Origin of the sequence: Mesorhizobium sp. M1A.F.Ca.IN.020.03.2.1, from assembly GCF_004023205.1 — a bacterium.
GTDB lineage: Bacteria > Pseudomonadota > Alphaproteobacteria > Rhizobiales > Rhizobiaceae > Mesorhizobium.
In genome coordinates this window covers 1-55859 of sequence record NZ_RZSV01000002.1, presented here as the reverse complement: position 1 = coordinate 55859, position 55859 = coordinate 1, and the positions used below count along the sequence as shown (strand labels likewise).

At 59.1% G+C, this 55859-nt stretch carries 49 protein-coding genes and 8 pseudogenes; 20 read left to right on the top strand and 37 right to left on the bottom strand.

Going from position 1 to position 55859, the window contains the following annotated elements:
• From fdxB (EOA79_RS00800) to queC, 26 genes and pseudogenes are all read right to left on the bottom strand, one after another.
• Positions 1–294: ferredoxin III, nif-specific (gene fdxB / locus EOA79_RS00800; RefSeq protein WP_206518522.1), on the bottom strand; the 294-nt coding region annotated here is incomplete at its 3' end.
• A complete protein-coding gene (locus EOA79_RS00795; protein WP_063169367.1) occupies positions 291–494 on the bottom strand; it encodes a CCE_0567 family metalloprotein in 204 nt (67 codons plus the stop codon). The genes EOA79_RS00795 and fdxB (EOA79_RS00800), both read right to left, overlap by 4 nt.
• A 46-nt stretch (positions 495–540) precedes the next feature.
• Positions 541–977: pseudogene (locus tag EOA79_RS00790) on the bottom strand (DUF269 domain-containing protein).
• A gap of 324 nt (positions 978–1301) precedes the next feature.
• Positions 1302–2459 (bottom strand): TlpA disulfide reductase family protein, encoded by a 1158-nt coding sequence (locus EOA79_RS00785; RefSeq protein ID WP_063170386.1) that lies wholly within the window; start codon positions 2457–2459, stop codon positions 1302–1304.
• A gap of 599 nt (positions 2460–3058) precedes the next feature.
• The gene (locus EOA79_RS00780) at positions 3059–4072 is read right to left on the bottom strand and encodes a 1-aminocyclopropane-1-carboxylate deaminase (RefSeq protein WP_024505903.1); all 1014 of its coding nucleotides are present in this window, start codon (positions 4070–4072) and stop codon (positions 3059–3061) included.
• Between the two features lie 236 nt (positions 4073–4308).
• Positions 4309–4500, bottom strand: coding sequence for an exopolysaccharide production repressor protein (locus EOA79_RS33355; RefSeq protein ID WP_127230899.1), 192 nt, complete (start codon positions 4498–4500; stop codon positions 4309–4311).
• Between the two features lie 79 nt (positions 4501–4579).
• A pseudogene (gene fdxB / locus EOA79_RS00770) lies at positions 4580–4895 on the bottom strand (ferredoxin III, nif-specific).
• Complete coding sequence (locus tag EOA79_RS00765) at positions 4892–5050, bottom strand: CCE_0567 family metalloprotein (RefSeq protein WP_224571204.1); 159 nt, start codon at positions 5048–5050, stop codon at positions 4892–4894. Before EOA79_RS00765 ends, fdxB (EOA79_RS00770) begins: the two are co-directional and overlap by 4 nt.
• Positions 5051–5140: 90 nt before the next feature.
• Entirely contained in the window at positions 5141–5584 is a 444-nt protein-coding gene (locus EOA79_RS00760) for a DUF269 domain-containing protein (RefSeq protein ID WP_224571203.1), read from the bottom strand.
• 320 nt (positions 5585–5904) lie between these two features.
• Positions 5905–7050, bottom strand: coding sequence for a TlpA disulfide reductase family protein (locus EOA79_RS00755; protein ID WP_063170388.1), 1146 nt, complete (start codon positions 7048–7050; stop codon positions 5905–5907).
• Positions 7051–7322: 272 nt separating this feature from the next.
• Positions 7323–7703, bottom strand: a complete 381-nt coding sequence (locus tag EOA79_RS00750; protein ID WP_126080606.1) for a hypothetical protein — start codon at positions 7701–7703, stop codon at positions 7323–7325.
• Positions 7704–7713: 10 nt separating this feature from the next.
• Positions 7714–9012 carry a SidA/IucD/PvdA family monooxygenase gene (locus tag EOA79_RS00745; RefSeq protein WP_063169368.1) on the bottom strand — a complete coding sequence of 433 codons (1299 nt, stop codon included), beginning with the start codon at positions 9010–9012 and terminating at the stop codon, positions 7714–7716.
• An 842-nt stretch (positions 9013–9854) separates the two neighbouring features.
• Positions 9855–10727 (bottom strand): universal stress protein, encoded by an 873-nt coding sequence (locus tag EOA79_RS00740; RefSeq protein WP_063169369.1) that lies wholly within the window; start codon positions 10725–10727, stop codon positions 9855–9857.
• Between the two features lie 95 nt (positions 10728–10822).
• Positions 10823–11638 carry a response regulator transcription factor gene (locus EOA79_RS00735; protein ID WP_063169370.1) on the bottom strand — a complete coding sequence of 272 codons (816 nt, stop codon included), beginning with the start codon at positions 11636–11638 and terminating at the stop codon, positions 10823–10825.
• Positions 11635–12114: a NifX-associated nitrogen fixation protein gene (locus EOA79_RS00730; RefSeq protein ID WP_024505267.1), complete on the bottom strand. Its 480-nt coding sequence runs from the start codon at positions 12112–12114 to the stop codon at positions 11635–11637. Before EOA79_RS00730 ends, EOA79_RS00735 begins: the two co-directional genes overlap by 4 nt.
• Positions 12115–12130: 16 nt before the next feature.
• Positions 12131–12628: a nitrogen fixation protein NifX gene (gene nifX, locus EOA79_RS00725; RefSeq protein ID WP_063169371.1), complete on the bottom strand. Its 498-nt coding sequence runs from the start codon at positions 12626–12628 to the stop codon at positions 12131–12133.
• On the bottom strand, positions 12625–13977 hold the full coding sequence (nifN, locus tag EOA79_RS00720) for a nitrogenase iron-molybdenum cofactor biosynthesis protein NifN (protein WP_024505265.1): 1353 nt from the start codon (positions 13975–13977) through the stop codon (positions 12625–12627). Before nifN ends, nifX begins: the two co-directional genes overlap by 4 nt.
• Before the next feature lie 8 nt (positions 13978–13985).
• A complete protein-coding gene (nifE, locus tag EOA79_RS00715; protein WP_024505264.1) occupies positions 13986–15470 on the bottom strand; it encodes a nitrogenase iron-molybdenum cofactor biosynthesis protein NifE in 1485 nt (494 codons plus the stop codon).
• A 61-nt stretch (positions 15471–15531) separates the two neighbouring features.
• Complete coding sequence (gene nifK / locus EOA79_RS00710) at positions 15532–17073, bottom strand: nitrogenase molybdenum-iron protein subunit beta (protein WP_024505263.1); 1542 nt, start codon at positions 17071–17073, stop codon at positions 15532–15534.
• 129 nt (positions 17074–17202) lie between these two features.
• On the bottom strand, positions 17203–18705 hold the full coding sequence (gene nifD / locus EOA79_RS00705) for a nitrogenase molybdenum-iron protein alpha chain (RefSeq protein WP_024505262.1): 1503 nt from the start codon (positions 18703–18705) through the stop codon (positions 17203–17205).
• An 87-nt stretch (positions 18706–18792) separates the two neighbouring features.
• The gene (gene nifH, locus EOA79_RS00700; protein ID WP_024505261.1) at positions 18793–19686 is read right to left on the bottom strand and encodes a nitrogenase iron protein; all 894 of its coding nucleotides are present in this window, start codon (positions 19684–19686) and stop codon (positions 18793–18795) included.
• A 1097-nt stretch (positions 19687–20783) separates the two neighbouring features.
• Positions 20784–20980: pseudogene (locus EOA79_RS33350) on the bottom strand (7-carboxy-7-deazaguanine synthase QueE); the annotation flags it as partial.
• Positions 20981–21140: 160 nt separating this feature from the next.
• Positions 21141–21893 carry a carbonic anhydrase gene (locus tag EOA79_RS00685; RefSeq protein WP_063169372.1) on the bottom strand — a complete coding sequence of 251 codons (753 nt, stop codon included), beginning with the start codon at positions 21891–21893 and terminating at the stop codon, positions 21141–21143.
• A 770-nt stretch (positions 21894–22663) separates the two neighbouring features.
• Entirely contained in the window at positions 22664–23389 is a 726-nt protein-coding gene (queE, locus tag EOA79_RS00680; protein WP_164548811.1) for a 7-carboxy-7-deazaguanine synthase QueE, read from the bottom strand.
• Between the two features lie 5 nt (positions 23390–23394).
• Positions 23395–23751, bottom strand: coding sequence for a 6-carboxytetrahydropterin synthase QueD (gene queD, locus EOA79_RS00675; RefSeq protein WP_063169374.1), 357 nt, complete (start codon positions 23749–23751; stop codon positions 23395–23397).
• Entirely contained in the window at positions 23751–24449 is a 699-nt protein-coding gene (gene queC, locus EOA79_RS00670; protein WP_063170389.1) for a 7-cyano-7-deazaguanine synthase QueC, read from the bottom strand. The genes queD and queC overlap by 1 nt, the downstream gene beginning before the upstream one ends.
• Before the next feature lie 369 nt (positions 24450–24818).
• On the opposite strand from queC, the pseudogene EOA79_RS00665 reads away from it, so the two are divergent.
• Positions 24819–24960, top strand: a pseudogene (locus EOA79_RS00665) (transposase); the annotation flags it as partial.
• Here the strand turns inward: EOA79_RS00665 and EOA79_RS00660 are convergent.
• The 3 genes and pseudogenes from EOA79_RS00660 to hisC form a co-directional block, all read right to left on the bottom strand.
• Positions 24955–26157: pseudogene (locus EOA79_RS00660) on the bottom strand (IS3 family transposase). The pseudogenes EOA79_RS00665 and EOA79_RS00660 sit on opposite strands and share 6 nt — an antisense overlap.
• A 254-nt stretch (positions 26158–26411) precedes the next feature.
• On the bottom strand, positions 26412–27446 hold the full coding sequence (locus EOA79_RS00655; RefSeq protein WP_063169375.1) for an LLM class flavin-dependent oxidoreductase: 1035 nt from the start codon (positions 27444–27446) through the stop codon (positions 26412–26414).
• Between the two features lie 71 nt (positions 27447–27517).
• Positions 27518–28648 carry a histidinol-phosphate transaminase gene (gene hisC / locus EOA79_RS00650; protein WP_063169376.1) on the bottom strand — a complete coding sequence of 377 codons (1131 nt, stop codon included), beginning with the start codon at positions 28646–28648 and terminating at the stop codon, positions 27518–27520.
• 796 nt (positions 28649–29444) lie between these two features.
• Between hisC and EOA79_RS00645 the strand changes: the two genes are divergently transcribed.
• Positions 29445–30398 (top strand): IS481 family transposase, encoded by a 954-nt coding sequence (locus EOA79_RS00645; RefSeq protein ID WP_063169377.1) that lies wholly within the window; start codon positions 29445–29447, stop codon positions 30396–30398.
• Positions 30399–30559: 161 nt separating this feature from the next.
• Here the strand turns inward: EOA79_RS00645 and EOA79_RS00640 are convergent, their stop codons facing one another.
• A complete protein-coding gene (locus EOA79_RS00640) occupies positions 30560–30832 on the bottom strand; it encodes a hypothetical protein (RefSeq protein ID WP_206639222.1) in 273 nt (90 codons plus the stop codon).
• A gap of 1172 nt (positions 30833–32004) precedes the next feature.
• Here EOA79_RS00640 and EOA79_RS00635 point away from each other — a divergent pair.
• Positions 32005–32538 carry a peroxiredoxin gene (locus EOA79_RS00635; protein WP_024505252.1) on the top strand — a complete coding sequence of 178 codons (534 nt, stop codon included), beginning with the start codon at positions 32005–32007 and terminating at the stop codon, positions 32536–32538.
• Between the two features lie 68 nt (positions 32539–32606).
• On the top strand, positions 32607–34040 hold the full coding sequence (gene rpoN, locus EOA79_RS00630; RefSeq protein WP_128292693.1) for an RNA polymerase factor sigma-54: 1434 nt from the start codon (positions 32607–32609) through the stop codon (positions 34038–34040).
• On the opposite strand, the gene EOA79_RS00625 is transcribed toward rpoN, so the two are convergent.
• The 6 genes and pseudogenes from EOA79_RS00625 to EOA79_RS00605 form a co-directional block, all read right to left on the bottom strand.
• Positions 34037–34663, bottom strand: coding sequence for a nitrogen fixation protein NifQ (locus tag EOA79_RS00625; protein WP_063169382.1), 627 nt, complete (start codon positions 34661–34663; stop codon positions 34037–34039). The two genes, rpoN and EOA79_RS00625, sit on opposite strands and share 4 nt — an antisense overlap.
• Entirely contained in the window at positions 34650–35702 is a 1053-nt protein-coding gene (locus EOA79_RS00620) for an LLM class flavin-dependent oxidoreductase (RefSeq protein WP_024505249.1), read from the bottom strand. The genes EOA79_RS00625 and EOA79_RS00620 overlap by 14 nt, the downstream gene beginning before the upstream one ends.
• A gap of 138 nt (positions 35703–35840) precedes the next feature.
• The gene (locus EOA79_RS00615; protein WP_063169384.1) at positions 35841–37442 is read right to left on the bottom strand and encodes an SDR family oxidoreductase; all 1602 of its coding nucleotides are present in this window, start codon (positions 37440–37442) and stop codon (positions 35841–35843) included.
• Between the two features lie 148 nt (positions 37443–37590).
• Positions 37591–38178, bottom strand: coding sequence for a nuclear transport factor 2 family protein (locus EOA79_RS00610; protein ID WP_050580531.1), 588 nt, complete (start codon positions 38176–38178; stop codon positions 37591–37593).
• Positions 38179–38316: 138 nt separating this feature from the next.
• Positions 38317–38439 (bottom strand): annotated as a pseudogene (locus EOA79_RS33345) (ferredoxin); the annotation flags it as partial.
• Between the two features lie 29 nt (positions 38440–38468).
• Complete coding sequence (locus tag EOA79_RS00605; protein WP_164893801.1) at positions 38469–39647, bottom strand: cytochrome P450; 1179 nt, start codon at positions 39645–39647, stop codon at positions 38469–38471.
• 1487 nt (positions 39648–41134) lie between these two features.
• On the opposite strand from EOA79_RS00605, the gene EOA79_RS00600 reads away from it, so the two are divergent.
• Positions 41135–42367, top strand: a complete 1233-nt coding sequence (locus EOA79_RS00600; RefSeq protein WP_128234974.1) for an MFS transporter — start codon at positions 41135–41137, stop codon at positions 42365–42367.
• 264 nt (positions 42368–42631) lie between these two features.
• On the opposite strand, the pseudogene EOA79_RS00595 reads toward EOA79_RS00600, so the two are convergent.
• A pseudogene (locus EOA79_RS00595) lies at positions 42632–43663 on the bottom strand (ChuX/HutX family heme-like substrate-binding protein); the annotation flags it as partial.
• A 580-nt stretch (positions 43664–44243) separates the two neighbouring features.
• Here EOA79_RS00595 and EOA79_RS00590 point away from each other — a divergent pair.
• The 15 genes and pseudogenes from EOA79_RS00590 (at position 44244) to EOA79_RS00520 (ending at position 55782) form a co-directional block, all read left to right on the top strand.
• Positions 44244–44564: an iron-sulfur cluster assembly accessory protein gene (locus EOA79_RS00590; protein WP_128292686.1), complete on the top strand. Its 321-nt coding sequence runs from the start codon at positions 44244–44246 to the stop codon at positions 44562–44564.
• Between the two features lie 17 nt (positions 44565–44581).
• Entirely contained in the window at positions 44582–44899 is a 318-nt protein-coding gene (locus EOA79_RS00585; RefSeq protein WP_128234971.1) for a hypothetical protein, read from the top strand.
• A gap of 12 nt (positions 44900–44911) precedes the next feature.
• A complete protein-coding gene (gene nifS / locus EOA79_RS00580; RefSeq protein ID WP_128292685.1) occupies positions 44912–46123 on the top strand; it encodes a cysteine desulfurase NifS in 1212 nt (403 codons plus the stop codon).
• Between the two features lie 180 nt (positions 46124–46303).
• A complete protein-coding gene (gene nifW, locus EOA79_RS00575; RefSeq protein WP_128292683.1) occupies positions 46304–46681 on the top strand; it encodes a nitrogenase stabilizing/protective protein NifW in 378 nt (125 codons plus the stop codon).
• A 187-nt stretch (positions 46682–46868) separates the two neighbouring features.
• On the top strand, positions 46869–47720 hold the full coding sequence (locus EOA79_RS00570) for an electron transfer flavoprotein subunit beta/FixA family protein (protein WP_029356576.1): 852 nt from the start codon (positions 46869–46871) through the stop codon (positions 47718–47720).
• 16 nt (positions 47721–47736) lie between these two features.
• Positions 47737–48846: an electron transfer flavoprotein subunit alpha/FixB family protein gene (locus tag EOA79_RS00565; protein WP_029356578.1), complete on the top strand. Its 1110-nt coding sequence runs from the start codon at positions 47737–47739 to the stop codon at positions 48844–48846.
• 10 nt (positions 48847–48856) lie between these two features.
• Complete coding sequence (locus tag EOA79_RS00560) at positions 48857–50161, top strand: FAD-binding protein (protein WP_024505236.1); 1305 nt, start codon at positions 48857–48859, stop codon at positions 50159–50161.
• 12 nt (positions 50162–50173) lie between these two features.
• Entirely contained in the window at positions 50174–50473 is a 300-nt protein-coding gene (locus tag EOA79_RS00555) for a ferredoxin family protein (protein WP_024505235.1), read from the top strand.
• A 266-nt stretch (positions 50474–50739) separates the two neighbouring features.
• Positions 50740–51456, top strand: a complete 717-nt coding sequence (locus EOA79_RS00550; RefSeq protein ID WP_126038023.1) for an alpha/beta fold hydrolase — start codon at positions 50740–50742, stop codon at positions 51454–51456.
• A 448-nt stretch (positions 51457–51904) separates the two neighbouring features.
• Positions 51905–52262 (top strand): annotated as a pseudogene (locus tag EOA79_RS00545) (helix-turn-helix domain-containing protein); the annotation flags it as partial.
• 273 nt (positions 52263–52535) lie between these two features.
• A complete protein-coding gene (nifB, locus tag EOA79_RS00540) occupies positions 52536–54017 on the top strand; it encodes a nitrogenase cofactor biosynthesis protein NifB (RefSeq protein WP_128292681.1) in 1482 nt (493 codons plus the stop codon).
• A 29-nt stretch (positions 54018–54046) separates the two neighbouring features.
• Positions 54047–54241: a 4Fe-4S binding protein gene (locus EOA79_RS00535; protein ID WP_029356587.1), complete on the top strand. Its 195-nt coding sequence runs from the start codon at positions 54047–54049 to the stop codon at positions 54239–54241.
• An 83-nt stretch (positions 54242–54324) separates the two neighbouring features.
• Complete coding sequence (locus EOA79_RS00530; protein WP_029356589.1) at positions 54325–54645, top strand: nitrogen fixation protein NifZ; 321 nt, start codon at positions 54325–54327, stop codon at positions 54643–54645.
• Complete coding sequence (gene nifT / locus EOA79_RS00525; RefSeq protein ID WP_024505230.1) at positions 54642–54854, top strand: putative nitrogen fixation protein NifT; 213 nt, start codon at positions 54642–54644, stop codon at positions 54852–54854. Before EOA79_RS00530 ends, nifT begins: the two co-directional genes overlap by 4 nt.
• 34 nt (positions 54855–54888) lie before the next feature.
• Positions 54889–55782 (top strand): SIR2 family protein, encoded by an 894-nt coding sequence (locus tag EOA79_RS00520; RefSeq protein WP_128292680.1) that lies wholly within the window; start codon positions 54889–54891, stop codon positions 55780–55782.
• The last annotated feature ends 77 nt before the right edge of the window (positions 55783–55859 follow it).

Genomic DNA, 55859 nt, shown 5'->3' with positions numbered 1-55859 from the left:
AACATGCGTCTGGCAGTTCTTGGGGCAGACGCGGCCGCAGGCTCCGCAGCCTATGCAGCGGCCGGCATCATCGACAACCATGATCATGCGATTGAGCTTGCCGTCGAAATCGTCGTCCTCGTCATCGCAGGGGCCGAGGATTTCACCCGCATCATCAACGCCGTGAAGATGCATGACATCGCGCGAGCAGACCTTGAAACAACGGCAGCAGCCGATGCAGGTCTTGCTATCGATGGAGGTCAGGTACGACGGCATCCAAATGGAGCCGTCACGGGTGGTGAATGTGCGCATCATCCTAAATTCTTCATTGAAGCGAGTTCTCTCTTGGCAACATCCAACTCGGCATAAACGGCTTGGGTTTTCTCGGCGACTTCCTGTATGTCGGCCCACTTGCCCGGCAGACCCTCGACAAGGTCCTGCAATGCCATCTTGGCAATAGCTGCACGCAACTGGAGCTTTCGGACTTTCTTCCTCATCTTATCTAGGTCTGACATAGATCCTTCCTGGAACAATGGTTTTGTTGATGCGCTCCATCTCGGGCTAGGCTTCAATGGCTGCAGTCGCATCGTCGACCAGTTTCGTACCGGCCTCAGCAAGTTTGCGGAAAGTCTCGAAGCCGAACCGGTGGACGTCTCGACAGAACGCCCAACCGCTGGAAGCCCGCAGGGGCTTCATTCCAATTATTGGCGACGTCGACACGCCGGAGCGCTCCTCGATCGCAAGCGCTACGGCGGTGTAAACATGTCGAGCCTCCACAGCGCGTCAGGATCGGGATCGCCGCCAAAGGGTACCGCACGTTGCTGTTGCTTGGTGATGATGAACTCGGCCAGCAGCTCGGCATCCGAATGGCCTTCCCATAAGCCGAAGGAATCCTGAGTACGAATGAGCCGCAGGAGGCATTTGACGAACGGGGAAGCAAGGGCCTCGTCGTCATTGTTGACAGCAGGGCCAACCGGAGGAATTTCGTTGTTCGTCATTTCAGTCTTCGTCTTCGAGGTACGATTTCCTTTTCCTGCGATGCCCACTCCGGGTCCGCTTGCGTGGCCGACGAATGGCTTGGGCGGGCCAACCCCAAGAGTGCCCCGTGGCCGACCTCGACATGTCCACGAGTGCGAGACCTGCGGCGCGAATTCGCGGCGCACATCGTCTGCGCCGCGATCCGACCGGTGGTCAACGCAATTGAAATCCAACCTTCCGCAAGCCGCCGCCCTGCTGCATCGACATACTTGCTGCGAAGAGAGCTTCGATGGGCGGATTGGCCAGTGTTCAATTCCAATTGTCAGTCCCTTCGCGATTCTTGCTCAGGAAGTGACTTCGTTTTGAGTTTCGGGTGCCTTCTTTTGCGGAGCCACACAAAGATCCGCGTGACAGGCAGGCTCACCCGTGTAGTTGGCCAGTGCTTCGAGCAATGGGGTAAGATAGTACTGTTTGGTGTGGTCCGGAATTGGCCCCAGCCGGTCCACCGATTTCAGTGCCACCTCGATCAACTCGATTGCGCGATCTTTGTTGCCGCTCTCGTAATAATACTGAGCTACCGGGAGGTACCGGAGGTATTTAAACGGGCCATCGCCGTTCGGGGGATTGAGTGCCAGTATCTGTTCCGAGAGCTCGTTGCCCATCGCAAAGCGCTCCGCGCGCGGAAGATGGGAATTGTCCATCGTGGGATCGAAGAGTTGGTTGAGGGCCAAGGCCATCCACGACACCGCGTCGGACGTTTTGTCGATCGCGTCCTCGACCAATTCTCGCATGACCGGCATGCCGGTCTTGATGTCGCGCAGCTTGTGAAGCAGAAGATCCGCATGAATCTGCCGGAACTCACAAGAGTCTGGCATCAAGGCGAGGCCTTCTTCGATGGCCAAGAGCGCCGCCGTCCAATCCTCGGCCTGCATCGCCGGCTCAAGTTTGGCGTATATCGGCCCGGTAAGCGACATTTCGCGCGCTGCAAGTTGGTTATGCGCGATGCGCTTTGCATCGGCGGCTTTCGCTTCATAGCTGCTGCGCCAGCTGCCGTTAAGGACTTTCGGCAAAACGTCATCGAGTTCCGCCGGGTGGCCGATAAAAGCGATGTGGCCGTCGCGGTCGACCACGAACGAGGTGGGAATCCCAATCGAAGAGCTGGGATCCATCCAGAGCTTGTTCATTTCGCCAATGTAATCGAACCCGATACGATAATTCAGATTCGGGAACTCCTCGGTCAGCCAGGCATCCACGTTGGTCCGCGCCTCGTCTGCGGTAGGACCCTGTTCGCAGGCGGCAACTCCGACCGCCTCAAATCCGCTGCCTTCATATTTCTCCTGCAGTTCGATCAAATGGGGCATGGCGTCGACACATGGTCCGCACCAAGTCGCCCAAAACTCAACGAGGTAGACCTTGCCGGGCCGAAAGTTCGTGAGGGGCTCGCCACGCAGCCAGTTCTCCACTTTGATCGCAGGAGCCGGGGACCCCATACGCAGTTCCATCTTGGTGTCCAAAGTCATTCCACACCTTTCGTCTCTTTTGTCGCGGAATATTTTCCAGTCAAAATCGGACACGGTCTCGAGGGCATCGCTCCCTCTGGCTTGCTTCAGCGAAGCTCTCACCGTGTTGCCGCACATCAAGCTGCAACGGAGGTGCCAATTCCCTCAGCTCCGGTAAGCGGCGGGAAATGCTTTGAAATTCTCCACGAGGCCAAATGCGGCCGATTGTCGTGAACCCGACATGTCTTCTGCCGCTGTCGGGTTTCGCCCTATCACTCTTGAGAGCTTGGACGGCTCGCCTGTGATTAGACTGGCCTCGGCCCTCGAGCAGTGGCAGTTTGGCGCCAGTTCGAAAGCGCGAACTCGCCGGCTTGGTCCTCGTGCCGCCACCGCCGCGTGTGGATTCTTGCCCCGGAGTCAAAATTCGCCTCGCGGTTGCCAACGGCGGCATGCGCTCAATGCGCGTGGCGTTGAGCACCGACAGCACGTAATGGTACCAATTAGTGGATGCCCGTCGCTGCCTCCACTTCTCCAGCCAAGCGCTCGAACGACGCTACCTACCCACGTTCGAGCGCGACCGCGGAATCGCAGACTGCCGAACGTCAGCCGTTGCGAAAGGTGTAGCCGTACCCGTTGATCGCCGGTGCGCCGCCTAGATGTGCGTAGAGGACCCTCGATCCCTGTGGAAAGAAGCCCCTCTGGACGAGGTCGATCATCCCTTGCATCGATTTGCCCTCGTAAACGGGGTCCGTAATCATGCCCTCGAGCCGCGCGCACAAACGGATTGCCTCTTTGGTTTCCTCCGATGGAACGCCATAACCCGGGTACGCGTAGTCCATGAACAACACCACGTCTGCCTCGACAATTTCCGCTCCGAGGTGGACGAGCTTCGCTGTATTTTGGGCGATGCCAAGCACCTGCGCCTTGGTCTTGGCGGGCATGGCGGAGGCATCGATACCGATCACGTTGCGCTGTCGACCATCCTTGGCGAACCCGACGAGCATGCCGCCGTGGGTTGAACCAGTCACCGTACAGACGACGATATAGTCGAAGGCAAACCCAAGCTGCTCTTCCTGGGCACGCACCTCCTCAGCGAACCCCACATAGCCCAGGCCGCCGTATTTGTGGACAGAGGCGCCGGCAGGTATCGCATATGGCCTGCCGCCCCTTGCCTTGACTTCATAAAGTGCCTTTTCCCAGCTGCGGCGGATGCCGATGTCAAAGCCCTCGTCAACCAGGCGCACCTCTGCCCCCATGATGCGGCTCAAGAGGATATTGCCGACCCGGTCGTAGACAGCATCATCATGTGGGACCCAGCTCTCCTGGACCAGGAGGCATTTCATGCCGATCTTGGCGGCGACCGCAGCGACCATGCGCGTATGGTTGGACTGCACGCCACCGATTGTGACGAGCGTATCGGCATCTGACGCGATCGCGTCGGGCACAATGTATTCGAGCTTGCGCAGCTTGTTTCCGCCGAACGCGAGACCGGAGTTGCAGTCCTCGCGTTTGACGTAGATTTCCACCTTGTCGCCCAGATGCTTGCCGAGGCGGTCGAGCCTCTCGATCGGCGTGGGTCCAAAGGTGAGCGGATAACGTTCGAATTTTTCCAGCATGCTATCTCCAGCAAAAAAGTACCTGAACCTGCTACGCACCGGTCAGCCCAGGGGTATGGTCGCGTGTTAGCCGAACACAGATTCCCTATACGATCAGCTCAGTCATCAGAGGGTGACCAAAATTGGTGTGGGTCTGAGCACTGATCCTGTCATCCGCGCATCAAAGCAGCAGCACATGCTGGGCATTCGACCAAGCCGGGACACAGCTGAAAATTGCATTCCGCAGTTGATCAGAGTCAGACGACTGGTACCCGAGCTTTCCTGTAACCATCGGCATGCTGGCCCCTGTGGCGAGTTCCACGAGCGCGGCTAGAGGACTGCCAGATCAGAAAGAGCACGCGGCCGAAGTAGCCGGCCTGAAGCAGCAGCGAACAGGCCAGCGTCGTGACGACTGCCACACGGAGCGAATCCAAAGCGAAGTAAACCATCGACGCATTGCTGCACAGGACCAGCCCCACGAGCCGACAAAAAGATGAAGTGCACGCCGCTCCCCTGGTTTTCGCCAGATCATGTTGCGAGCTCGTCGGCCGGAACATGCGTCTGGCAGTTCTTGGGGCAGACGCGGCCGCAGGCTCCGCAGCCTATGCAGCGGCCGGCATCATCGACAACCATGATCATGCGATTGAGCTTGCCGTCGAAATCGTCGTCCTCGTCATCGCAGGGGCGAGGATTTCACCCGCATCATCAACGCCGTGAAGATGCATGACATCGCGCGAGCAGACCTTGAAACAACGGCAGCAGCCGATGCAGATTTGCTATCGATGGAGGTCAGGTACGGCGGCATCCAAATGGAGCCGTCACGGGTGGTGAATGTGCGCATCATCCTAAATTCTTCATTGAAGCGAGTTCTCTCTTGGCAACATCCAACTCGGCATAAACGGCTTGGGTTTTCTCGGCGACTTCCTGTATGTCGGCCCACTTGCCCGGCAGACCCTCGACGAGGTCCTGCAATGCCATCTTGGCAATAGCTGCACGCAACTGGAGCTTTCAGACTTTTTTCCTCATCCTATCTAGGTCTGACATAGATCCTTCCTGGAACAATGGTTTCTTGATGCGCTCCATCTCGGGCTAGGCTTCAATGGCTGCAGTCGCATCGTCGACCAGTTTCGTACCGGCCTCAGCAAGTTTGCGGAAAGTCTCGAAGCCGAACCGGTGGACGTCTCGACAGAACGCCCAACCGCCGGAAGCCCCCACGGGTTTCATTTCTATTGTCGGCGACGTCGACACGCCGGAGCGCTCCTCGATCGCAAGCGCTACGGCGGTGTAAAACATGTCGAGCCTCCACAGCGCGTCAGGATCGGGATCGCCGCCAAAGGGTACCGCACGTTGCTGTTGCTTGGTGATGATGAACTCGGCCAGCAGCTCGGCATCCGAATGGCCTTCCCATAAGCCGAAGGAATCCTGAGTACGAATGAGCCGCAGGAGGCATTTGACGAACGGGGAAGCAAGGGCCTCGTCGTCCCCGTGGACAGCAGGGCCAACCGGTTCATGAGGAATTTCGCTTTTCCCCAATTTCAGTACTCCTCTTGAAGGACGATCTCTTTTTCTGCGATGTGTGGTTCGGGCGCTTGCGTGGGCGGGGAATGGCTTGGGCGAGCCGATCCCACGCAACAGTGTCCCGTGGCCGACCTCGAGCACGTCCACCAATGCGAGACCTTTCACCGCGGCGCGAACGCCTGCGCCGCGGTTCGACCCGAGGTAAACGCAATGGAAATTCCACCTGCCGCAAGCCGCGCACTTTTGCGGCATCGACGTTATTGCTGCGAAGTGCGCCTGGGCGGGCGGATTTGCCGGTGTTCAATTCCAATTGTCATGCCCTTCGCGATCCTTGCTCAGGAAGTGACAGCGTTTTGAGTTTCGGAAGTCTTGTTTTGCGGAGCCACACAGAGACCCGCGTGACAGGCAGGCTCACCCGTGTAGTTGGCCAGGGCTTGGAGCAACGAGGTGAGGTAGCGCTGTTTGGTTTGGTCCGGCACTGGCTCCGAATGGTCCAGCGATTTGATTGCCACCTCGATCAACTCGATCGCCCGGTCCTTGTTGCCGCTCTCGTAATAATACTGAGCGACCGGAAAGTAACACCCGAATTTAAAGTCTCCATCGCCTTGCGGAGGATTAAGTTCCAGGATCTGTTCGGAGAGCTCCTTGCCCATCGCAAAGCGATCATCATGCGGAAGATGGGAGTTGTCGATCGTGGGATGGAAGAGTTGGTTCAGCGCCATCACCACCCAAGACATCGCTTCGAACTTTTTGTTGATCGCGTCCTCGACCAATTCGCGCATAAGCGGCAAGCCGGTTTTGATGTCGCGCAGCTTGTGAAGCAGAATATCCGCATGAACCCGCCGAAAATCAAAAGAGTCTGGCATCACGGCGAGGCCTTCTTCGATGGCCAATAGTGCCGCTGCCCAATCCTCGTCCTGCATCGCCGGCCCAAGTTTGGCGTATATCGGCTGACTCAGCGACGATTCGCGCACACGCGAGATTCGCTTTGCATCGACGGCTTTCGCTTCATAGCTGCTGCGCCAGCTGCCGTTAAGGACTTTCGGCAAAACGTCATCGAGAGGTGCCGGGTGGCCGATATAAGCGATGTGGCCGTCGCGGTCGACCACGAACGAGGTGGGAATCCCGAACGAAGAGCTGGGTTCCAGCCAGAGCTTTTTCATTTCGCCAGTGCAATCGAACGCTGTCCGATAATTCAGATTCGGGAACTTCTCGGTCAGCCAGGCATCCACGTTGGTCCGCGCTTCGTCCGCGGTTGCAGCCTTTTCGCAAGCTGCGACTCCGATAATCTCAAATCCGCTGTCTTTATATTTCTCCTGCAGTTCGATCAAATGGGGCATGGCGTGGACACATGGTCGGCACCAAGTCGCCCAAAATTCAACGAGGTAGACCTTGCCGGGCCGAAGGCTCGTGAGGGGCTCGCCACGCAGCCAGTTCTCCACTTTCAGCGCAGGAGCCGGGGACCCCATACGCAGTTCCATCTTGGTGTCCAAAGTCATTCCACACCTTTCGTCTCTTTTGTCGCGGAATATTTTCCAGTCAAAATCGGACACGGTCTCGAGGGCATTGCTCCCTCTCGCTTGCTTCAGCGGAGCTCTCACCGTGTTGCCGCACATCAAGCACGGCAAAGGGCATGCCAACCCTTCTTAGCTTCGGCAAGCGCCGGTACCGCCTTGAATAAGCGAGCCCTAACACGGCCAGCTGACGTTAACCTGAATGTCGGCTTTCGACGGCTCACCTTAGCGGCTGCCGTTTAGGAAGGTGAGAGTTTGGCTGGCCCGCTGGCGATAAGACCGGCTTCGGCGTCCTGGAGTAGTCGCACTTCGGCGATGGGGTCGAAAGTGCGGGAGAGGCTCGGTACCCTTGCAGCCACCGCCGCATGTGGCCCGGCGTCATAATTCGCGTCGCGGTTGCCAACGGCGGCGTTGGGCTCGATCCACGTGGCGTTGAGCCCGACAGCACGTAAAGCTGCATCGTGATTGAATGCCCTTTGCTGTTTCACGCCAAGCAGGAGTCGCGCGACGCTACCTTGCTCAAGCGCGAGCAGAGCGATCTGACGCCGTAGGAATATTGCTCGTCCCGCTTTTGCCGCCAGAGGCGGAAATCTTTCCTGAATGCCACCGCCGATCATCAATATCGACGAATCATATCCCGCTGCCCATTTGTTCGACTCCGAGGTCGGGCCAGCACTCCGTCAAGGGACGGTTGATGAACCCTAGATGCTCGGGATTGGCGCATGGCGCGCGCCGCAGAAGGCTGTCAAGGATGCGGCGCGCTCGCCAGGCCAGCAGCCCAAAGTTCGGATCAGCCAGCCCGCGCTGTCCAAGGCAGGCGTTCTGAACGAAAAGGCGTCGGTCTCGCGGTCCGTCCCAGTACACCGAAAAATCCTCGCCGATGGCGAGCTCATTGCCGATCTGTTCGAGGCGATCTGCGATCGGTTCTAGGAAACCCGGCAGCGGTTTCTCGTACCCGGTGGCCAGGATGACGATATCGGCGGTTACTTCTCCGATGTTGTCCAAGCCGCGTTGCAGCGTGAGCCTGTGCCCTGCTCCGGCATTGATGCAGCGCGACACGTTGCAACTTGGCCGCAATGTGATCTCGCATTGGTGTGGCTCGAGAAAGGCGTGGTGGTAGAGCGCCTGATAGACCGCGCGCAACTTGCTTTCTGAAATGCCCTCGGAGGCAAGCGCGAAACGCCGCAGGAACAGCTGTCGATGCACCTCGCTCATCGCAGCAAAACGATCCGAGAAGCATGGCGTGAACAGCCCGTTTGTGAACGCGTGGTCGTCGAAAGGCATCTCGCGCGTCAAGACCCATGTGATCGCCGCGGGCCGCCGTTCTTTCGGCCGGCCGACAAGGTGCAGTAGCAGCTCGGCTCCCGACTGTCCGCCGCCAACAACGCAGACATGCTTTTTTTGCACCTCAGGATTGATGTGGGCCAACTCAGATGAGTGGAACAGGTTGGGTCCAGTCCAGCCATGAAACTGAGGCGGAATTTGCGCCTGCTTGCCTATGTCGATGACGAGGTTTCTTGCATCAAGGACCGCGTTGTCCGTCCGCACGCGAAACTCGCCGTCAAAGCGGATTTCGCGAACGGCCTCGCCGCCACGGACAAGCGGATTCTTCTGGAACGCCCAGTTGAGATATTGGGCGAACTCGGCTCTAAGCACCCCGTGAAATTGCGCATTGAGGAAATTGTAAAGACGCCCGTTCTCGTGGAGGTAGTTTACGAATGTGTAGGCTGATCGCGGATTGACCAGAGTAACCAGATCCTGGAAGTGGCCGACCTGGAGCTCCGCGCAATCGAAAGCGCTGCCTGGATGTCCTCGGAAATCGACCTCCCGGTCCAGGAACAGTGCCCCTTGCGCAATCTCTTCCTGTATCTGACACGCAAGGCTCAAATTAGATGGTCCAGCACCCACACCAATACAAAAGAGGTCCACTTATCCTTACTCCTCTAGGAGTGTTTTCCAACTCAGCGGCATGTTGACGTCGATTGCCGGGCATTGAGCAATGCGAACCTCACAGGCATGCTTGAGCCGCGGTCCCGACTGAGAGGACAGCAAAAGCGTGTGCCGCCTTCCAGGTCTTGGGCTCAATGTCGGCGGCATCGACAGCGGCGCGGCGTGATCCGAACCCAAGAGCAGAAGGAAAGTGTGTGATGCTGTCGCGCGGCTCTTCCGGATCTTACGGCGGCTTCTAGCGCCGGCCTCCACCCCAGGAGTGGCTGTTTCCCTGCCACGACGGAAGCGGCTCTTTCTTTCGAGGGGCGTAACCATGGATAACGGCTCTTAATGCTTTCGGAGACTCCCATGCATGCGGCGTGCCGGATAAAGACCTGTCAAACCAACGAGTTCGCGCAGTTCCAGCTCGTCTGGAATCCGACATTGTCGCACGCCCGACGATCGGGCAGGGGAAGCTCCGCGGCAGCGGCCCTTGCACACCGCAGGCTGACAGGGACAGCCGCCGATTTGACGCGCGTCCGGGTACTGATAAGGGGCCTTCCAACAGGGTTCGCGCACGAGGCGGGGTCTCCTGGTACACCCGCCCTGTGGCTTGGCTGCGGTCTGCTGCAGCCGTTCGTCTTTACTGCCCGTTGCGGACGATCTCGCACGAGTTGGTTCACGAGAGCGTCGTGAAGCAGTCGAGGCGTCCGGTTTGGCTCTGACAAGCGTCGCAAGATGTTCGCGGATCCAGCCATGTCTCCGCAATCCGACCGGTAACCGACGACGACTTCGGACTGGTTGGCGGTCCTACGACCTGATCGGTGTTCCTACGGAGCTGATCAGCGAGCCAAAAACAGCGGCAATGTGGTCTTCCCAAAGCTCCAGCTCGGCGGACCGCCGAAAATCCGCTCACGCAGCCCACGGCTGCCATAAGCACCCATAACCATCATGTCAGCACAGATGTCGTTCGCGTGCTGGGTCAGCACTGTGCCCGCCGATTTGCCGGCGCTCTTAAGCAGGTCAACGGAGACCCGAGCACCGTGCCGAGTAAGATAGGCAGCGATGTCAGCTCCAGACTGCGCGCCTTTCCCGTTGTTTTGCGCCTTTGGATCGACCATAGCGACACAGACTTCCTTGGCAGCGGATAGGATACTAAGAGCTTCCCGAACCGCACGCGAGGCCTCTACACGCGAATCCCAGCCGACCAGCACGCGTCGAGGCGACAGCGTCGCCTTAACGCCCTTCGGCACGATGAGCACCGGCTTTCCGCTATCGAACAAGCAGCCGTTGACAACAGGAGGTCCGAGAGTCTCATCGTTGAGGAGGTCTCCTCCAACGATCGTCAGGTCAGCGCAGAGCGCCCGCTGTCGTGCCACTTCACCGAGGCTAGCCGGATCGCAATAGTCGGTGTCAACGTCACAGGAAAGCGACATAGCTTTCAGCCTTTTGAGGATATCCGCGGACCGTCTTTCCATTCTGGTCACGTCCTGTGAAAATTTCTCGATTTGCTGAAATCGATAGTTCGGTACTGCAATTGCCTGTGCACGTCCTGTATTCCATTCGGGGGGCGGAGACGACATCAAGAGCAATGGAGGCGGTATAATGAGTACCGATAGGTGCGCGCCGACCTCGGCACACAGTCCGGCAGCTGTTGTGAGGTCCTCATCAGAATGATCAGCACCCGTCACACTGAATATGCTTTTAAATTCCATTTGCCTGCTTCTCCTGGTCTTCGTTAGGAGCGCCTCAAAGCGGCAACACCGCTCTCAGGAGGAAGAGAGAGCGGCACCACGTTCGATCACCGATTTCAGTCGTCCGGCTTCTCGAGCGAGTAGCCGGCCGACCTGACGGTGCGAATGACGCTGCCGGGCAAGGCCGTTTTCAGCGCCCTCCTGATTCGGCTGATATGGACATCGACGGTGCGTGCACCGACATGAATGTTGGGCAGCCAGGCCGCCCCGATAAGCTCGTCCCGGCTGAAGACCTTGCCGGGGGCCTCAATCATAAGCCGCAGCACGTTGAAATCGATCCGTCCGAGATGGATGTCGTGGCCATTACCGCGAACCCGATGGGCATCGAGCTTCATCTCCAGGCCTCCACAACAAATCCAACTGTCGTTTTCAACCCCGTTCGGACCACGCTTGGTCAGCCCGAGCCTCGCCCGCAGGCAGTCGAGCAGCTTGGCCGGAGCCACCGGCCGCACAAAGCTCTCAACGCCTGCCTTCAAGAGATCGAGGTGCTGGTGCTCGGCGCCAGGCGCGATCAGGGCGATGATAGGCAGGTCGGTGGTGCGCGGTTCCCGCTTGAGGTGGGCGCAAATTGCGGACCCGTTTATGCTGGCTGGGTCGCAATCCAGCACTACGGCCTGAAGCTCCCGTTGTTCGGCCAAGGCCAGCGCAGCCTTCGCGCCGTCTGCCGTCTCACTGCTGAAACCGTCAACCTCCAGTATGTGGCTGTAGAGCAGATAGAACTCGGCATCTTGCGAGCAGATCAGGACCAGCGGCTTCTTCATCGGCGATACCCCAACAACCTGGTCGGCCTCGAGTCCCTGGATCGAGGGGACTGGCCAACATAGTTTCTCGGGTCCGTCATGATGGCCTTTCTCGAAAATCGCGCCCATCATGCCAGCGCCACGTGGGGAAAGGTTTCGATGACTGAAATCGCATCGTCGACCAGCTTCGTACCGGCCGTGGCGAGCTTCAGGAGCGTCTCGAAGCCAAACCGGTGGACATCGCGCAGCGTTTTGGACAAAACGACCAGCCGTCCGGTCGTGAAAAGCACCCGACCAAAACCCTCATGGCTCACCTGGATCATCGGCGATGCCATAAGGCCGCAGCGCTCCTCGATCGCAAGCCCGATGGCGGCGTAGTACTTGTCGAGCCTCCACAGCACGTCGGGATCGGGATCTCCGATGATTGGGATCCCTCGGCGCTGTTCCTTGGTAATGATGAAGTCGCCCAGCAGCTCAGCGTCCGCTTTGCGTTCCCACGAGCCATAGGAATCCTGAGAACGGATCAGCCGCACGAGGCATTTGACGAACGGGGTGCAAAGAGCCGCCTCGTCTTCGGCGACAGCTGGGGGGATTGCGGGGTCAGGCATTGGCGTCCTCCTCTTTTCAGTCCTCGTCCTCGAAGGACGGTTTCTTTTCGGCAATGCCCGCTCGCGCCAGCACCTTGCGCAGCCAAGGCGGAGGACACGTCCTGAGCATCATCTGCGTGCGCAAGAGCACCTGTGGGATCGATTGGGGCTCCGCCACTTTGATCGGGTGGATTTTTGCCGCGACAAGCTTGGCTGCCGAAGGGCCGCCAATTGCCAGACAAAACAGGATCTGACAGCCCTTGAGCGCATCCACCTTTGGCGTGATGCGATCATCGCGCTCGGCCCGATGCTCCCCGCTTTCATCGGACACGTCATCGAAGGCCACGGCTTCTACGAGATTCCATTCCTCGCGCGTCACGTCGTAGACAGCAAAGCGCCTGGCCGACCCGAAATGGGCGTTGAGGTCCTGCATGTCCTGAGTGGCGATCGCAACGCGCAATGCGCCCTTACGTCGTTCAGGCATCGGGGCGAAAACCTCACTACTGACCAGCGAGAGGCGGCGAACAGCGTTCATCGTGATATTTCTCGATTACGGAGTGGATCAAGCGCCTCAGGAGTGGGCGCGTGTTGGTTGGCCTGGAAGATGCTGGCGACCTCGAAGATCATGTCGCGGGTGCCCTGATAGAGAATTGCGAGCTTGTGCTGGCTGCCTAGTCGATCGAAGACCGGGAACCCGATGCGCATGAGCGGAATTCGGAGCCGCTCCGATGCTTGGCGCCCGTGCGAATGCGTGACAAGCAGGTCAGCACCGACGGCAAGACTTTCCAGATCGCCGAGATCGCCGATCTGAACCGAAACCGCCGGGACTTTCTCGAGAATTTTAGACCTGTCGGTCGTTGTGACGGCCGCGGCTATCTCGGAGCCGAGGCCAGCAAAGAAGGTCGCAAGTTGGAACAGCTGGTCTGGTTCGGCAGCGATGGCAATTTTCTTGCCGCCGAAATGGAAATGTCCGTCGAGCATCGCGTCCTGCAATTGCGCCCGGCGCCGGCGCACGCGGGCCGGTACCGCCGCGCCCGAAATCGCAGACAGCAGCGACACGAAGCGGTCCGTGTCCTGCAGCCCAGTCAGTGACTGGAACAACACGTAAGGCACGCCGGTCAACCCGTGCAGCGCTTTCGCCGGGCGGCGCATGTGCTCACCGATGGCGATGCATTGCATGGCCGTGCCCAACTCGCGAATGTCTTCGACGCTGGTGCCGCCGTATGTGGTCGCTACCCAGCGGTCAGGAACCGTACCGTCGAGCGAGCCTGAAATGTCGGGCAGAATAACCGGCTTGAGCCCAAAGCTTTCAACCATGTCACGCATATGCTCGATGTCGGCGACAGTGAGGTTGCATCCGGGCAGGATCGCGATCTTCTTCGGCTGCCGCGCACGTTCGCCCGAGCCTGTAATCCCTTTGATCATTGCGGTGACTGCCTTGGCCCAGCCCTCTTCGATCGCGCCGTCAAAATCCGGCGTGTTGGCCAGCACGACCTCCGTACCCGCAAGCTCTTGCGTGTGCTTCAGCTTGATGTTCGCAATATCACTCGCGCAATCTTCGCCACGCGTCTCCACCAGCGCGGTCGTGCACACCCCGATCAGCTTTGGCTTCGTGCGGTTCTTGAGGTTGAGGATGGCTTCTTCAAGATGGTCGGCAGCGCCGAGGATGGTCGCCACCTCATCCATCGCTGTTGTCTGCAATGGAATCGTTTCTTTGAAGTGCCGTACGAAGAGCACGAGCGCGAAGCTTGTGCATCCCTGGCTGCCGTGGAACAGCGGCATCGCGCCGTCGACCCCAAGAAAGGCAAAGGCGGCACCCAGCGGCTGCGACGACTTCAGCGGGTTCACCGCCGCGGATTTGGTCTGGGGAAGGATGCGGGCCATCGGTCGCCTCAACACTCGCTGAACTCGTGTGCCGTCGCGCCGGCGAATTCATCGAACAGGTGCCCGGACTCCTTCTTCGTGCATGGCAGTTCGTCTTTTAGATCAGGCTGGCAATCCCACGGGGCCGGCTGGCGCACCTGAGACCAGACCGGATTGTGAATGGCGAGGTCGATCTGGCGTACGAGTTCCACCATGCCGGCATAGCCGGCATAAGGGTGCTGGCGCTCCTGGTTGATATCGAGCCAGGGCGTCTTGGCCTTGAGCGCAATGAATTGCGTGCGACCGCCCGACAGCATGATATCGGCCCTGTGTTCAGAGAGCATGGCGTACAGCTCGCGCGCAGCCATGTATTCGAACATATGCTTGTCGTGCTTGAGAACTTGTTTGATGCGCTCCTTGTCCTGCACCGTAGATTTCTTGACCGAGGTGCCGACGATCTCGATTCCGATCTCCATCAGCGCACGGACAACCGACCAGGACTTCACACCGCCTGTGTTGAGCAGCACGCGCTTGCCTTGGAGCCTTTGCCGGTAGGATTCGAGTTTCTTCCACGCGATCGCCTCCTGCTGCGCGATCAGCGTCTCCGTGCGCTCGAGGATCTCCGGATCGGCGCCCTTCCTCACCAGCAGCCTGACAAGGTTGCGAAGAGCTTGCGATGTGTCGGAGATGCCATAGAAGGAGCCCTCGAAGAACGGGATGTCCCAGCGCTCCTCCATCTTGCGGGCAAGACTGATCAGCGCGGTCGAGCACACGATCATTGCCGCCCGGGCGCGGTGCGCGGAAGCAATGTCGCGGTAACGCGCATCGCCGGGAATGCAGGCGCGCACCCGGATGCCGAGCCGATCGAGGAGCGGCTTTACAAGCCAGAATTCGCCCGAGAGGTTGAATTCGCCAAGGATGTTGATGTCGTAGGGCCCGGGGTCGTCGGGTTCGACCGTGCCGATGACATGATCGAGCAACGCCTCGGCGGCGAGCTTGTTGCCGAGGTTCTTGGAGCCTGCCAGGCCAGGCGCATTGATCGGCACCACGGCCAAACCGAACTTTTCCGTGGCGCGTTTGCACACGGCCTCGATGTCGTCACCGATCAGCGCCGTTACGCAAGTTGAGTAGACGAAGATCGCCGGCGGCGCGTATGTGTGCTTGATCTCGCGGATCGCCTTGAAGAGTTTCCGCTCGCCCTGCCCCATCACCAGGTCGAGTTCGGTGAGGTCGGTCGTGAAGCTTGTCCGCCACAAGGTCGGCCCTGACGAAACCGCACCACGGTTGTCCCAAGAATTGCCCTCGCAGGCGAGCGGCGCATGGACCAGATGCGCAACGTCGGTGATCGGCTGCAGGACGATCTTGGCTCCGTCAAAGGCGCAGCCGCCGGCTGCCGCACCTGGTGTCAGCGACTTCGAGCAGCCCTCCTTGCGCGCCTTGGCATCTTTGCCACGGTTCTTATCGCAGGCGGGCTCATCGAAGGCGTCCTTGATTTTGGCGCTGAGGGAGGACATCGCTCAGCCTCCCCAGTCCATTGGGCAAGGAATGGCCTCGGCGAAAAGCCGGCCACGGCTCTTAGCGCGTGAGGTCATAGGAATAATCCGTCACACCCGTCTCGCTCGTCTCGCGATCGAGTTTGTCGAAGATCTTGTCGAGGATCGTCGTCAGCACGCGCAACGCGCCCTGGTAGCCAAAGAGCGCAAAGCGGTGATGATGGTGCCGATCGAAGATCGGAAACATCAGCCGGATCAGCGGCGTTCCGGTGTCGCGCTCCAGGTACTTGCCGTAGGAATTGCCGATCAAAAGGTCCACCGGCTCGGTAAAGAGCAGCGAGCGCAGCGCCCACAGGTCCTTGCCCGCCCAAACCTGGGCAGCCTTGCCGAAAGGCGAGGATGCTAGCAGCTTCTTCAAATCGGCTTCCCATGCCGAGGTGCCATTGGTGGCGAGGCAATGGGTTGGCTCGCCGCCGGTCTCCATGACAAAGCGGGCCATTGCGTGAACGAAGTCGGGATCACCGTAGATGGCGTATTTCTTACCATGCAGCCAGGATTGGCTGTCCGCCATGGCGTCTACCAGTCGGCCGCGCTCGAGGCGAATTGCCTCGGGAATCTCCTTGCCGGAAATCGCCGCGACCTCCATCAGGAATTCGTCCGTCGCCTGAACGCCGAGCGGATAGTGGAACGAGGCCGTCGCCTGCCCGACCTCCTCGCAATAGCCCAGTGTCTTTCGGGTGTTGTGATGCTGCAGCGAAAGCGTTGCCTCGGCGTTGAGGGCCTTCTTCACCTCGTTGATCTTCGTGCCCCCGTCATACATGCGGTATTCACCGTCCGAAGGCGTATCGAACTGGTCAGAGGCATCCTGGATCAATGTATAGGACACGCCCATTACATCGAGCAGGCGCTTGAGCTCCCGGTTGTTGCCGACGCAGAAGCCGTCGAAGCCCGGAATGATGTTGATGGTTCCTTCGATTTGCGTACGCTCCTGACCTTTCCAGAAGTGCTCCAAAATGCCTTTGACCATGTTGTCATAGCCGTCGACATGACTGCCAACGAAGGCCGGGGTGTGGGCAAAGGGCACGTCGAAGTCGCGCGGGACTGAATCTTCGTCCTTGGCGTTCTGGATGAAGCTGTGCAGGTCGTCGCCAATGACCTCTGCCATACAGGTCGTCGACACGGCAATCATCTTGGGGTCGTAGAGCTGGTAGGTGTTGGCGAGCCCGTCGACCATGTTCTTCAGGCCGCCAAACACCGCCGCATCCTCGGTCATTGAGGAGGAGACCGCCGCGGCAGGCTCCTTGAAATGGCGCGACAGGTGCGAGCGGTAATAGGCGACGCAACCTTGGCTGCCGTGGACGAAGGACATGGTTCGCTCGAAGCCGGCGGCAGCGAATACCGCACCCAGCGGCTGGCAGGCCTTGGCCGGGTTCACGACAAGCGCTTTGCGGGCGAGGTTCTTTTCGCGGTATTCCCACGTCTGGGTGAAATCGCGCTGATCGGAAACGATTTCATCGGGGTGCGGACATTCGAAGTTTAGCTTCTTCTCAGCGAGCATCTTTCTGTATTCCGGCTCGCGGAACAGGGGAGCGTGATCGAGAATTTTTTCAGCCGACTGCGGCATGATGATTACCTCTTTTGCATCTGGCTGCGCGGGACGGCAGCTCAGGACGTCAAGACGTTCCAGGCTCCGGCGGATCAGAGGCCGCGGGAGTTCACCGTCTCAGTGGGAGACTGGGGCTGAAGCAAATGTTTATTCGGCAGCCATCGCCCGCTCATCGCCCCGGCTTCTTTTCCAAGGCGCGTGGAATAGGTCCCAGACCGGGTTGTTAATGGCGAGATCCACATCACGTGCGAAAATGGCAAAGCCGTCGTAGCCGTGATACGGGCCTGAATAATCCCAGGAATGCATCTGGCGGAACGGTATGCCCATCTTCTGCACCGGGTATTTTTCTTTGATTCCCGAGCCGACCAGATTTGGGCGAATCCCTTCGATGAATTTCTCCAACTCATAGCCGGTCACGTCATCGTAGATCAGCGTGCCGTTCTTCACGTAGTGGCCGGTGCGCTGATAGTCGTCGCTGTGGGCGAATTCATAGCCGGTGCCCACGATGACCATGCCGAGGTCCTCGTAGGCCGTGACGACGTGGCGGGGGCGCAGGCCGCCGACATAGAGCATCACGGTATTTCCTTCCAGGCGCGACAGGTACTTGGCGATGACCGCATCAACAAGCGGCCTGTACTTGGCAATGACCTTTTCGGTCTTCTCCTCGATTTCCGGCCCAAAATGCTTGGCTATGTTGCGCAGAGAGGCTTCGATCTGGGAGGGACCGAAGAAATTGTACTCCATCCAGGCGACGCCATACTTTTCCTCCATATGCCGACAGATGTAATTCATCGACCGGTAGCAGTGGATAAGATTGAGCTTAGCCTTCGGGGCGCGCTCGATCTCTGCGAGTGTGGCGTCACCCGACCAGTTGCCAACCACGCGCAGCCCTATCTCCTCAAGCAGTATGCGCGAGGCCCAGGCATCGCCGCCGATATTGTAGTCGCCGATGACGTTGACGTCGTAGGGGCCGGCCTCGAACTTGACATCCTTTTTGTCGAAGACCCAATCCCGGATTGCATCATTGGCGATGTGGTGGCCAAGCGACTGCGAGACGCCGCGGAAGCCCTCGCAGCGTACCGGCACGATCGTCTTGTCATACTCCTTGGTCTTTTTGCGAGAAACGGCCTCGGTGTCATCGCCAATCAGGCCGATAGGGCATTCGGACTGCACGGTGATGCCGTTGTTGAGCGGAAACAAGACTTCAATCTCGTCAATGATCTGTTCCAGCTTCTTGTCGCCGCCGAAGACGATGTCCTTCTCCTGGAAATCGGAGGTGAACTGCATTGTCCCGAACGTGTCGACGCCCGTTGTACCGACGTAGTAGTTGCGGCGCTGCGACCAAGAATATTGGCCGCAGCCGACCGGGCCGTGCGAGATATGGACCATATCCTTGACTGGCCCCCACACCACGCCTTTCGAACCAGCATATGCACAGCCGCGAATCGTCATCACCCCGGGAATGGACTTGATGTTCGATTTGACGTCGCATTCGGAAAGGACCTCGCTTTCCCCGCCAGCCTCGTTGCCGCTCTTTGCGACGTTGAGGTGCTTCTTGCGGCGCTTCGCCGCCTTGTCGGGATAATGCGACAGCACCTCTTCGATAAGCTTCGCATGAAGAGCACCGTCATTCTCGTATTCCCGGCTCATGAGTCCCCCTTTCAAGGTTGGGTGACGCCTCAAAGAATAGGCGCCGTTCTCTGCAAGGCGCGCCGATTCATGGCAGCGCTAATGTCACTACTGGGCCGCCGCCTTCGCCGCTTCCTTGGAGTGAAGCTCGGCAAGCATCTGCTCGTCGGTCTTCATGATGCCGAAGTCGAGCAGCATCTCCTCCAGCTCCTCCATGGTGATCGGCGTCGGGATCGTACCCTGGCCCGAATTGGCGTGGATCTTCTCGGCCAGAGCGCGGTATTCCCCTGCCTGCTTTGAGTCCGGCGCGTACTGGATCACCGACATCTTCCTGAGTTCGGCATGTTGGACGATGTTGTCGCGGGGCACGAAGTGGATGAGCTTGGAATTCAATCGGCCAGCCAGTGCTTCGGCCAGATCGAGTTCGCGGTCGGTTTGACGTTCATTGCAGATCAGCCCGCCCAGCCGCACACCGCCCGAATGGGCATATTTGAGGATGCCCTTGGCGATGTTGTTGGCGGCATAGAGCGCCATCATCTCGCCGGACATGACGATATAGATCTCCTGGGCCTTGCCTTCGCGGATCGGCATGGCGAAGCCGCCGCATACCACGTCGCCGAGGACGTCATAGGAGACATAATCGACATCGTCATAAGCGCCATTCTCCTCGAGGAAATTGATCGAGGTGATGACGCCGCGGCCGGCGCAACCGACACCCGGCTCGGGGCCGCCGGACTCCACGCACTTGATGCCTCTGTAGCCCACCTTGAGCACGTCCTGGAGTTCGAGGTCTTCCACCGAGCCTTCCTGTGCGGCGAGATCCAGGACGGTATCCTGAGCTTTCGAATTCAGGATCAAGCGTGTGGAATCGGCTTTGGGGTCGCATCCTACGATGAGGATTCTCTGCCCGAGGTCGACAAGGGCAGCGAGCGTATTTTGGGACGTGGTGGACTTGCCGATGCCGCCTTTTCCGTAAAAGGCGATCTGACGCAGACCTGACATAATAGCTTTCCTTCCTTCGTTCTAATTATCGCGACTGCCCGCGACACAAGTGCCGATAGGCAGCTCGTGCCGCCTCACACCAAGCATCGCAAAAAGCGTACCAGCGTGATCGGCCGATCCCAGAAGAAACTTTGTCATTAAATTCCAGCCGCTTAGACGGCGGCAAAACGCGCGAACGGGCCTTTCAGGCGTCTGTCACGGACACGACAAAGCCGACACAGATTGTCGTGCGCCATCCAAACCGCCGTGTGTCGAGCTCGAAGCGGGAGAATGGGGAAGTTAGCCCAAAGCTGATGGCGAGACCATCGGAAGACATCGGCTCTTGTCTTTCCAGCCTGCCATTGATCGGGCGGTCGCTGGATGAGCAGGAGCCTGGGGCTTGACCGCGGCGCGGGTAGTTCAGGCAGGCTTACAGAGCGGGAACGCCGGCGGCCGATAGACATCCGCGCTTAACCTTTCATAGCCCGTCTACAAGTTGGTTCCGCCGACGCGCTATATGGAAGCCAAATAATTCAGTAGCTTAGCCGAGAGCATTGATTTTTTCAGAAAGATACGTGTTATACGCGTATGAACCGCCGAACCCATGGTCGGCGCCCTCATGCGCGTGAGACCCCGTTGTGGGCGAGGCTCGCGACTGGCTGCACGATCCTAGCCGGCCTGCTTGCCATTGAGTTTGGTCCCGCCGCGGTAGGCTGCGGCATCAAGGGCAACATCAGCTACAACACTGGCAAGAAGATTATCACGTTCTTGGACAGGAATCTTACTGGGAGACACGCATCAACCTATTGAAGGGCGAGCGGTGGTTTTGTTCAGAGGAAGCTGCACGAAAGGCGGGCGGGCGGGCTTCGAGAGGTTAGTGTCGCGGCAGCTTGCAGATCTGCCCACGGGGCCGCCACGATCGCAAAGTGTGTACAAAAGCGCCCTCTCTGCCGAACTGAACAGTGCTCACGGCCATAGCCTCGGATGAGCCCGACTGGCTTGACCTCTGCATGATGAGAGCAGCTTTTACACCAGGTGCGCAGCACATGTCTTTAACGAACGCATCGTCTTCAAGAATATAGAGAGCAATTCGGAAAACCGAGTAGTTGGCGGCGAAGCTAGGAGAAGGTATACACTACCCTCTTGTTACCCCAGAGTAGAACGTGCAGCTGCGGCAAGACGCGGGCTTCGAACCACCTGTCGCTGGTCACCTTTTCTACCAGCGGTTCCATGCGCATCATATTCCGTCGGACTCGACAGAGACGTCTTCATTACCACGGCGGGGCGGCGTGTGATTGCCGGGTTGCAGACAAACCTCGCCGCGACGTATTTGGGACGAGTGGTGTCGGCACCGAATCCCTATCATTTAGACTAGCCAGCTTGGGGAGCGCCGTCAGACCGCCAGACCGGAAGAGGAGGCTTCGCGCCAACTTGTGCCAAGAATGTTGGACCGTGCGGAACCGCTGGGGCGGCGCTCAACTCTGGCGCAGGATGAAGCGTCGATTGGGTGAATGAATAGGGCGCGCGTTCGACGGGTAGAGTGAGGCAAATCGCTGGATGTCTGCCGGATCAACGTCAACCGGTTCCATCGCCACCATCCACTCGACGTTTTCGGTGCACGGCGGCGTCGTCAGTGAGCCCTCATAAGTCCAATAGCCAAGCGAGGCTGGCAGAAGCCAGTTGGGATTCACCTCGTCGATCGTCACCTCCCCATTCGGCAGTTCGGGAAAGGCCGCAGCAAGGGCAGCAAAGCTGGCATTTGTCGCGCCGGGCGTTAAAAAGACGCCCAGCACGCCCAGAGTACCACTTTGCGTGTCCTTGTGAACGAAATGCACCTCCATCGGGAAGCTCTTGCCCGCCACGTGATGTTCGCTTGGCGCATGGAAATGGAACTGTACCAGTTCGTAGACACGATCGCCGCGGGTCAGCGTGCTGCCTTGTGGCATATTGATTTGAATGGTGTGGCCGTTGTTCACCATATTGCCGCCGCCCTTGTGCCAGCCGATGGCGATATGCGGGATATCCGCCTTGACCGCGCTGTTGATATTGATCGGCGATTGCTGCGTGCCGGCAGAGCATACGAAATTTTCCTTATCCAGATCAGCCCAGTGCTCCGGTCCGACCGGACCGGTGTACCCCCAATGGGCACTGGTCGCTTGGGCGGCTTGAACGCAAATCCGGCATGCGCCGAGCGCAACCAACCCTTTGATCAGGTGACGACGATACATATTACTTTTGCTCCTCTTGCGAACTGATGTTGGTGGCTGCCCTAATGGACGCGTGATGGCCAATCGGCGCGGCCAGTATTGTCCTTTGCAACTGATAGATGCCCGCACGCCTTGGCGTGCTTTCATAAGTGCGGCTGCCGTTTCTCGGCTGGCCGGCTTCTGCAGCCCGCAACGGGGGCAGTTTCAACCAGCTAAACGATAAAAAATTTTAGCAGACCAGCGCTTGACCCCCGCCGCAAAGGCACAGGCGAAGGTGATCACTGCGCGGCTGCCGTTCGCGCCGGAGGCCGCATCGCTATACTTTACACTCGCTGCCCAAGGAGACGCAGGCGACCCCAATACGTTTTCATCGCTACTCCCGACGCAGCCGACCCACGCCACGAAAACGTTGCTATATTTCACGTTGGGCCAATGAGGAAATCGATCTTCTTTATGGAAGGCATTTGCGCAATGGATGCATTCCCATGCTGACAGTCGTGCGTCAGGCCGGACAATGAGATACATCGATAAGAGCTGGACAAGGATGAGGGGATGACGTGCTTGCGACGGAGCAGGTGGGGCGAGAAGGCCAGTTCTTGCGGATTTCAACTTTGCGTGACGACAGCTCATCGGAGTCAAGGTGACACACGCCGGCAGCGGGGTGTCCGGGCGGTTTCCAGCCGCACAATCGCGAGACCGCTGACGCGAACAAAGCTCGGCTGTACTCGGCACGCGAAGAGAGCCTGCCAAGCCGTTGGAGCCCGGCCTTCCGGTGCGACGCAAGCCACAGACTAGACCGCCCTCTTGTTACCCCAAAGCAGAACGTGCAGCTGCGGCAACACGCGGGCTTCGAACCACCTGTCGCTAGTCACCCTTTCGACAAGCCATTCCATTCGCATCATTATTCCGTCCAAGTCGACAGAGGCGTCTTCACTGCCAGGGAGCGGCGGCGTGTGATTGCCGGGTTGCAGATAGATCGGAAGGTGCGGATATCTCGCCGCGACTTCTTTGGCGTAGGCATAGTCACTCTCGTCGAAAACGACGAGCTTGAGCACGATTTGCGGCTTCTCTTGCGCCGCTTCGAGGCATGCATCAAACGCAGCCCAACGGGTCGTCATCTCGCTGGACGGCGGCTTTGGGCTAAGGGTCAGCACGTCAAGATCCGCAAACCACTCCCTCACCACGGAACCCTGCGTTTCCAGTGCAAAACGATAGCCCTCGCGATGGCCTCGTTCTATGAGGGGACCGAACGGCTGAATGGCCGGGTTGCCGCCTGACAAGGAGACCATAACCGGCCTGCCGCCGGAAAGCGCATGGACGGTTTGCCACACGGCATCGATCGGCATCGGTAGCCATTCATGGCGATACTGATTGTCCACCGCGTGAAGGCTGTCGCACCATGAACAGCGATAATCACATCCGCCGGTTCTGATGAACACCGTCGGCAAGCCGATGAGCACGCCCTCGCCCTGGATAGTCGGCCCGAATATCTCGCTCACACGGATTGCGGGATGCATGTCGGTCACGGACGGTATTCCGCCCAAGTTTTCGGTGTTTCGCTAACGCGCACGGCCGCGGTCTGCGGCAGACGTGCCTTGCACCATTCATAGAAATGTCTGGCCAGGCATTCCGCCGTGACCTTCTCATGTCCCAGCACGTCGTTGAGGTGCCGATGGTCGAAGCTCTCGTCAATGTAGCGTTTGAGCGGCGCCAGATCGTGATAGTCGCGCACGAAGCCGTGGGCGTCCAGTTCCTTGGCCGACAGCTCCACTACGACGACATAGTTATGCCCGTGCAGGCGCGCGCATTGATGGTTGGGAGGCAAGGAGGTGAGCTGATGCGAGGCCGAGAAGTGGAATTCCTTGCTGATGTGGAACATTACGCGCGCCTCCTGCGCAGCGCCTCAAGCCAGAAATCGGCGTCCTCGTAGTCGGTGGGATCAGCGTGCCCGGCGAGATGGAACGCTTCGCGCCGCTCGACGCAGGTCCCGCATCGTCCGCAGTGACGCACGCCGCCCTTGTAACAGGACCAGGTCTCAGCAAACGGGGTGCCGTATCTTGCGCCATCCGCAACAATGTCAGCTTTTCCGAGATTCACATACGGTGCATAGAGGCGTATCTGCGCATAGCCGTCGAGCGCGCGGTCTTGCATTGTCTGGAAAGCTTCAATGAAGGCCGGACGGCAATCGGGATAGATGAAATGGTCCCCACCATGCACGGCCGCCGCCACCGCTTCGGCGCTGTGGGCGGCGGCGAGACCGAAGGCGATTGCCAACATGATGGCATTGCGGTTCGGCACCACCGTAATCTTCATCGTGTCTTCGGCGTAGTGGCCGTCCGGCACGTCGATACTGCTAGTCAGCGCTGAGCCGGAAAGGCCACGGCCAATTTCGCCGATGTCGATGATCTGGTGCGGGACCTTCAGTCGCTGCGCGCAAAGAGCGGCGAAGCCCAATTCCTTCCTGTGCCGTTGGCCATAGTCGAAAGATAGAAGGCCGGTGAGTTCGTGCTCCGCTGCCACCATGTGAGCAAGGGAAACGGAGTCCAATCCGCCAGAGCAGACGGCGAGAGTCTTCATCATTGGTATCCTTGTTTTGACCGGGTAAGGCTGCGACCGGAGATTTCTCTGCGCCCCCACTACTCCAGCGACTCAGTTTTGTGAACCGGGAGAATTTGCGCTCAGCCCGATTGGAACGGGAGTGCGTCGCGTCCAACACGCGTGATCAATAAAAGTTGAGCGCTTCAGCAGTTTGTTTCGCATCGCGCCAACTTTCGCAACCTGCTGTCCGATCGTCGACTTCGAGACAAGGTGATGTTCGGCCGACATCGGCTGACTCTTAATTAAGCCGCAGAACACATGTTGGCTTTCTGGCCTTCGCTTGTGCGGTTGGCGAGGGCGACATGGATGCCAGCAAATTTGACATTGGCGACATCCGCCTGGAGAACCCTGCGCGGCGCGATTGAGGCCGCAGGCGAGCCTGCTCTAACTGCCGCCCTACAGTCCCGACTTCAATCCGATTGAGAACGCCTTCGCCCAACCTAAGGCGCTGCTGCGAGCAAAGGCCGAGATAACCATCAAGGCTCTATGGGACTGACGTTGCCCCAGCAGTTTTGAGTTCGTTTCCGGCGTGGGTTGTGCCCTGCTGGGCGGGTGAAGCGACGGGCGCTGGCGCGGAGCCTTTGGCATAGCGCAGCGCGAGCGACCGTCGCGGATTGAAGGTGCTGGCGAACTTGGCCGGGGTCTGCCAGGGGGGAGTGCGGCCGCGCGGTGTTGTAGTCGGCGTGCCACAGGGCGATGGCTACGCGCGCCTGAGCCAGCGAGGTGAACAGCGTCTCGTTGAGCAGTTCATCGCGCAGTCGGCCGTTGAAGCTCTCGATGAAGCCATTCTGCATCGGCTTGCCGGGCGCAATGTAATGCCATTCGACGCGGTTCTGATCCGCCCAGGAGAGGATGGCGTTCGAGGTGAACTCGCTGCCATTGTCGCTGACGATCATCCTGGGCCGGCCCCGCTCGGTGATGAGCCGTCCAATTCGCGGGCAACCCGCATGCCCGAGAGAGACGTATCAACGATGAGTGCGAGGCACTCTCTCGTGCAGTCGTCGACGACGGCCAGGATGCGGAAGCGGCGCCCGTCGGTGAGCTGGTCCGATACGAAGTCGAGCGACCAGCGCTCGTCGGGCCTCAGCGGCACCAGCATCGGCGCCCTGGTCCCGATCGCCCGCTTGCGGCCGCCACGGCGGCGACGGCGAGCTTCTCCTCCCGATAGAGCCGGAACAGCTTCTTGTGGTTCACGACCAGGCCCTCCCGCCTCAGCATCACGAGAAGACGCCGGTAGCCGAACCGGCGACGCTCCTGCGCGATCGGCCTTCATCCGCTCGCGAACCTCGCGGTCGTCCGGCCTGCTGGTCTGGTAGCGAACCGTCATGCGGCAACAGCCGATGGCTTTACACGCCCGCCGTTCGCTCATCCCGAAGCCTTCCTTCAGGCGAGCGACAGCTTTCCGCTTGGCGGCGGGCGTCACCATTTCTTTCCCACAAGGTCCTTCAACGCGGCATTGTCGAGCATGGCGTCGGCCAAAAGCCGCTTCAGGCGCGTGTTCTCGTCCTCCAGCGCCTTCAGGTCGCCGAGCCTCGGTGACATCCATCCCGCCGAAGCGGGCCTTCCAATTGTAGATCGAGGCGTCGCTGACCCCGTGCTTGCGGCACAGATCGCCAACCGATACCCCGGCCTCGTGTTTCTTCAAAATTCCGATGATCTGCTCTTCAGAGAAGCGGCTGCGTTTCATGTCCTGGTCCTCTGGATGGGCCAGAACGAACTTCAAACCGGATTAGATCAGAGGGGCAAGGTCAGGACGCCTCGGCGCGGTCGTCGACCTCTTCACCCCAGCCGAATGTGCCAACTACTTCAAAGCCGCAGGATATGACCTGGATCAGATAGGACGTGCTCCAATGGTTTACACCTGACACAGGAGTCCGGCCCCCACAACCGTTTCGCAATGAGGAGCAGCGCTGCCGCTGCTCCTCCAATCACACGACGGATTCACGATGCGGCAACTCGAGCCATGATTTCGGATCCAATGGCCGATGCGGTGTATAGTGAGGCATCCAGCGGCAAATCCCCAAATGCCAGTTGACACAGAAGATAATTAGCACCTGCCTCTTCCAGCTGATCAAGGAGAGCTTTTCGGACAGAATCTGCCGTTCCCACGACGCACAATTCACTTTCAATTGCTGCATCGAAGTTCAAAGGCAAGTTTGGTGGAGTGGAAATGGCATTTAGTTCGTATAGAAATTTGAAGCTATTGAGCCATCGTTCATAGGCAGGTGCTGCGAGCAAATACGCATCTGTTTCAGAACGCCCTATCACCACCATTCGGAGCAATCCAAGAAATGGCGCTTGCTGGCCAATGTCAGCATCGTGAATTCGGGCGGCGCGGAACGCGTCGGTAACGCTGCGAACAGAAGTGGAAGGTCCGACGCAGGCGATGTTTGCCCCATTCGCAGCGGCCCAGCTAGCCGGCTCGGGTCGATTGGTGGCGATCCATGTCGGCGGACGGGGATATTGGTGAGGTCTCAACGTCAGCGGAACATCTTTCAACTCAAAGTGGCGGCCCTGATAAGAAAGCGTCCCGCCTTTCATCGCATTGATGAGAATCTCACTGGCCTCCGCATACTGTTCTGGTGCTGCTTCTACAGCAACCCCGAAGTATCCCAATTCAGTGGGAGCAGAGCCGCGCCCTATGCCGAGTTCAAGCCTGCCGCCGCTCAACTGATCAAGCATGCAGATCTCCTCGAAGGCACGCAGCGGATGATAGAGCGCAAGTAGCATTACCATGGGACCAACACGAAGACTGCGGGTTCGCTGGGCGACGCTCGCTAAGAACAAATTCGGTGATGGACCTCTGCCATGCGGCGTACAGTGGTGCTCGGCGAGATGATACGCATAAAAGCCATAGCCATCGCACGCTTCTGCTAGGCTCAGCCGATCTGCATATTGTTGTGCGATGTCATCGCCGTTTTCGTCCAGATGATCGAAGATGCCGAAGGTCAGGCCCGAAGCGGAAATTTTCTTCAATTAATTGTTCTCCAAATTACCTATATTTATTCGCTAATCATCATAGCTCACGACATATCATTACTTGATGCTTAATGTGAATCGACTTCATGCTTGTGAGCACCGCGATCCTTCTTAAAGTTCATACAGACGCGTTCGGCGGCAGCAAGGAATTTGTCCATCTGCTCTGTGGTGCCAATGCTGACGCGAATACAGTTCTTCAAATCTACGTCAGGAAAGCTGGCGATGAGGATCGCCTGCTCTTTCAACGCGGCTTGCCAGCATGAGCCCTCCTGTCCCGCCGGCACACGGGCCAGCAAAAAGTTTGCGTGGGAGGGTGTTACGGAAAAGCCAAGTTGCAACAGCGCCAGGGTCACTCGCTGTCGTTCATGCTTGATGTGCCTGTGGTTCTCTTCGTAGGCGTGGCGATGCGCAAGAATGCTTTTCCCGACCGCCTGCCCGATCACGTTCATGTTGAAGACATTCTGGATGTTGCGCAGCCTGCCAATGATTTCTGGGTGACCGAAACCGAAGCCGACTCGCACGCCAGCGGCAGCATAGCTCTTTGAAAAAGTCCTCAAGATCAAAAGATTCGGATGTCTATTGACGAGGCGCAGGGCATTGTCGGGTGCGAAGTCAACGTAGGCCTCATCCAAGACGACCAAGCGATCTGCTTGCTCCACAAGGCGTTCGATTTCGGCCACCGGCACGAATGTTCCGGTCGGATTGTTCGGATTAGCCAACAGAATGAACTTCGCGTCTTTTGCGGGGCCGGACAGCAGTTTTTCTATCGGCAGGGGATGAGCTTCGCTCGATGCGATTTCGAGAAACTCGGCACCCTGCAACATGGCAAGTTTACGGTTGAACGAAAATCCGGGCGACAGCATTGCCACTCTATCTCCTGGGGCGAGGAAAGCTCTGTAGATGAGTCCGAGCAGCTCCGACGAACCGTTGCCGGCAATCACCTGATCTTTGGAAAATCCGTAAGCATCGGAGGCAGCTGCCCTTAAGCTGAGATTGTCGTCTTCCGGATAAAGATACTGGTGTTCGATCGCAGCAATTGCACTTTGCATTACGCTCTTCGGCAACGGAAACGGGTTCTCGTTCGTATTTAGCTTAACGCAGTTTGCATCCGTCGCTGGTCCGTTGGACGAGAGAGCATCTAATTTGCTGGCCACCGGCGAAAAAAGCGAAAGCACGGTCTTCAGTTTTGCATCGCACATGTTCTTCTCCGTTTTTCAGTCCCGCAGGGCATGTGACATGAGGCAATCGTTGATCGTGACTTGATCGACGTTCGGCTATATCAGCGCTGCCTTCCCACCCTGGTGGGGATCGCCGACCACGGTTTGGATTTGACACCGGGAAGCTGTCGAGAACCTGATGACGACCCAACGTTTGGCCGACGGCCGATTCGGCGCAACAGACGGTGTTTCAACATCGCATCGTCCTCAAAGCCGCATGCAGGGCCTGCACGACAGCCCGTCTCCAGCGCCCGCAGATAGGTGGAAGCCGAAGTCTTGCCGAACCTCAGTTGCTCTGCCACCTTGGCCCACCGGACTGCCCTGTTTATGGGTCAGGCGCAGGATATCTCTGACGCTCGTTCGTCTTGCTTGCTTCCGTCTTGGCATGGGCTCTCTCGGTTTGCTGATGAGAGAGCCAAATACCGGCTCATCTGAGCATGAGACGCAGGCCTGACGATATGGAGCGTCGCTGGTGGCGCGCGTAGCCGAGAGGGTTCGCCTCGCTGGCGGGGCATGCAAGACGGCGCACCTCCTTAGCCATCCTGTCCCATCGTCTCAGATCGTGAGGCGCACCTTATAGTCGGTGAGGAGATCTTGCAGGGTCAGGTTACGCCCTAGCGCTTAAGGTTGTTGGTCGCACCGAGCAAGCGCGGGACCTGTCGACGGACAACAGCGGTGCCACTGCCGGCACTAGGTGTGAGCTTTCGAGAGGTTGTCCATTCGGACCGGACCGAGGAGACTGGAGTTACCACGCTTCAGCATCCATCGGAGGGTCCGAATGAACATCCACAAGAATGCCCGTCTCACACCGCTGCGTCGAGAGGAGATGGCGTTATCGGTGATAGAAGGCGCTTTTTCCAAAGCCCATGCGGCGCGCGTCTATGGCGTGTCGGCCAAGATCGTGGCGCGCTGGGTCGAGCGCTATAAGACCAAAGGGCGGGCCGGCATGGTCGACCGCTCGTCGCGGCCCACCGTCATGCCGAGCCTGACCGAACAGTCCGTGGCCGAGCGCATCGCAGCCTTGCGTCGCCAGCGGCTGACCGGCAAGCACATCGCCCATGAGGTCGGCGTCTCGCCCGCCACCGTCAGCCGGGTTCTCAAGCGTGCCGGGCTGTCGCGGCTCAGGGATATCGAGCCGGCCGAACCGGTCCGGCGCTACGAGCGGGAGCATCCCGGCGAGATGATCCATATCGACATCAAGAAGCTCGGCCGCTTCAGCCAAGTCGGCCATCGTATCACCGGCGATCCGCAAAAGGGCAAGTCGCGCGGCGCCGGCTGGGAGTTCGTCCATGTCTGCATCGACGACGCGTCCCGCATCGCCTTCTCGCAAATCCTGCCCGACGAGAAAAAGGAGTGCGCCATCGCCTTCCTCAAGGCCGCGGTCGCCTATTACGCCAGCCTCGGCGTCACGATAGCCCGCGTCATGACCGACAACGGCTCCTGCTACAGATCAAAGGCCTTCGCCAAGGCCTGCCGCGATCTCGGCCTCAAGCACGTCACGACAAGACCCTATACGCCCAAGACCAATGGCAAGGCCGAGCGCTTCATCCAGACAGCACTGCGCGAATGGGCCTACGCCATTGCCTATCCGACATCCGATCATCGTGCCGCCGAACTGCCTGTCTGGCTGCACAGATACAATTGGCATCGTCCACATGGCAGCCTAAAGTCAAAAACGCCTATCAGTCGCCTCGCCCTGATCGAGGACAACCTGTTGAAGCTCCACAACTAGGTCGTCCAGCATCACAGTGAACCGCGTACGTAGTATTTTGTCGTAGGCGGCATTCTGGATAGCCGGATACGGGCTCTTCACCCGCTGCACCACCGATTGCGGGATGATGTCGCGAGAAACATTCACGGATTTCGTGAAAAAAGTGTACCCGCCGAAGAGCCCTACTCGCGGGGGCGGTGCAGCACCACCTCGGTGTCACTGCTCGTGTTCATGCGATGGACTAGGCCGGCCAGCTGTTGACGCAGCTCGCGGTAGTTGTAAGTCTCACCCGTGTAGACGAGCACCAAGTCAGGTCGGCCATCCCCCTGGAGCATCCTCGGCTGGCGGCCGCCCTGGATATCGATGATTGCCAGGCGGTGGTGTCCCAGCGCCGCAGGCCCGCCGATCCAAGTCCCCTCGTCGTCCGGACCGTGGTTCGCCATGGTGGCCGTCATATCGGCAAGCTCCCTTCGCGCATCGGGACCTCCGAGGTCTCGATTGAAGTCGATCCATTCACAGATGCCGCACAGGTTATGTCGCCGCATTTGGGCGAAGCAGATATAAGGCCAGTGGGAAACCATCGAGGCAAAGTGACGGATCTAGCCCAGCTACGATCCGCATCCGACATTGTCGGACATCGGACAGCACCGCGATTCGCTGCATAGGAAGCCTGGAGTCGCGATTTCCCCTGGGGGAATCAGCGCATGAAAGGAGAGCTGGGTCGTGTCTGCCGAAATGAGAAATTGCTCCCCTTATTGCATCACCGAGGAATGTTACCCAGCGCGATAGACGGACATGCCCTATCTCCCCCCGTTGCAGCTGAGGGAGATAGGGGCCAGCTCTTCATTCAACCCTCATGGAGGATGATCAGCCCAGCCATTTCCATGCGCCGGCCTTCACAAGCCGTGCACCATTCAGGTTCTTTTCCTTGAAGCGCGACGATCCTTGTCAGACGTCGCAACACTTGCTGCCGAGAGCACGAGCTCTTCCTCGAGCATGCCTTGATCTGCGCCTCGAACGGCTCGCACATGCTGGGTTTCAACGACTTCGCAGAGGTTGATATTCTGCAGTGACTTCGTCTCGCTGCTGCACGGCATTGACGCTGGGAGCCATGCTCGCGTGGCGCAATTGTGCTGAAGCCGGTGCCCACGGCAACGTTTCTTAACCCGCCCCAGATCCTGGCGTTTGGCTATTTCCGACATTCGTGTCCGGCTTCGGACAAAGGCCGGGTTTGCCGAACGGAGTCGCACCCAATTTCCAGTGCTGCTTGAGCAATAATATCGACCGGCATTACTGCACAACACGAAAGTTGCTGCAAAAACCGAAGTGAACCCAAGGCATCGGGTCAATTGGCATGGCGCTTGCGACTCGGTCGATAGAACGCAGTCAAAATCACGGTTGCAGACCATGCCTACCTCTCAAAGCTCGATAAAGCACGCGAGCAAAATTCCCCGTCTCCGCGGAAGCTCGTCGCCGTTAAACGTGCCTGCTCGGGGGCGGTCTTGCACAAGACCGGTCCGAGGCAACCACGCCAAGGCGCGAGGCTGCCGGAACTGTCCACCGAAGTCGATGCCGCTTCAGTTTAACCGAAAAATGCACCGTACCACTTTGGCCTGGAAGCAAATCAATGACCTATAGAAAGAACGTTCCTCTCGTGACCTTTCGCACGCGTGTTCGCGATGAGTCGATCGGGGGGCCAAATCCTTATCGGTGGGAGAACAAGACCTCCGACGATTATTTCGGGGGCAAGCGCATCATCCTGTTCTCGCTGCCTGGCGCCTTCACCCCGACCTGCTCGACCTTCCAACTGCCCGATTTCGAAAAACTCTATGATCAATTTCTGGAACTGCGAATTGACGCGATCTACTGCGTCTCGGTCAACGATGCTTTCGTCATGAATGCGTGGGGAAAGTCCTTGGGGCTGCAGAAGATCGAGCTGATCCCAGACGGGTCGGGCGAGTTCACGCGCAAAATGGGCATGCTGGTCGCGAAGGACAATCTGGGCTTTGGCATGCGCTCCTGGCGATACGCCGCTCTGATCGACGATGGCGTGGTGGAGCAGTGGTTCGAGGAGGAAGGCTTCTGTGACAACTGCGAGACGGACCCCTATGGCGTTTCATCCCCGCAAAACGTTCTCGACAAATTGAAGGCGGCGGCATGACCCAGAAGTGGAAAGTCTCACACAACCCAAGCACACACTAGAGCCTCCTCGGCAGATCACGGTTCAACATGCATCTCTCAGCAAGCCTGCTTCAACGCCAGAAGCAACGTATGGTCTTATCGCCTCAAGCCATTGAAGCTATTCGCTTGCTGCGATTGACGCATACTGAACTCCATCAGCTCGTGCAGCAGGCACTCGAGAAGAACCCCGTTTTGAAGCCTGACCCGTTTGACGACGATTCGCCGCTGCCAGGGGTGGATCAGCGGAGCAGTCAAAGCAGAAGCGAAATCGGCGAATCGCCCATTGGCGGGCCGTCTGGCGGGCGCGGGCAATGGAAGTCGCAACGCAGTAGCGGCAACGATCGACCTGCCGTCGAGGAGTTTACCGCCCACACCGAAACATTGCACGACCATGTCGCCCGCCAGGTCGCCCTCAACCCGTTCACCCCCCAGGAGCGGCTGATTGCCGGACAGCTCGCCGCTCATCTGGAGGACACTGGCTATCTTCAGGTAAACCTTTTCGATCTGGCCAGGAGGTTAAACGTTCGGCAAGCTGATGTGGAACGGGTCATCGGAATCTTGCAGCAATTTGATCCGCCGGGCATTTTTGCGCGAACTCTCAGCGAATGCCTGGAGATTCAGCTGCGCCAGCAAGACCGGTTCGACCCGGCTATGGCAGCTTTGGTCGCCAATCTCGAGATGCTTGCACGGGGGGATTTTCAGGGATTGAAGCAGCGTTGCGGAGTCGACGAGGAGGATCTCCTCGACATGAGGAACGAAATCCGCGCGCTCGATCCCAAGCCTGGAGACCGGTTCCAGTCCGGGACGCCGGAAACCATCGTACCGGACGTCTGGGTAATGCCCAAGTCCGAAGGTGGATGGCGGGTGGAGCTTGATCCGGCCACGCTGCCCAAAGTGTTGATCAACCACACCTATGTCGCCGAAATCTCGCAGCTGACCAAGCAAAATCCGGAAGGCAAAGCGTTTCTCGACAATTGCCAGGAAAAAGGGAACTGGCTGATCAGCAGTCTCAAGCAGCGCGCTAAGACGATCCTTAAGGTTGCGACCGAAATCGTGCGCCAGCAGGATGCCTTTTTTACACACGGCGCCGCCCATCTGCGGCCTCTCTGTCTCAAAAATGTCGCTGACGAGATCGGCATGCACGAGTCGACGGTAAGCCGGGTGACTTCGAACAGGTACATGTTGACTCCGCGCGGGGTGTTCGAGCTGAAGTATTTTTTCGCTGCGCCAATCGCATCCTGCGAGGGCGGCGATGCGCACTCCGCCAAAGCTGTCTGCCATCGGATCAAGGCAATCATAGCCGAAGAATCGCTCGACAAGGTACATTCCGACGAAGACATCGTTGCTCAACTCAAGGAGACCGGCATCGATGTCGCTCGCCGTACCGTCACCAAATATCGCGAGGCGATGAACATCCCTTCCTCCATACGACGGCGCCGCGATAAGCGTTTGTCCGCAGCTGCGATCAAGCGAAGTGACTAACCGACATTCGTGGTCGGCGAGAGGCGACTCTCAACTTCCTCCGGGCCGAAGCAGCTTTCGAAGTCATGGCATTCCCCGCAACTGGGTGCTGTGCATGACGAAAAGCCTTCGGCCTCACACAGCTTGCGGTAAAAGTACTTTTTCCATTTCATGTTTTCTGTGTTGCCTGCCGCCAGCGCGGGAAAATGTCTGGCAAGCAGGCGGCTGAGCTCAGCGCGATTTGAGAGGCCAAGATCCCGCCAAAGATGGTCCATGCGCATCGCACGCCGGGCGATGATCTTGGCCAAGCGGGCGCTCGCCGGGTCGGCCGGCGCAGCATGCGCTAGCAGCAGCCGGCGTAGCAGTTCCTCTTCCAGTTCCGGCTCGGGCTCGCTCAACTCCTCCAAAGCGAATACGCTGCTGGAGGTAGACGGGAAAGTTGCGGCCAAGACATCACGCAATTCGACAGACGAAAGGCCTGTCCCCTCCGTCGCCAACACCTCGCCCGCCTGGACCTCCTCAAGCGAACGTGAATGTACGCAGGGCAGCACATGCTGATCGAAGCTCCTCCCTAGCTCGGACCCACGCCATTGCGCGCTGGATAGGCAGCCATCATCGTAACGGCCGGCTTCAGCTTCCGGCATGACAAAGCGCCTTGTTGACCGCAGGGATGATCTTGTCGCCCCAGAGCTCGATCTGGCGCAGCATCGTCTTTTGGTCGAAGTCGCCCAATTGAGTCTGAACTGCGATCTGGTCCGGTTTCAAGATATCGATCTCTTCCAGCAGGCGATCAATCACGCGATTTACGCTGCCAATCGGCAAATTTTTGCGCATGGTCTCGAAGGACAGATCCTGCTGGGTCGGTGTCTCCTGCAGCAGGTAGCCATCGTGGCTCTGTTGGCGACGCTGATGCAGGGCTTCAGAAAGCCGGCGCTGGAAGCGGGCATTGTCGAGATAGCTGTTGATCTCCAACTCGTCGTGGCTGGCATAGCAGCAGCGCAGCAGCGATATCTTGACGTCGGTGACGTTCTTTTCCTCGGATGCCGCCGCCCTCTCGACTGATTCACGCAGTGTGGTCAAAGTCTCTAAGCCGTCGTGGAAGGCTGTGACAAAAAAATTGTGCCCCTCGCGGTAGGCCCGAGCCATCCGTGCGGCTCCGCCAGCGATCCAGATAGGCGGCGTCGGCTGCTGGACTGTGCGGACCGAAATCGCTGTTGGGGGGATCTTCTCATACTGGCCGTCGTGTTCGAAGACGTTTTGGTTGAGGCCCTTGAGAATGATGTCCAGGTATTCCGAAAAGACGGCCGGCGCCTCATCGATGTCCACGCCGAACCGTTCGAACTCGAACTGCTGGTATCCCAAGCCTACGCCGAGCTCGAGACGGCCGTTCGCAACGATGTCGGCGAAGCCGATCTCGGACAGCAGGCGCTGCGGTTGGTAAAGCGGCAGCACGCAGACGGCAGTGCCCAGGCGAATCGTGCTTGTCAAGCCGGCGCAGTGCGCCACCATCATCAGCGGGGATGGTATGAGGCTGTAATTGTTGAAGTGGTGCTCAGCAAACCACGCGGTGTTGAACCCAGCCTGCTCCGAAGCGACGGCCTGTTCGATGGAGTTGCGGATGACGCTTTCTGAGGATTGGTGATAGCCACGCTGGGCGGCCAGAATGAAAGTGGCAAATTCCATGATTTCTCCTCGTTATAGACACGTCAGCCGACCGGGAATGTGCTCGGCATGCGCATGCTTGGATCTCAAGCACCTCAGGTGCGTCGTGGAGCCGAGGCTTCATAATGCTCGGCCGGTCGCCCTGCGAAGGCCTGGCAATTAACCTGCGGCCTCCGCAAAACATTCGTCATAGAGCTCGCTGGCGTTTCCCGCATCACCGAACGAGGTCCAGCCGCCGTCCACGTAGAGGATCGAGCCGTTGATGTATGAGGCGTCAGACGAAGCAAGGAAGAACGATGCATCTGCGACGTCTTCTGGCCGTCCCATCCTGCCCATGGGGATGCGTCGTCCGATTGCTGTCAGGTCGATGCGGCCGGCTTTGGCCAACTGAGCAAGTGCGGGCGTGCGGATGTGGCCAGGAGCGACGGTGGCTGTCCGAATTCCGACCGGCCCGAGTTCGGCCGCCATGCAACGGGTCAGCATATCCATCCCCGCCTTGGAGGCGCCGTAGGCATGGCGCGGCGCGAACGGCAGAAAGCTGTCGATCGACCCGAGATTGAGGATCACGCCGCCCGGGCGCATAGCCTTGATCGCTTCGCGCGCGCAGGTGAAGGCGCCGGTAAGGTTGACATCCAGGACGTGTTCGAGCTGTTTCGACAGTTGCTCGATCGCAGGCACAATCCTGTCGGCGGTATCAGCACTATTGACCAGAACATCGATATACCCGAAGCGTCCCCTCAGTTCTTCGAACATCGACACCACATCGCTCTCGACGGCCACGTCCAGCGATTTCGCCAGATGCTTGCCGGGGAGCGATGTAGCCAGCTCTGCCGCTGCAGTGCCATCTTTATCAGCAATCACGACGGTGTCGCCGTTCGCGGCAAAGCGGCGAGCGACGGCCGCGCCAATGCTTTTTGCGCCACCGGTGACGAGCACGATTCGCGCATCTGTGCATTCGGCCGGACAGGAGAGCTCGGCTTGGAGCGCACCATCCACCGGCGGGTGAGCATCCCCCGGCTGGTTGAATGACATCCAGCCTCCGTCGACTGCCAGCACCGAGCCGGTGATGTAGCGCGCCTGCGTGCTGCTCAGAAAACGCACGACCCTGGCGATCTCGTCGGGGCGAGCCAAGCGCCCCATCGGCACGCGGCGGCGTATCGCCGCGAGGTCCATTTTGCCAGCGCGTGCCAGTTCTGTGACCATTGGGGTGCGGACGGAGCCCGGCGCCACCGCCGTGACGCGGATTCCTCGCATAGCCCACTCGCATGCAAGGGACTTTGTCAACGAGATCACGCCAGCTTTCGAGGCTGCGTAGGCGTTGCGCCTGGGATTGCCGACCACGCCCGCCATCGAAGCCACATTGACGATCGCACCGCCCGGCTTCATGCGCCGCGCCGCTTCCCGGGCCATAACGAATGGCCCAATAAGGTTCACTGTCACGCCGCGTCGGAAGGTATCGACAGCGGTGTCGATGATCCTATCCATCGTGGGTCCAACCGCCGCATTGTTGATGAGGACATCGATTTGCGCGAACCGTGCTTCGACCTGGCCGAAAAGTGAGAGCATGTCCTTCTCTCGCGACACATCGCACTCCAGACCGACGTGCGGCGACCCGAGATCCCGAGCCAGTTCAACCACACCACTGCCCGGAAGGTCCACCGCAACTACAGTGTCTCCGTCCGCGGCAAGGATATCGACCAGGGCACGGCCGATCCCGCCCGCAGCGCCTGTGATGATTACGGTGCGTGCTGCCAGTTTCACGAGAGCTTCTCCACGATGACCGCTTGTGATCTCAGCCCATCAACCTTGGGCGGAATGAAGGGCCGAGCCAAATCGTTGCAGTGACCGCCAGTCGCGGCCCCACACAGATGTCGTTCCCGTAGGGCGCTCATCCTCCATTCCTACCCACTTATGCAGCTCCCAGTTGGGGACCCTCGACGCCATCTTGGTCGGTGGGGATGTGACCCTTGAGCAACTGGTAGATGGGATCGTCTGGATGTGGTGCTCCAATCGGCTGTCGCCGGCCGAACCTATCTGCCTCAAGAATCGCTGGCGGGATTTGCTCCTCAACCCAATCGTAGACGACTGTCCGTTCCGCAATTCGCCACTCGTCCTGCCTCTTCTGAAACAGATCGCAGTAACGGCCGCAAAGCAGCGTCTGACGTATTTCTTGGTCTGTATCCGGTCCGCGTTGCAGCGCGGTGAAATAGCTCTCGACCGCGGCCTCTGCTGAACTGATGAAGTCGATCAGGCTGTTCGTGATTTGATGGATGTTACGGTGCCCCGGCAGACCGAGAGCAAATTGGATGAAGTCCTCTGCCGGTCCGCAATAGGGACCGTGCCTGTCATACGCTTCGGGCCAGTATGCGCTACGCAGCGCCGCCTCATCGGCGCGGTCTATCCCGCGGCAGTACCGATACAGGCAGTTGCGGATCGCCTCTCGGTCACGCAGTTCGGTAATTTTCGCGTGGTCGACAGGGTCTGTCGCGAATTGTATGATTGTTCTGTCCTTCCCGATGCCAGTCTGCACTTTGCGTGTGTCTCTCTCTACAATTGAGTTAGCGGGGGGCTCGTCAACTTCCAGAGCTTGTTCGGGGCAGGCTCGTACCCCTTGTGAGGCAAGCAGTTGCTCCCCATCGGCAACATCAATATCACCGGGCAAGATGTAGCCGTCGTCATCAAGCTTGAAGACTCTCGGCGCCCGCGCCAAGCAGCGCGCATGACCCTGGCATCTGGCTTTGTGTACGATGACACGCATAGCGAACTCCAATGTCGTTGGCTGAAACTTCAGGACCAGTCCAGGATCAGATTCTCGATCCCGAACACATGGCCGCCGAAGGTGATGGGTTCAGTCCCTGTCTTGATCCGAAAGGCTGGGATGCGCGCCAGCCACTCCTCCAGGCCAATGACAATCTCCCGCCGGGCAAGGTGTGAGCCAAGACAACGATGGGGACCATAGCCAAAGGCAGCGTGCCGGTTGTCCTCGCGCGCCAGATCGATCTCATTCGGGCATTCGAATTCCGCCGGGTCACGATTGGCAATCATCGTGGCACAGGAAACATAGTCTCCCTTGCGGATCGGCGCGCCTTTGAAGTCGACATCCTTCGTTGCCACTCGGATCATCTGAATGGTCGAATAGGCGCGCAGCAATTCTTCCGCGGCGACGGCAATCCGGTCCGGTTCGCTTCGTAGCAATTCCTGATCTTTGGGGTTGCGCGCGAGATGGGCCAAGTCGAAGCATATGGCTGCTGAGACCGTGTCGAGCCCCGCGACAAACACAAGCACGCCGATGCCACGGACTTCTTCGTCACTGAGCAGACGGCCCTCGACCTTTGCCTTCACGATGAAGGTCATGAAATCATCGACCGGCTCCTTGCGGCGCTCGGTGGCAAGTTCGTCGATGAAGGCCACGATCGTCCGGGCTGCGGGTGGTCGTTGCTCCTTATCGCCGTGGAGCAGATCTCTAGCCCAGCCGACAAATGTTTCTAGTCCGTCGTCCGAAAGCCCAATAAAGCGAAGGAAGATATTGACCGCGAACGGAACTGCAAAATCCTTCATGATGTCGCAGCTCGTGCCTGATGCGGCGATCCTGTCGATCAGCTTGATCGCTCGTTCCCGGACAGCCGGCTCCAATGCCATTACCCGCTTTGGCGAAAGCAGCGGATTGAGCAGTGAGCGAAAAACACCGTGGAATGGCGGATCGAGCTCAAGCGGGATCATCGGCCAGCTCTCGCCGAGCACAGAGGCGAAGATGCTGCGATGGCTGGAAAACGTTTCGGTGTCCTGCAGCACCCGGCGCTGGTCGCTCGCGCGAGTGATGACCCAGGTACCCCGACCGTCGCGCGTGTTGCTGGTTGAATAAAAGATCGGAGGCCCGGCATGAACGCAAGCAACCGCTGCATGCGGATCCCCGTTAGCCGTCGGCAACATGCCGGGCGACGTAAACAGGTTGAAGTCCCTCACCATTTCGGGCGGGACATGATCTGGAACCGGCCGCGATTTAACCGCGCCAGAATCGAGAGACCGTTCATGAGATGCTGTCGGCATTTGCATGCAATCGTTGGTGCAAGCTCCGTGCCGAATTCGTCTTTCGATAATCCTTGCCGTTTGCTGGGCAACAGGTGGCGCCTGTGCTGACTTGCTGGTCGGGATTGCAACATTCTTGTCCAGCGTCGGACACAGAATGTAGAAAGCTAGACACCGACTTGGAGCAACTCAACTGGTGGGATCGCTAGCCGATCATGTGCCCGGGAGCATCCAGTTCGAAAGGTTGCGCTAAGCGGCTTGGTGACTTGGCCGAGGTCACCCAGGTGGAAATGACCAACACTTGGGGTGAGCCTAGTGGCGCTCCCCTCGATGATGTCTGGCGGGGTGGTTAGCCGCCTCCGTGGGACAAGGTCGGTCTACACGAATGGGCTATAGCCTCTCCTCGCCTGCCTCATTGGCCGTCCTTCAGAGCCGGCCACACGAGCTTTCGTCTTTCAGCAGGGCGTTTTCTCGCCAGCTGTACAGAGCCACACCGATGCCGTTAATGAGCGTCCAGTCGAGGGGTTGGGTGGCCCTGTCCATCTTGCCCAGCACCTTGGCTTTGCATTTGCCGGTGCGGCGGAAGCCTTCAAGACGCAGTTCTTGACCTTCTCCAGATCAGCCTTGGACGGATATCGGCAAGGGTCAGATCGTCCTTTTGAACTTGCGCACCTTCGTGTTGGCGAACCCCAGGCCGCCCGACATATTTGCGGCCTATCCGGCACCTCAACTTCGAACAACCTTGCGGCAAGCTCTTGGGATAGCCCACGCTCATGCCTCCACCACCCGCTCAGCAGAGCCAGATTTGTCGTTGATGGCACGGTACTTGCGCAGTCATTCGCAGACGCGTCACGGACCGAGAGTGTCGTCCCATGAATTCAATCACCAAGAAGGCCGCCCGACGTTGCCGGGACCGCCTGCAATTACCTTATCCCAGAATTGGGAGCAACGGCTTCAAAAGGGATAACTCATCACCTCAATTTTGTCGATCGCGCGGCCATCGAACCGCAGCCATCGATCAGACTTCCGCCTCGTTGCACTCATTGCGACCGCCTTGGTGCTTGCGACGACCGCTCAATTCTGGCTGCCAGGATAACCGCATATGGCGACGGAACTTCCTGCTTCAAAGCAATATAGAGATCGTCGATCATCCCCCCATCAAGGCCTCGATCGAGGACACCGCGTTCGGCTTGCTTGGTTCGCAGTGAACAGGCCGCACTTCGACGGATGCGATCGATGCGACCGCGCCGAGAACTCTCCCGCATTGTCGACGGTTGTGTCCGTCGGCCCTCCGATGAGGCCTCGGATGCTTCGGGCGCCGAGGCCTCGACTGATGCCGACTGGCCGCCGCCGGAAGGTCTAGCGGCTTTGATCCCCGGCGATGTAGCCACCCCTGCTGCAACAGCTCCTAGCTGGAGAACTCATTCTTGACCGAATCGGCGACAGATTTAGTGGACGCGGCTTTGTTCGACCGAGATCGGCTTGACCCAGAAAGTCCCTATCAACGGTCTGGCCCCGCATGGGGTGCCATCATTTCGCTTTCCTTCGGCACCTTCGGGCTTGTGACGGCAGAGTTTCTGCCCGCCAGCGTTCTGACACCGCTCGCGCATGATCTCCGTATCACCACGGGCACGGCTGGACAGGCGCTAACAGCGACCGCAATCGTCGCGGCGATCTCGGCACCGATAATGGCCATCGTGACAAAGCGTCTGGACCGCAGGGTCGTCATCTGGGCGATGACGCTCCTGCTGATCCTGTCGAACGTTCTGGCGGAGGTTGCGGGGTCGCTGCCGGTTTTGCTGGCGGCACGCGTCGTCCTCGGCATATCGCTCGGTGGTTTTTGGTCAATTTCGGCAGCGTTGGCAATGCGGCTGGTTCCAAGTCACCTCATGCCGCGCGCCATGTCGATCATCCTCACCGGCGTTTCTGTCGCGTCCGTCTGCGCGGCTCCAATCGGCGCTTATGTCGGTGACATTTGGGGATGGCGAGCCTCGTTCAAGGTCGCCGCAATCGTGAGTGCCGTTGCGCTGCTCGTGCAACTCGTAACCATTCCGCCACTGCCTCCGATCGAAGTGCGCAGATTCCGCAGTCCGCTGGATGTCGCGAAGAATCCGACGATGAAGGTTGCGCTGCTAGTCGTGCTGTTGGTCGCTTCCGGCCATTTTGCCGGCTTCGCCTACATCCGCGACTTTCTCGAGCGCGTTCCTCCGCTCGACAAGGAGTTGATCCCGCTCGTGTTCCTTGCTTCTGGCATGGCCGGCGTGTTCGGCAATTTAGCGGGCGCATTCCTCACCAAACACAGTCTCAAGGCAGTCGCGGCCCTGCCGCCCCTGCTCATTGCCGTAGCCGCTGTCTCGCTCCTGACGATGGGAGCATCGGCCTTGATCTCGGCAATTGCAGTTACCGTATGGGGCTTTGCTTTTGGCGCAGTCCCGGTCGGATTGCAGACCTGGATGGTGCTGCGCGTCGCTCCGGAACAGGCCGAGAGCGCTGGTGTACTGATGGTCATAGCCTTCCAAGTGCCCATCGCAGCCGGCACAGCTTTCGGTGGCCTATTGGTGGATCACACGGGCATTGCCAGTGTCTTTGTCTACAGCGCGGTTGCCACGTTCCTCGCGGTCGTGACAGTACTTCTGCTCGGCCCGAACCGCAAAACCTGACCGCCTGGTGGGGAGTGACGACGGTCGACGGCGTTAACGCTATTGTCACCTCTGAGCTCGGCCCAAAGGCCGCGGCTTCGTCGTAACCATGCTTTCGATGGGGCAGCGCCAAATTGCTACCTGCTCATCGCGTTACGATAATACAGCGCGCTTATTGCGTCATCGTGTTCCCGATCTCGGCTTCAATGCCCGGCTACTGGCTGCGGAGGCAGATGGGCGCCGGCGTCCCACCGACAACGATCGGTCTTTTCTCATGTAGCTGTCGGGGAAACGAGGCAGGTTTTCCGCCAGAACCCGCCAGTCGTCACGCTCGCGTTCGCCTTCCTTGCGCGCACCGAACAACTGGATGATGATCTTGCCGTCGGACCCATATGCTTCGAGCGAGGTGACGTGACTGTCATTGGTCGGCTTGCGCACGGCCCAAACCTCACGGATTTGGTGGGTCCTGAGATGCAGCCGGAACGTTTCGTCCAGCACATGGATGCACGGCCCGATCTGCTTGACCGACTTGATTAAGCCGGAATGGGTCTGGATAGAACCTCGGTTGCCGACGAAGCACATGATCGGCAATTCGTCTTCGGCCGCACGCTGGAGCACGGCGCCAACTGCAGCATTGTCGAGCAGCCAAGCGTAATCCTGGCCGACCATGCGCAAAGCCTGGCAGCGGCTGAGCTTGAGCGTCTTCAGAAGGTTGACGTCAGTCAGCCGGCTCCAGTGCTCGCGTAGGTCGTCCACCGTGCCGGCCCAGTCCGCAGTCCTCGCGCCCAGGTCGGCTACTCTCGCCTTAAGCGACATGGTCGGCTCCTGGTTGGCGGATACGAGCTCGGCCACCAGCTTTCGATAGGCATGAAGGTTGGAGACCGGCCTGAGATGCACCTTATGCACTGCTGCGCCGGTGGCGTCGAAGAATTGCAAACTGCGCTGGATTCCGCCGCGATGGCGCCTTTCAACAGCGAAACCATACCTCCAAGCCTGCGGGAAGACGCGAAGGTCGAATTCGTCACCCAGGACCATGGCGTGATTGTTGCCGGTTATCACTCTGTTGAAGACGCCAATCTTTTCGTGCACGGCACCTTGATTGCGGGTCAGCGCCGTCACTTCGCCCACGAATTCGAGGCCCGTCAGAAGGTGATTGACGCGCGGGTCGATGCGTGCCGCGCCGAAACCGCAATGGGCCGCGACCAGTTCCGCTTCCGAAATGGCCAATTGGGCGGCGAAATCACGCGCGGGAATGTTCGGACAGACTTCCCACGCACGCCGGATTTCGTTGGGCGACCGCTTCTTGCGCTGATCCATGTTTTTACCCCCGCCCCGTTCTTCTTTTGACGATCGGTCGAAAAAAGGGCCTCAGGGGTGTGCACGGCGGACGCGATTGATCGTCAGGCACACGCCAGTCGAATCCTGTCTCCGGGCGGTCAGCGGCCAATCGCCGGTAGAGAGCGATTGTTGGGTGGTCGGCGCCAATCGGCCGATCGAGCATTCGGGTTCCACCGGCGGTGCTGCTTTCCCACACAAGGCGGGTCTGAGGGAGGAGCGACATATTGCTTTCCTTCGTTCTTCGATTGCGAGGGCAACCCAAAGGTGAATCGGCCGGCAATTTTGCCGCCGCAACAGTCGTGCCAGTTGCTCCGCGGCAAGCTCTGAACATCTTTGGCTCTGTTCATTGCTTTACGCGTGAGTGCATCGCGAACTCAGGCGCCCCTCCTGTGACGCGGACGCGACAAACCCGACAGTAAGTGTCGGTTGTCGGACGTCTCCCCCGCAATCGAGCATAAGAGACGTCGGGATGTCCTGCCGTTTTTACACACGTCTTCCCTTTGGCACGGTCCATGCGAGATGATCCGCGAAACGTCACGGACCGAGGAGAAATCGAGCCATGATTACGCTCACCGACAACGCTGTTGCCGCCATCAAGGCCGCTCTTTACCGCGCCAGCGAGCCGACGGAAGGATTTCGCATCATGGTCCATGCCGGCGGCTGCGCCGGCTTCCAATACTCAATGGGCCTGGAGAGCGTCTCACGTGAGGGCGATGCGATCATCGAGCGAGATGGGCTCAAGGTGTTCATGGATAGAGGCTCCCAACCCCATGCCGCCGGCATGACCGTCGACTTCGTCACAGGGCTCGAAACATCCGGCTTTGTTTTCGATAACCCCAATGCGCGTGAGACGTGCGGCTGCGGCAAGTCCTGCAAATGATTGCGAGGGAACAGGCTATGTTCGACTATAGCGACGCCAAGGAATACTGCGTCGAACCGGTAACCGCCGGCGCTCTGGAACCGGCCGACACGCACTGTCGGCCCGGAACAATTGCGTTCGGTGATGCGCCAAATCGCGATCATCGATCGTTGCCGTGGGCAAGCAAACAAAATTGCCCGAAACAGCTGAATTCCCGGCGGATGCCGCCACCAAAGGGCAATGTCGACAGCGACCGGTCAGCCAAGCCATCGCTCGCCCGGCCGCCCACCTTACCAGATACGATATGCGCCAGAGGTTCAATGGCCCGCCTACCCTTGAATCATTTCAGCAGTTGAAGGATCACTCCCATGAGCCCTGTCTATCTCGACAACAACGCAACGACGCGGGTTGATCCTGCAGTCGTTGGAGCGATGTTGCCTTTCTTTACGGAGCAATTTGGCAATCATTCGTCCATGCACGCCTATGGCGCATCGGTTGCTGAAGCCGTGAGAAAGGCGAGGCAACAGTTGCAAGCCCTCATCGGCGCGGGATTCGAGGACGAGATCATCTTCACCTCGGGCGGGACTGAAAGCGACAGTACAGCCATCCTTTCGGCGCTGGAGGTGATGCCCGGCCGAACGGAAATAGTGACTTCCGCGGTTGAACATCCGGCCGTTCTGAAGTTGTGCGCGCACCTTGAAAAGACGCGCGGCGTCAAGGTGCACATTATCCCAGTCGATCACCACGGCCGGCTCGACCTGGACGCCTACAGAACCGCCCTCACCCCACAAGTGGCAATCGTCTCGATAATGTGGGCGAACAATGAGACCGGTACGATCTTTCCCGTGGTTGAGCTTGCCGATCTAGCCAGGGAAGTCGGCGCGCTTTTCCACACTGATGCAGTGCAGGCGGTCGGAAGGCTTCCGATTGAGCTGAAATCGACCGCGATCGACATGCTGTCGCTCTCCGCCCACAAGCTGCATGGTCCAAAGGGGATAGGCGCGCTTTATGTAAGACGTGGCGTGCGCTTCTCCTCCATGATCAAGGGTGGGCACCAAGAGCGCGACCGGCGTGCAGGCACTGAAAACACACCCGGCATAGTCGGACTGGGCATGGCGGCCGAACTCGCCTTGAAATTCATGGACGAGACAAAACGAATAAAATGGTTGCGCGACCGCCTTGAGAAGGGGATCATCCAGCGCATCCCAAACACATCCATCAACGGCGATCCGCAAGAGCGATTGCCAAACACTGCAAACATTGGATTCGAAGGTATCGAAGGCGATGCAATCCCAATTGTCCTGAGCCGGCTGGGAATCGCCTGTTCCGCCGGGTCCGCCTGTGCCTCTGGCTCACTGGAACCGAGCCATGTTCTGATCGCTATGAACGCGGCATGTGGGGCAGTCCGCTTCTCCTTGTCGCGTGACAACGGCGAAGATGACGTAGACCGCGTGCTTGAGGTCCTGCCTGCGATCACCGAGAAGCTACGGGCCGTTCCCAGTGCTGGACTGTGCGGGCGAGGTGCAGAACAGCTTCATTCCGGCCCGGGTCCGAGCGGCACAATAGCCGACGAGCCGTGAGGTCTTCCTCAACGTGACGACCCTGCGCAATGGAGAGCGGTCAAACCCGGGGTCGCCTTCACCACTTCAGAAAAGCTTGAGATCGCCAAGTCTCTTGCCCAGCCCCCGTGCCAGAGGTCGGCACGCCGTCAGCAATGTCACCAACGCATCGACACCACAATTTCGTGCCGGGAGAATACAATGAACTGCTCCGCTGACAGCCGCCCGATCGATCCCACCGATATCCTGGCGCGACTGAAGGGGCTGTCGGCTGCGGAGGACTTCTTCGCCTGCCTTGGCGTCTCCTACGACCCGAAAGTGATGAATGTCTCGCGGCTCCATATCATGAAGCGCGTGGGCCAATACCTTGCCGAAGAAGATTTCTCCGGTCTGCCTGACCAGGTAATCGCCGCGCGGGTACGCGCCAAGCTGGAACACGCCTACGAAGATTTCGCGACTTCCTCGCCGCTCACGCAACGTGTGTTCAAGGTGCTAAGGGACCACGATCCAAACATATGTGCCGCACCTGGCCGCGCCTTCGTCCCTCTCGACTCTGCACTGAAGCGGTTCGGAAAGTAATGAGCCCGACACGGCTGCGGCGCGACAATGTCGAGAAGTCGACAAATCCAGTCCTCATGACGCCTCCTCGGAAGCAAACGAAGCCACCTTCTGGAATAGAGGCAGGAAGAAGACTTGGCATGAACGATGCAGGCATGAGGTGAACCGCCAAGCACGCATCCGGACTGGGAGCTTAGAGAAATCGCCAATGCACATCGTAATCTGCATCAAGCAGGTGCCGGATTCGGCACAGATCCGCGTCCACCCGGTGACGAACACGATCATGCGTCAGGGTGTGCCGACCATCATCAATCCTTACGACCTGTTCGCCCTCGAAGAAGCGCTCAAACTGCGCGACGTTCATGGTGGCGAGGTTACTGTGCTCACAATGGGTCCGCCCATGGCGGAGGACTCGCTGCGAAAGGCGCTCGGTTACGGTGCTGACCGAGCAGTTCTCTTGACGGACCGCTATTTTGCCGGATCCGATACGCTGGCGACCTCCTTTGCTCTTTCGCAAGCAATCGCAAAAATTGGGGAGACTTTCGGCAGGCCGGACATCGTCTTCACCGGCAAGCAGACGATTGACGGCGATACCGCCCAGGTCGGACCCGGCATAGCCAAGCGCCTGGATCTATCGCAACTTACCTATGTCGCGAAGATTGCCTCCATCGATCTCAAAACGCGCGAGATCGAAGTCGCGCGTCGCGCCGAAGGCGGCACCCAGTTGCTGAAGAGCAGACTCCCTTGCCTCATTACCATGCTGGAAGACACCAACGAAATCCGCCGGGGCTCGCTCCAGCAGGCTCTTTGCGCGGCGCGCAGCCAAGTCGTGAAGTGGACTGCAGCCGACGCCGGCATTGATGATCTCACCCGGTGCGGTCTGCGTGGCTCGCCGACAGTCGTCAAGCGTGTTTTCGCCCCCACCGCACGGGCAGAAAGCGCGGCGCAGATCGACACCGCGGAAAAGTGCTTGCAGGACATCGCCGATGAACTCATCGCCAATATCTTAACCCGCCGGCCGGCGCTGGAACATGAGTTGGCCTTCAACAGCGGCACGTGACGGCCAGGAGCAGAAAATGTCGACCGCAAGCCAAGCTACCCCTCGCCTCGCCCCCGGCCGTTCCGGTGTAAAGAAAGAACTTCCCGACCGTTTCAAAGACTACCGGCACGTGTGGGTCTTCCTCGAGCTCGAACGCGGCAATGTGCATCCTGTATCATTCGAACTGCTGGGTGAAGGCCGCAAATTAGCCGACAAGCTTGAAGTCCAGCTCGCGGGCGTCGTGCTGGGACCGCCGGGCGAGATGGTCGAGGACGCTGTTGCCGAGGCCTTCGCTTACGGGGCGGATCTTGTCTACATCGTCGATGCGCCGCCGCTCGCCGACTACCGGAACGAGCCGTTCGCCAAGGCGCTCACGGATCTGGTCAATACCCATAAACCCGAAATCCTCCTTCTCGGCGCGACCACACTGGGCAGGGATCTTGCGGGCTCGGTAGCGACGACCCTGCAGACGGGGCTCACGGCCGACTGCACAGAACTTGATGTAGATTCCGACGGTTCACTCGCCGCGACCCGTCCGACTTTTGGTGGCTCGTTGTTGTGTACGATCTATACACTAAACTACCGGCCGCAAATGGCGACGGTGCGACCAAGGGTCATGCCTATGCCGCAGCGGGTGGATAAGCCGGTCGGGCGTGTCATGCGGCACAAGCTGTCGCTCGTTGAGGACGATATCGTCACCAAAGTCCTCGGCTTCCTGCCGGATAACCAGTCGGCAATGGCAAATCTTGCCTATGCGGATGTCGTGGTTGCGGGAGGCCTCGGTCTCGGCGCGGCGGAGAACCTTCAGCTTGTGAAGAAACTTGCGCGAGCGATCGGCGCCGAGCATGGCTGTTCGCGCCCCTTGGTCCAGAAGGGCTGGATGCCGGCTGATCGGCAGATTGGCCAAACTGGCAAGACCATTCGACCGAAGCTTTACATCGCGGCCGGAATTTCCGGCGCCATCCAGCACCGAGTTGGGGTCGAGGGGGCCGATCTCATCGTCGCGATCAACACCGATCCGAACGCGCCGATTTTCGAGTTCGCCCACCTCGGGATCGTCACGGATGCAATCCGCTTCCTGCCCGCACTGACGGAAGCCTTCACCCGGCGGCTGTCGCCGCACAGTCGAGACAAGCTTGCGAGTTGAGGGAGAGGACATGATTGAACAATTCGATGCCATTGTGGTCGGAGCCGGCATGTCCGGAAACGCAGCTGCTTACACTTTGGCAAGCCAGGGGCTGAAGGTACTGCAGTTGGAGCGCGGGGAATATCCGGGCTCTAAGAACGTCCAGGGTGCCATAATGTACGCGAACATGCTGGAGAAGATCATCCCGGACTTCCGGGATGATGCGCCCCTCGAGCGGCACCTGGTCGAACAGCGACTTTGGGTGATGGACGACACGTCTCACACCGGAATTCATTACCGGTCGGACGACTTCAATGAGGCGAAACCCAACCGCTACACGATCATCCGCGCCCAGTTCGACAAATGGTTTTCCCGCAAGGTGCGCGAGGCTGGCGCGACGGTCCTGTGTGAGACGACCGCGACGGAACTCGTCCGTGATGGCAATGGCAAGGTGATCGGCGTCCGCACAGACCGGGCTGGCGGAGTGGTCTTCGCGAATGTGGTCGTTCTCGCAGAAGGGGTGTCGGGATTGCTTGGCACTCGCGCAGGCCTGCGCGAGATGCCGAAGCCGGAGACCGTGGCGCTTGCCGTCAAGGAAATGCATTTCTTGCCCGAAGAGGTCATTGGCCAGCGGTTCGGTGTCAAGGGCGATGAAGGCTGCGTAATCGAGGCCGTGGGCACGATCTCTCGCAGCATGGCCGGGCTCGGCTTCCTTTACACCAACAAGGAGTCGATTTCACTCGGCATCGGCTGCCTGGTCTCGGATTTCGCCGCGACGATGGAGAGCCCGTCCGCCCTCCTAGATGCGATGAAAAACCATCCTTCGATCCGGCCGCTGATCGCTGGCTCGGAGGTGAAAGAATATGCCGCCCATCTTATCCCCGAAGGTGGTTACAGGGCCATTCCGCAGCTCTTCGGCGACGGTTGGGTCATCGTCGGCGACGCAGCGCAACTGAACAATGCCATTCACCGTGAGGGTTCGAACCTTGCCATGACCTCGGGTCGTGTCGCGGCTGAGGCGATCATCAAAGTCAAAAGCCGCAACGGTCCTATGACCAAAGCGAACCTTGCGCTCTACAAGACGATGCTGGATGACTCCTTTGTGATCAAGGATCTTAAGAAATACAAGGACATGCCAGCCTTACTCCACACCAATTCCAGCAACTTTTTTGACAGCTATCCGCGGTTGATGTCGCATGCCGCTCAGAACTTCATGCGTGTCGACGGCACGCCGAAGATCGAGAAGGAAAAGAACACCACGGCCGCCTTCATCAACGCGCGCTCGCGCTGGGGGTTGGTCAGCGACGCGGTCCGCCTGGCATTGGCATGGCGCTGAAGAGGGTACAAGATGACGATCGCAGTGACGAAGGTTCGTGTCGAGGACAAGCTTTACCAGAACCGCTATCTGGTCGATTCCGGCCGCCCCCATATTATAGTGCGACCGCACGACAAGCCAAGCGCGAACTTGCTTGCGTTGACCTACGTCTGTCCAGCGAAATGCTATGAGTTGAATGACAAGGGTCAAGTCGAGATCACCGCCGACGGCTGCATGGAATGCGGCACCTGCCGGATATTGTGCGAGAAAGGCGGCGACATCGAGTGGAACTATCCGCGCGGCGGCTTTGGTGTCCTGTTCAAGTTCGGATGATCAGCCGGGACCGTGCCAAGAGCATGCCGGCAGCGAGCAACTGCGGCACACCATGAGCCTCTCCATCCACTTGCAAAGAGCTAGTGAATATTGGCCTTTCGCAATTCAAATTTCCTCGACTCGTTAGCGGTGTCCTCAGGCCACGGCGGTGCCCTGTGCGCCGGACTTACCACCGGTCACGTGGTCGAGCCCCTTTGGGACAACGTCCGGCCATCGTGCCGGATGGCAGCCACAACGGCCGGTGAGCAAGTGGAACGGCACAACCCATGACAAAGACGTATGTGCTAGTGCATGGTGCCTGGCATGGCGGATGGTGTTGGCGGGACGTGGCCGCCAATCTTCGCAAGATGGGATACCACGTGACCACGCCGACCCAGACAGGTGTCGGCGAACGCGCACATTTGCTGTGCAAGGACATCACGCCCGACACATTCGTGACCGACATCGTCAACCACATTGTGACGGAAGAGCTGAGCGATGTGATCCTTGTCGGTCACAGTCTAGGCGGCATCAGCATCACCGGCGCCGCCGACCGGATACCCGACCATATCAGCCATCTCGTTTATCTCGACGGCGCCATCGTCGAGAGCGGTCAAAGTGTATTCAGCACCATGCCCCCCGACATCGTCGCCGCCCGTCGAAAATTGGTTGCGGAGGAAGGACGGGGTATCTTCATGCCGACTCCGCCGCCAACAGCATTCGGCATTCCCGAGGGACACTCGCTCACGGACTGGGTGCGGCGCCGGATAACACCGCATCCGGCAGGCACCTACGAAAGCGGACTTAAGCTCGAGCACCCGCTCGGCAACGGCAGGCCCCGAACCTATGTCGTCTGCACTAATCCACTCCACCCGCCGATGGCGGGAGCGCGAGAATGGGTCGCGAAGCAGGATGGCTGGGCGTGGCAGGAACTCGCCACTGGCCACGACGCAATGATCCTCGCACCGACGGAAGTTGCTCTCCTTCTTAGCGCTGTCGGCTGAGGAACCAAGTAAAGGGTGAGCGGCGGCCGATTCTCAGGCCGCGGCCTTGAGTTCTGGTGCACGGATGTAGGCCCAACGGGTCGTTCCGGTGGCGCCACCGAAACCACCACCGGAACAAAGGCGGGAGTGGCCTGTCCTGCCGACGTCGCAAGCTTGCGAGCGTTCCGCCGCGGCCGCAGCCCGTAGCGCCGGGCAACCTCCGAGATCACCACGTTCGGCCCCAGGGTCTCGGCGATGACTCCGTCCCTTGTCGTCCATCGACCAATGCCTGCCGACTAACAGCGCCGTTGATCACCTTGAAACGCGAGGCTGCCGCTCAGGGTCAATCGTAAAGTTCAAGTTCAGACACAAGCCGATCTCCGATCCACCTCAGAATCGGCAGGCCCACAGATCGCGGGCACTCCTGGAAGGACACAGCGCTTACTTTTGAAATATGGAGAACCATGGCTTTACGCCGTCGGCAGTTGAGCTGATCTCGCAATGCTATTTCCGCGGCAACGTCCGCGAGCTGGAGAACTAGCGTGTAAAGAACAGCCACACTTGCGCGTTCTCCTCTGGAAGGAACCAATCTTTCGGAACGTGGCAATGGCATCGACGAGCTCTCACGGCCCAGCACGAAGCCGGTTAGGCGCATCGGCGCCCCTGAACACGAGATAGCCGGTTGCGATTCTAACGATACGGCCGGACCGGCGCTGGGACCGCGACGGACGGAGCGTGACCGGCTGATCGACACAATGGAGAAGGCCGGCTGGGTTCAGGCTAATGCGGCTCGAATTCTCCGCCTCACGCCGCGACAAGTCGGCTAGGCGATACGCCGGCATAGTATCGAGGTGAAGGAAATTCTAAGAGCCTGATGAGCCAATCGTCAGGCCAGTGGTCTTGCGCGCCCTCTGCGCGACAAGGAGTGCTTTGTGCTTCTGAACGGATTTGGACTTGCACTGTCGCAAGCAGGACAAAATTGTGTCGCGCCGGCCTCACACAATCCGACATCGACCCAAATAGTGAACTGAAGCCGCTTTTTTAAGTTGGTATGGCTCTTGCACCTTGAACCGCGACGTTACCAGCAACGGAGCCGTTTGATGTCCTCACCGACAGTTTCGATTGAGGGGCCGACCAGCACGACATCCGAGGGTTTTCTGGCAGCCGCGAAATCCGGTGGCTGCGCACCGTCCTCCTACGGCTCGTCGCCGACCAGCCCGGGCGATGTGGATCCGGCTATTTGGGACAAGATCAAGGATCACCCCTGCTTTTCGGAGGAAGCGCATCACTATTTCGCGCGTATGCATGTGGCGGTCGCGCCGGCTTGCAATGTCCAGTGCAACTACTGCAATCGCAAATACGATTGCGCCAACGAGAGCCGGCCTGGCGTTGTGTCTGAGAAGCTGACGCCCGACCAAGCGCTACGCAAGGTCATCGCGGTTGCCAACGAAGTTCCGCAGCTTTCGGTTCTTGGCATCGCTGGGCCGGGGGATGCCTGTTACGATTGGGAGAAAACGAAGGCAACGTTCGACCGCGTCATCAGGGAAATTCCCGACATAAAGCTGTGTGTCTCCACCAACGGGCTCGTGCTGCCGGACCATGTCGCCGAGCTTGCCGAAATGAATGTTGATCACGTGACGATCACCATCAACATGGTCGACCCGGAAGTCGGCGCAAAGATCTATCCTTGGATCTTTTATGAAAATCGCCGCTACTTCGGCATCGAAGCGGCTCGAATCTTGCACGCGCGGCAGATGCTGGGCCTGGAGATGCTGAGCGCGCGCGGCATCCTCACCAAAATCAACTCGGTGATGATTCCTGGAGTGAACGACCAGCACCTGTTTGAGGTGAACGAAATGGTGAAGGAGCGGGGCGCGTTCCTGCACAACGTGATGCCTCTGATTTCGGACCCGGCGCACGGCACCCACTACGGACTCATCGGGCAGCGCGGCCCAACGGCAATGGAGATGATGGCTCTTCAGGATCGACTTGAAGGTGGCGCCAAGTTGATGCGCCACTGCCGGCAGTGCCGGGCAGATGCTGTCGGCCTGCTCGGTGAAGATCGTGGCCAGGAATTCACGCTGGACGGGATTCCCGACGGTGTCACCTACGAGGCTGGCAAGCGTCAGGCCTATCGGCAGGTGGTCGCACACGAGCGCCGTGATCATGAGGCGGCGAGGAGCGAAGCCATCGGTATGGTCAAGGCAACAGACTCCGAAAAGTCGCTTCTGGTTGCGGTGGCCACTAAGGGAGGTGGACGCGTCAACGAACACTTCGGCCACGCGAAGGAATTCCAAGTTTATGAAGTCTCGCCTAGAGGGATCAGCTTGGTCGGGCATCGGAAGGTCGAGCGGTATTGCCTCGGAGGCGGGGGCGAAGACGCCATCCTCGAGGGCGTCATCGCTGCGCTGGAAGGCATACACATAGTGCTATGCGCCAAGATCGGAAATCGCCCGAAGGAACAACTCTCGCGAGCTGGACTGCGCGCAACCGACGCCTATGCCCATGACTATATCGAGACCGCAGTCAGCGCACTTTACGCGGCCGAGTTTGGGATCAGACCACTAGCGGCGACGGCCTGAGCCGTCTCGTCCGATAACCAGGAGTTAGAATGGCTTTCAAGATCATCGCATCCCAATGTACCCAATGCGGGGCCTGCGAGTTCGAATGTCCCTCGGAAGCGATCAATTTCAAGGGCGACGCCTATGTGATCGATCCAAACAAGTGCACCGAATGCAAGGAGGCCTTCGATACGCAGCAATGCGTGTCGGTCTGTCCGGTACCGAAAACCTGCGTTCCCGCTTGATTCCTACCGAAGGTCGGGTTCGCCGCACGAGGACGCCTGCAAACCGCGACCACACCAAAAGCCTCGAGAAAGGAATGGACAGCATGTGGTCCAGACGCGAACAGGAGGTCGAAATCGGCAGACCGCCACGGTTCATGCAGGGTGAGCGGGTCCGTGCGACACGCCACATAAAAAACGACGGAACCTATCCCGGCAAGGAGATCGGCGAAAACCTCGTGCGGAAGGGCGACGAAGGCTACGTGCGCGACATTGGAACCTTTCTCCAGCAATTCTTCATCTATGCGGTCGAATGGATCGATCGTGGCACGGTCGTCGGCATGCGAGCGCGCGAACTCATTAGCCTCGACAAAGTCGAGGTTCCCTGCGGAGCTGAAGGCATTTCCAACGGAGGAACAGCCGGATGAAAGTAATGATTCGCAGGACCGCTACTGGCTTGTCGGCTTATGTCCCCAAGAAGGATCTCGAAGAGCCGATCACCGAGATTGAGAACGCAGACTTATGGGGCGGGACCGTGACGCTCAGGAATGGTTGGCGGCTCATGCTGCCCGACCTTCCGCGCGATACGCGTTTGCCGATCACGGTCGAGGCGATGAAGATTTCCGACGGGGCCTGATGCCGGTGGGTTCAGTGGCGGAGAGGAAACGCGTATGAACACGATGCTGAGCTGGGACCATCTCGTCGTCGTCCGGGGCAGTTTTGCCAAAAAGCTGATTGACCTGCTGAAGGGCGCTCTCAAGGCCGATCGAGTGATCCCCTATCTCGGTCCTGGTCTTCTGCAGCTTAGCGCGCCGGAATCACCTGTACCTTGCACCCCGGAAGATGTCGCCGCGGCACTCAACAAGCGGGCGCCTGCCCCTTCCAGGATTCGCACCAATATGTGGTCGGTCGCGCAGTTTATCGAGCAGCGCCGACATCGTCGGACTCTTCAAGCGTGGATGGCGGAGATATTCGCAGCCCCCGCCGAGCCGACCGTTCTTCACGCCTGGCTCGCAACCCTTCAACTGTCTGTCATCATCGACAGCTGGTACGATGGCGCCATGCGGGCAGCCCTTGCAGCGGCCGGCCAAACAGACGTTGTCGAGATACAAGGAACCACGCGCGCGACCGGAATTGGTAACATCTGGACGAGAACTTACGATTTGTCAGGAACAGAACTCGACGCCGAACAAGTGGCAAGGACGGTGCTCTATGCGCCGCACGGCAGCGTCAGGCCGGCCGCAAACTTCCTCGTGGCTGATTCCGATTACGTCGAAGTCCTAACCGAAATTGATATCCAGACGCCGATCCCGGACGTGGTGAAGCAACGGCGCGTCAACCGGGGCTTTTTCTTCGTTGGCTGTCGCTTCAACGATCAGATGCTGCGCACATATGCCAGACAGATGATGAAGCGCTCCACTGGCCCACATTTTGCGGTGATCGATTCGGCTACGCTGACCAGAAACGAACGTCGTTTCCTTGCCGAAGGCGCAATCACGGTCATCGACATGCCGATCGGCAACGCCGCGGCTCGCCTCGTCGGGGTCGATGCTAGCCAGGATTAATGGCCGGCGATTGCTGGTGAGTCGCTTGCCTCCAAGGGCGAAAACTCAGTTGGGAATACATCTGAGCAGTAATGCTA

Coding starts and splice junctions, on each gene's coding strand:
- EOA79_RS00755 (WP_063170388.1), bottom strand. CDS start 7,050: ATGGAACTGCGTATGGGGTCCCCGGCTCCTGCGCTGAAAGTGGAGAAC.
- nifS (WP_128292685.1), top strand. CDS start 44,912: ATGAGCCCTGTCTATCTCGACAACAACGCAACGACGCGGGTTGATCCT.
- queC (WP_063170389.1), bottom strand. CDS start 24,449: ATGAAGACTCTCGCCGTCTGCTCTGGCGGATTGGACTCCGTTTCCCTT.
- EOA79_RS00685 (WP_063169372.1), bottom strand. CDS start 21,893: ATGTATCGTCGTCACCTGATCAAAGGGTTGGTTGCGCTCGGCGCATGC.
- nifH (WP_024505261.1), bottom strand. CDS start 19,686: ATGTCAGGTCTGCGTCAGATCGCCTTTTACGGAAAAGGCGGCATCGGC.
- EOA79_RS00535 (WP_029356587.1), top strand. CDS start 54,047: ATGGCTTTCAAGATCATCGCATCCCAATGTACCCAATGCGGGGCCTGC.
- nifW (WP_128292683.1), top strand. CDS start 46,304: ATGAACTGCTCCGCTGACAGCCGCCCGATCGATCCCACCGATATCCTG.
- EOA79_RS00635 (WP_024505252.1), top strand. CDS start 32,005: ATGACCTATAGAAAGAACGTTCCTCTCGTGACCTTTCGCACGCGTGTT.
- EOA79_RS00530 (WP_029356589.1), top strand. CDS start 54,325: ATGTGGTCCAGACGCGAACAGGAGGTCGAAATCGGCAGACCGCCACGG.
- EOA79_RS00735 (WP_063169370.1), bottom strand. CDS start 11,638: ATGATGGGCGCGATTTTCGAGAAAGGCCATCATGACGGACCCGAGAAA.
- EOA79_RS00590 (WP_128292686.1), top strand. CDS start 44,244: ATGATTACGCTCACCGACAACGCTGTTGCCGCCATCAAGGCCGCTCTT.
- hisC (WP_063169376.1), bottom strand. CDS start 28,648: ATGTGCGATGCAAAACTGAAGACCGTGCTTTCGCTTTTTTCGCCGGTG.
- nifE (WP_024505264.1), bottom strand. CDS start 15,470: ATGTCCTCCCTCAGCGCCAAAATCAAGGACGCCTTCGATGAGCCCGCC.
- EOA79_RS00740 (WP_063169369.1), bottom strand. CDS start 10,727: ATGGAATTTAAAAGCATATTCAGTGTGACGGGTGCTGATCATTCTGAT.
- EOA79_RS33355 (WP_127230899.1), bottom strand. CDS start 4,500: ATGGTTTACTTCGCTTTGGATTCGCTCCGTGTGGCAGTCGTCACGACG.
- EOA79_RS00565 (WP_029356578.1), top strand. CDS start 47,737: ATGTCGACCGCAAGCCAAGCTACCCCTCGCCTCGCCCCCGGCCGTTCC.
- EOA79_RS00560 (WP_024505236.1), top strand. CDS start 48,857: ATGATTGAACAATTCGATGCCATTGTGGTCGGAGCCGGCATGTCCGGA.
- nifB (WP_128292681.1), top strand. CDS start 52,536: ATGTCCTCACCGACAGTTTCGATTGAGGGGCCGACCAGCACGACATCC.
- EOA79_RS00730 (WP_024505267.1), bottom strand. CDS start 12,114: ATGCCTGACCCCGCAATCCCCCCAGCTGTCGCCGAAGACGAGGCGGCT.
- EOA79_RS00645 (WP_063169377.1), top strand. CDS start 29,445: ATGAACATCCACAAGAATGCCCGTCTCACACCGCTGCGTCGAGAGGAG.
- nifT (WP_024505230.1), top strand. CDS start 54,642: ATGAAAGTAATGATTCGCAGGACCGCTACTGGCTTGTCGGCTTATGTC.
- EOA79_RS00605 (WP_164893801.1), bottom strand. CDS start 39,647: ATGGTGAGGGACTTCAACCTGTTTACGTCGCCCGGCATGTTGCCGACG.
- queE (WP_164548811.1), bottom strand. CDS start 23,389: ATGCATCCCGCAATCCGTGTGAGCGAGATATTCGGGCCGACTATCCAG.
- EOA79_RS00585 (WP_128234971.1), top strand. CDS start 44,582: ATGTTCGACTATAGCGACGCCAAGGAATACTGCGTCGAACCGGTAACC.
- EOA79_RS00550 (WP_126038023.1), top strand. CDS start 50,740: ATGACAAAGACGTATGTGCTAGTGCATGGTGCCTGGCATGGCGGATGG.
- nifD (WP_024505262.1), bottom strand. CDS start 18,705: ATGAGCCGGGAATACGAGAATGACGGTGCTCTTCATGCGAAGCTTATC.
- nifK (WP_024505263.1), bottom strand. CDS start 17,073: ATGCCGCAGTCGGCTGAAAAAATTCTCGATCACGCTCCCCTGTTCCGC.
- EOA79_RS00640 (WP_206639222.1), bottom strand. CDS start 30,832: ATGACGGCCACCATGGCGAACCACGGTCCGGACGACGAGGGGACTTGG.
- EOA79_RS00785 (WP_063170386.1), bottom strand. CDS start 2,459: ATGGAACTGCGTATGGGGTCCCCGGCTCCTGCGATCAAAGTGGAGAAC.
- EOA79_RS00625 (WP_063169382.1), bottom strand. CDS start 34,663: ATGCCGGAAGCTGAAGCCGGCCGTTACGATGATGGCTGCCTATCCAGC.
- EOA79_RS00570 (WP_029356576.1), top strand. CDS start 46,869: ATGCACATCGTAATCTGCATCAAGCAGGTGCCGGATTCGGCACAGATC.
- EOA79_RS00555 (WP_024505235.1), top strand. CDS start 50,174: ATGACGATCGCAGTGACGAAGGTTCGTGTCGAGGACAAGCTTTACCAG.
- EOA79_RS00795 (WP_063169367.1), bottom strand. CDS start 494: ATGTCAGACCTAGATAAGATGAGGAAGAAAGTCCGAAAGCTCCAGTTG.
- EOA79_RS00780 (WP_024505903.1), bottom strand. CDS start 4,072: ATGCTGGAAAAATTCGAACGTTATCCGCTCACCTTTGGACCCACGCCG.
- queD (WP_063169374.1), bottom strand. CDS start 23,751: ATGTTCCACATCAGCAAGGAATTCCACTTCTCGGCCTCGCATCAGCTC.
- nifX (WP_063169371.1), bottom strand. CDS start 12,628: ATGAACGCTGTTCGCCGCCTCTCGCTGGTCAGTAGTGAGGTTTTCGCC.
- nifN (WP_024505265.1), bottom strand. CDS start 13,977: ATGGCCCGCATCCTTCCCCAGACCAAATCCGCGGCGGTGAACCCGCTG.
- EOA79_RS00620 (WP_024505249.1), bottom strand. CDS start 35,702: ATGGAATTTGCCACTTTCATTCTGGCCGCCCAGCGTGGCTATCACCAA.
- rpoN (WP_128292693.1), top strand. CDS start 32,607: ATGCATCTCTCAGCAAGCCTGCTTCAACGCCAGAAGCAACGTATGGTC.
- EOA79_RS00520 (WP_128292680.1), top strand. CDS start 54,889: ATGAACACGATGCTGAGCTGGGACCATCTCGTCGTCGTCCGGGGCAGT.